The organism is Indioceanicola profundi (assembly GCF_003568845.1).
Taxonomy (GTDB): domain Bacteria; phylum Pseudomonadota; class Alphaproteobacteria; order Azospirillales; family Azospirillaceae; genus Indioceanicola; species Indioceanicola profundi.
The window spans coordinates 755430-813100 of the sequence record NZ_CP030127.1; the positions used below are offsets into that span (position 1 = coordinate 755430).

The following is a 57671-nucleotide window of genomic DNA, read 5'->3' on the forward strand; positions in this document are numbered from 1 at the left end:
GCGCCAGGGCCGAGGTGGAGGAGCTGGAGCGTGCCTTCGGGCTGGAGGTGCCCCTCGACCGTGTCGTCGGGGAATTGCCGGTCGGCATCCAGCAGAGGGTCGAAATCCTGAAGGCGCTGTACCGCGGCGCCGAGGTGCTGATCCTGGACGAACCCACGGCCGTGCTTTCCCCGCCGGAGGTGGAGCAGCTTTTCCGGATTCTGGACCGGCTGCGGGCAGAGGGGCGGACCGTCCTGCTGATCACCCACAAGCTCAAGGAGATCATGGCGATCACGGATGCCGTTTCCGTGCTGCGCCAGGGCCAAGTGGTGGCGGAGTTCCGCACAGCGGAGACCAGCCGGCAGGAGCTCGCGGATGCCATGGTAGGGCGCAAAGCCGTGCTGACCATCGACAAAACCCCGGCTCAGCCCGGGCCAGCGCTTTTAACGGCCCACAAGTTGGGCGTGGTGGATGGGCGCGGCGTCGCCCGCCTGGTCGATGCCAGTTTCGAACTGCGCGCCGGCGAAATCGTCGGCATTGCGGGCGTTGCCGGCAACGGCCAGTCGGAACTTCTGGAAATCCTGTCCGGTATGCTGCGCCCGACCACCGGCAGGCTCGACGTGAAGGGCACGGTGATCGAGCACGGAACCGGGTACACGCCAGCGGATGCCCGGGCGATGGGCATCGCGCATGTGCCGGAGGACCGGTTGAAGCTCGCCATGATCAAGCCCTTCGCCGCGCATGAGAGCGCGATCCTGGGCTATCACGACGATGCCGAGCTGGGTTCAGGATGGATGCTGTCCTGGCGAAAGGTGATGGCGCGCACGGCCGAGTTGATGCAACGCTTCGACGTCCGCCCGCCCAACCCGATGCTGCGCTCCTCCCTTTTCTCCGGCGGCAATCAGCAGAAGCTGGTGATGGCGCGGGAGATCACAAAAGACCCCGACGTTCTTCTGGTTGGCCAGCCGACCCGCGGCGTAGATATCGGGGCCATTGCCTTCATCCACCAGGAACTAGTCGCCCTGCGTGACCGTGGCAAGGCTATCCTGCTGGTCTCGGCCGAGTTGGAGGAGATACTGGCCTTGAGCGATCGGGTGCTGGTCATGTGCGGCGGCCGCATCGTTGGAGAGATGCCGAGGTCGGAGGCCACCGAGGCGCGGATCGGCCCGATGATGGCCGGCATTTCTGAGGGAGAGGCGGCATGAGCCCGCAGACCGGTTCGGGCGAACTGCCCCGCTGGGCCACGATCGTGGCCCTTCCCCTCATCAATGTCGGCATTGCGCTACTGGTCTCCGCCCTTGTCATCCTGTCCATCGGCGAGGACCCGCTCGCAGCGCTCGGCATCATGGTCCAAGGCGCGTTCGGCAGCGGGCTTGGCATCGGCTACACGCTGTACTACGCGACCAGCCTGATCTTCACCGGACTTTGCGTTGCCGTAGCCTTTCATGCCGGGCTGTTCAATATTGGCGGCGAAGGGCAGGCCTATATCGGCGGTCTTGGCGTCGGTATCGCCTGCCTTGCCCTGGGCGGCTGGCCCTGGTGGCTAGCCCTTCCGGTGACGGTCCTGGCCGGAATGGCGTTCGGCGCCGCCTGGGCGCTGATACCGGGTTATCTCCAGGCGTACCGGGGAAGCCATGTCGTCATCACGACGATCATGTTCAATTTCATTGCTTCCGCCCTCATGGTCTATCTGCTGGTCAACGTCCTGATCAATCCCGGCCAGATGAGCCCGGAGAGCCGCGAGTTCGACCCCAGCCTCTTCTTGCCGCAGATGCATGAGATGCTGGCCGTGCTGGGCATGGAAGTGGACGCCACGCCGCTGAACCTTTCCTTCCTGATCGCGCTTCTGGCCTGCGTGCTGATCTGGCTGTACATCTGGCACACGCGCGCCGGGTTCCGCCTGCGCACAGTTGGCGCCAATGAGGACGCAGCCCGCTATGCCGGCATCGATCCTCGCCGCACCATCCTGATCGCAATGCTACTCAGCGGGGCGATGGCGGGTCTGCTGGGGCTCAATGAGGTGCAAGGCGTCCAGCACCGTCTCATGCTGAACTTCACCGCCGGCCTCGGCTTCACCGGCATCGCCGTCGCCCTGATGGGGCGGGCGCACCCGGCGGGGATCGTGCCCGCGGCGATCCTGTTCGGCGCGCTCTACCAGGGCGGGGCCGAACTGGCCTTCGAGTACCAGAACATCAGCCCGGAACTGGTGGTGGTGATCCAGGGCGTGGTGATCCTGTTCGCCGGGGCGTTGGAACACATGTTCAAGCCGGCCCTTTCCCGACTTTTCCGCCCGCGGCGGACCATCCCCGCGGAGGCCTGAGATCATGGACTTCCTCCAGATCCTGTCGCTGCTCGACAGTACGATCCGTCTGGCGGCCCCGCTTATCCTGGCGGCGCTTGCTGGCCTGTTTTCCGAGCGGGCCGGCGTGGTCGATATCGGCCTTGAAGGCAAGATGCTGGCCGGCGCCTTCGCCGCCGCCGCGGCTGGTGCCGCCACCGGATCGGCCTGGATCGGGCTGCTGGCCGGCATCACCGCTTCCCTGGTCCTGGCCGCCGTTCACGGTTTCGCCTGCATCAGCCAGAAGGGCAATCAGGTTGTCTCCGGCGTTGCCATAAACACCATTGCAGCGGGCCTGACAGCCGTTCTGGCCCAGGCCTGGTTCGAGTTGGGCGGACGGACGCCAAGTCTCGACGGAGCGTCCCGCTTCGCTGCAATCGACCTGCCATTGGCGCAGACACTGTCCGGCATCCCCTTGCTGGGGCCGGTCTATGCGGAACTGGTCAGCGGGCACAATCTGCTCGTCTACATCGCCTTTCTGGCTGTGCCGCTGGCGGCCTGGATCGCCTACCGCACCCGCTTCGGATTGCGGCTGCGCGCTGTGGGTGAGAACCCGGCCGCAGTGGATACGGCCGGCATCTCCGTCCCTGTCCTGCGCTATCAGGCCGTGGCAATCGCAGGAGTGTTGTGCGGCATCGCCGGTGCGTATCTTTCCACGGCGCAAGGCGCCGGCTTCCAGGAAAACATGACGGCCGGCAAGGGCTATCTCGCCCTCGCCGCTCTGATCCTCGGTAAGTGGAAGCCGGTCCCGACCCTGATGGCCTGTCTGCTCTTTGCCTTTGCCGATGCGCTTCAGACCCGACTTCAGGGCGTTCCGCTTCCCGGCATCGGCGAGGTCCCCGTTCAGGTGATCGAGGCGCTGCCCTATATCCTGACCGTTCTGCTGCTGGCTGGCTTCGTAGGCCGTGCCATTCCGCCCAAAGCCGCTGGCCTGCCTTATACGAAAGACCGGTGAGCATGCATGGCGGACGGTGAGATAGCGGAGCTTCTGCGCCTCCCTTTTCCACCAGGAAGGTCTGACGCCTGCAGGCCTTTCCCTTGTGGAATATTGCCGGACTGACTGCATGGTGCGGCAGCCTTCCAGAGGTGATCAGCCTTAGCCAGAGGCCGCCCAACCAGACACATAGGTCTGGCTGGCCTCTTTGGCTCGCCCATTAGTGATCCGAATTCCATCCAGATGCCCGGACCGGACCAGTCATGGCGCGGTGCCAGCCATGCCATCAGCTGCTCAGGCGACAGCGTCCAGAACAGGCTTTTCGACTAGAGCTCCTGATGCGAAGCACCTCGCCGCCAGGGCACATGCATACCTGGGGAGGCGGCGAGTTCTACTAGATGGCTTTGTCGAAAGCAGGTCTCACCTCCTGACGGTTCGCCAACAAATACGAAAGCCCCGCCGGATTTTCCGGCGGGGCTTCTGTGTAGTTGGAAGGGCGGTCCAGCAGGGCTGCCCTTCCCGATAGTTCTGTTCCTGTGGATCAGAACTCGTAGCGGACGCCGACCTGCATCTGCCACACCGAACGGCGCGACTGCGTCGTGGTGCGCACGTCGGTCAGACCGGTATAAACGTACCGGCCCGTTACCGGGTCGATGGACGGGGTGACAACCGGCGCCACATACGGGAAGCCGACCTGCTCCAGACGGCCCCAATCGCTGTTCAGCAGATTGGTGAGGTTCTGGATGTCGAACGTCAGAACCGCGCGGTGACCCTCGAAGAAGGCCGGGATTTCCTGCCGGAGGGACAGGTCCACGGTATGGACCCAGTCACTGCGGTGGGAGTTGCGCGGGGCAATCTCGCCACGGTACTTGCCCAGCCCGTTGTCTTCGATGAAGGCATCGAGCTGCTCGCAGGTCAGATCTCCGGTGACAAAGACATCGGCGCTTGCGCCGCTGCCCAGGACGCCACAGCTCTCCGGCACATAGAAGAGCTGGCGGTCACGGCTGTTCTGTCGAGAGTCGCCGAACACATTGCCGCCGTCGCGGAACGTGTAGCTGTAGGGCAGGCCGGAGCGATGCTCACCAATCAGGGTGACTGTCGTCTTGAACCCTTCCAGGAAGTCCTTCGTCCAGGACGCCGTCCACGAGACACGGTGCTTGATCTCGTAGTTGGAAGTCGCCTTTTCCGGGTCGTTGATGTCGGACGTCGCGACGTTGTCCCAGTTGGACAGAGCCGTGGAGCTGGTGCCGGGGCTCACATCCTCGACATCCTGCCAAGTGTACCCGACGAAGGTGCCGAAGTCGCCGAAGTCGGACATCCAGGTCTTGTCCAGACCGGCAGTCAGGACGAGACGATTGCCTTCGCTGGTGTTGGTCAGCAGCAGGTCGTTACCGCTGGGAGCGCCCGCGACGCGGGTGTAGAGCGGACGTCCATCCGGCAGGGTGCCATTCTGAACGTAGCGGATGTTCTTCCAGAGAACGGCGTCGCGCGTTTCGGCGTAGGTGCCGTCTAGGGTCAGGCGGAAGTCGGTGCCTACGCCCGGGATGTCGAAGTCGTGCTGCAGCGACAGGGCGAACTGCCACTCGGACGCGATGTCGAAATCCGGATCAAGCGCGTTCACATCGCCTTGACCTTCCAGCGTGCTCTGACGATCGAGCAGAACCTGCGGCAGATCGAAACCGTTGACGTTGTCCAGAACCGCCGAAACCGGGAACGGCAGCCCCGTGCTGTTACGGCTGATATCCTGGGTGGTCGTGATGACACCCGTGTTACTGTAGCTGTTGGACAGCCAGACGTTCGGGGTGCCGCCGCCGAAGATGCCCACACCGCCGCTGATGACGGTGCGGTCGGTCAGGTCATAGGTGAAGCCAAGGCGCGGGGACCAAAGGTCGCGGCCGTCGAGCGTCTCCGAATTGGAAAAGCCGTAGCGATTTGCGAAGACTTGGTTGGACGCTGGGCGGTCCTTCGATTCAAACCAGTCGTAGCGCAGGCCGAAGGTTACTTCCAGATCGCTCGTAACGTTCCAGCGATCTTCCAGATAGAGGCTGTTGGTGTCGTAACCGAAATTGGCAGCGGCATCATTGGCATTGTTCGAAAGAGCGTTCTGATAGCTCAGCGACGAGGCGCGCCGGTTCCGCAGATCATCGATGCTGGCGAACTCATAGACGCCTTCCGCCCGCTGGACGAAGAGGTTGAAGATTTCCAGTTCTTCGCGCTCGAAGCCGGCGGTCAGGGTGTGATCGCCAAGCAGATACTCGCCCTTCAGCTTAAGGGTATTGAGGTCGTTCGTCAGGTAGTTGGCATGACGCGACTCGTCCGGACCAGCGAAGACGGTGCCACCGGACGGGGTGGCAATCTCGAACTTGGCGAACTCGGTCCCGCGCAGGCTCTCCTGCCGGGTCTCGACTTCCTTCCGGCCGACCTTTAACTCCGTCGAGAAATTCTCGGTCCAGCTGGAGTAGAGCTGACCCGTGAACTGCTCCAGGGTGATGGCGCGGTTATAGAGCGTGGAAAGGGTCGACAGCTCCCGGAAGCTCGTGCTGTTTCCGGTGTTGCTGGTGTCGTTGCCTTCTGTCCGCTGATAGGTGAACGTCGCGCGATGGTTGTCGTTGATGTTCCAGTCGACGCGGGCCAGGAGCTTCTCGTCGCTGGTCGGGATCGCGGCGCCAAGCGCGCCGGCATCGAACCCGTACACCGTATCCATGATGCTGAGGATTTCAGCATATTCGGCAGTCGTGATGCCAGGCACCTCGTTCGGCGCGCCGGACCCGGTCGGGCCGAATTCCTGGGGCTCCTCGGTCTCGAGCTTCTCGTAGTTCACGAAGAAGAACAACTTGTCCCGGACAATCGGGCCACCCAGCGTGCCGCCGTACGTCTTCTCCTTGAAGGTGAAGTCGTAGTTGTTGTCCTTGCTCTTGTCGCCGATCAGGCTGTCGTCGGTGTAGTAGTAGTAGGCAGAGCCGTGGAAATCGTTATCGCCAGACTTGGTGACGATATTGATCAAGCCGCCCTGGAACCCGCTGTACTCGACGTCGAACGGGTTGGTGACGACCGCCACCTGTTCGATCGCATCCAGAGAAATCGGCGAGCGCTGAGTCGGGTAGCCGTTGTTGTTCAGGCCGAAATCGTCGTTCTGGCGCACACCGTCAACGGAAAGCTGGTTGAAGCGGTTGTTCGCGCCGGCGATCGAGATGGCGTCGGAGTTGGTCGGATCGATGAAGACGCGCGGATCGATGCGCAGCGCTGACTTCAGATCACGGTTGACCGTCGGGGCGTTACGGATCGCTTCCTCACCGAAGGTCCGGCCGGTGCCGGCAACCTGCTGCGTGATCCGCTCACCCGTGACGATGATTTCTTCAAGCGCGGTCTGCTGCTGACCCGACGCCTCGAGAACCAGATCGATGGCGGTCGGCTCACCCAAGCGGATGAAAACACCCTCGATGGTCTGACGCGGATATCCCTGTCCGGAGAAGGTCACGTTGTACGGACCACCGACGCGGAGACCCGCGGCGTTGAACCGGCCACCGGCATTCACAGTCGAGGTGGTACGCGTGCCCGACGGCACGTGAAGGACTTCCACCGTGGCGCCCACTGCAGGCTCGCCGTTCGACTGCAGGATCAGACCCGTCATCGAAGACGTGGTTTCCTGGGCGATGGCGGGAACGGCGAAAGACGATGAGACGGCGATGGCGAGTGCGCCTGTGCCGAGCTTAAGCACGTTGAGGTGCCGCCGCAGCAGCGCGGCAGCCTGAATGTTCCGAATGGTCATGGATAAGCCCCTAATTAACCGGACCGGAATGGCAGCGGAAGGAACCAGATGCGCGTGTCGATAGGGTCACGAAATTATGACACTCACGTTACAGCGCCAGAGACTTCTAAGGCTTTAGGGCTAATGCGGGCTATATCTCGCAACGGCGTAGCAAATCGGCCACACGTTCCGCAGTGCGGCAGACGTAAAATCCTTTTACAGCCCGGAAGCTACGGGCTGGGCAAAGCCGGATTGCGGCGGCGCACTGAATCCGGTATCGCCACCCCCGAAGGGCCCCCGCAGGGCCAAATGCACTGAGCAGGAGACGGCGCGTGGCGTGCATGCATCGATTCGGATATGCCCTGACGATAGGCATAGGTCTGGGCTTCGGTTTCGCCGGCGTCGGCATTGCGGGGGAGCGGGTCACGCTCCAGGTCCTGAACACGACCGACCTGCACATGAATTTGAAAGATTACGACTACTATGTCGACAAACCGGATGCTTCCATCGGCCTGACCCGTGTCGCGTCCCTGATTCGTGCAGCGCGAGCGGAAAATCCGAATACGGTGCTGGTGGATAATGGCGACCTGATCCAGGGCACGCCGATGGGCGACTGGGTGGCGCGGGAGCGGGGCGTTCCCGCCGACCTTCCCCACCCCGCCATGGCCGCTTTGAATCTGCTGGGCTATGATGCCGCCGTCCTCGGCAATCACGAATTCAACTACGGTCTGGATTTCCTCGGCCAGACCTATGCCGGCGCGCGGTTCCCGGTGCTGGCCGGCAACGTCTTCAAAGTGGACGGCGACCAGGACCCGTCGAACGACAAGCCGCTCTATCCGGCCTATACCATCCTGACCCGTACGGTTAAGGATGCGGAGGGAATGCCGCACGAGTTGCGCATCGGGGTGCTGGGCCTGCTGACCCCGCAGATCATGGTCTGGGACCGCGACAAGCTGGAAGGCCGCGTGACGACGCGGGATATCGTGGACACGGCCCGGGACGTCGTACCGCAGATCAAGGCGGCGGGTGCCGATGTCGTGATCGCGCTGAGCCACGCCGGAATCTCGCCGCTCCCTCGCGAAGGAGGAGAGGAGCAGGCCAGCGCTTATCTGACGGAGATCGACGGGATTGACGCCGTCGTGACCGGCCACAGCCACCGCATCTTCCCCAGCGCTGAGTTCGAAGGCTTTCCGGGCGCTGACCTTGCCACCGGCACCGTCAATGGCAAGCCGCTGATCATGGCCGGCCAGTTCGGCAGCCATCTGGGCGTGATGAAGCTGGTGCTGGAGCGTACGGGAGACCGCTGGTCGGTGGTCGACGCCAAGGCGGAGGCACGCCCGGTACAGGAACGGAAGGACGGTCGCACTGTGTCCGCGGCGGATGCCGATCCGGAGGTGTCCGCCCTGCTCGCCGATGCGCACCGGGGCACTTTGGATTACGTCCGTCGGCCTGTAGGCCGCACCACGGGCCCGATCCACAGCTTCTTCGCCTTCCTGGGCGACAGCCCCGCGGTGGAGTTGGTGGCTGAGGCTCAGCGCGCCTATGTGGAAAAGGCGCTGCAGGGCACGCCGCATGCCGGGCTTCCCATCCTTTCCTCGGTCGCGCCGTTCAAGTCCGGCGGGCGGCCCGGCGTGGATTACTATACCGACATAGCGACAGGTGAGATCGCGATCCGAAACGTCGCCGACCTCTATGTCTACCCCAACCAGTTGGCCGCCGTGCGCCTGACCGGCGCACAGGTCCGGGAATGGCTGGAGATGTCGTCCCGCGCGTTGAATGTGCTCGATCCGACAAGCGCGGAACCGCAGATGCTGATCAACCGCCGCACGCCCTCCTACAACTTCGACATCATTGATGGCGTGACCTATACGATCGATCTTACGCAGCCCTACCGCTATGGCCGGGAGGGTCTTGAACATCCCGATGCGCATCGGATCGTCGACCTGCGCTACCTGGGCAAGCCGGTGGAGGACGACCAGGAGTTCATCGTGGTCACAAACAATTACCGTGCGAATGGCGGCGGCGGGTTCCCCGGCCTGGACGGAAGTACCGTGGTTTATCAGTCGCCCGACACGGTTCAGCAGGCGATTATTGATCACATCCGGTCGAAGGGCGTGGTGGAGCCATCCACGGACGGCACTTTCCGCCTTGCCCCGGTCAAGGCACCGGTTACGGTGCTCTACGACACGAATCCCAAGGCTACCGCCCTGGCCGATGCACTGCCGGGGGTGACCTATCATGGGCCGGGTGAGGAAGGTTACGCCTTGTTCCGCATCGACCTGTCGGGTACTGCGCAATGACGGGACGGCCGCGGGTCTATCTGGCGGGTCCCGAAGTCTTCCTGCCCGATCCGCATGCCGCTACGGCCGAGATGAAGCGGCTTTGCGCCGGGCTTGGGCTAGAGGGCGTGTTTCCGCAGGACGCTGCCCTCCGCCGACTAGCCGACGAGGCAATGGCCGCCTTCGCCGCCCGCATCCGACAGGCCAACATCGACCTGATCCGGAGAGCCGATGCCCTTATCGCAAATGTCAGCCCGTTCCGAGGCCCCGGTTCGGACGATGGCACCGCGTTCGAAATCGGGTTTGCCGCCGCGCTGTGCAAGCCGGTCTTCGCCTGGAGCGCCGAAAGCGGGACATTGCTGGAGCGGACTCGGCGGCGGATGCAAGTTCATGCGTCCGGGACCTGCTGGCGCGATGAGAAGGGAATGGAGGTCGAGGATTTCGGCCTCCCCGTCAATCTGATGCTGGTGGCCCCCGCCCTGCCTGTAGTCCATCCCGACTTCCAGAGCGCCGCCAGCCTCTGTGCCAGATGGCTCCGGGCGCAGGCGCCCTGAAAAGAGAAGCGCCCGCGGGGGCGGACCCGCGGGCGCTTTTTGATGCTTTGGAACAGGCTGATCGCCGGAAGCAGCCGGCTTCAGGCGGCGTTCTGCGCAGTCGGCTCAAGGCGGCGGAACCGTTCCGCGTTCAGCACGACCTCGAGCGCCAGCGACAGACGGTCGCTTGACCGGCCATCAACCAGAAACTCGACATGAGCCGGATGCCCAGGCCGCTGGTGCACGGCATGGACGAGCAGTCGGCGCTTCGGCAGCTTCACTTCCTCCAGCCAATCCCCCGGCTTGGGCGGATCGGGCGCGCGCCTGGACATGACCATTTGTAAGGACTCCCTCGGAAAAAGGCCCGGCTCCGGCCCGCGCCAGCCCAGTCCTCGACCGGTGGCGCAGGCGGACGGCCCGGAGCGGGACTATACCCCAACTTCGGCCAGCAGAGGTATAGCTGCCGTGCGGCCCTTTTGGGACAAGCGTTGGGCGTGGCGGCAATGCACCACTTGCGCCGGCGGGTGCGATGTCCTCCCTCGCGGATTGTTGGTCCTTCCATTCACGAACCGCGCGGGCGCACAGGGATGTTCGACTGGATCCTTTCCGTCATCCAGCAGGCCGGGTATCTGGGCCTGCTTTTCCTTATGTTTATCGAGAATATTTTCCCTCCAATTCCGTCTGAGCTCGTCATGCCGCTGGCCGGCTTTCTCGCGGCACGCGGAGAGATGCACCCGCTTCTCGTCGTGCTGGTCGGGACAGCGGGCTCGGTACTCGGCGCCCTGCCCTGGTACTGGATCGGCCGACGTGTCGGACGGGACAGGCTTCTGCACTTTGTGCGCCGCCACGGATTCTGGCTGACCCTGTCGTGCGAGGAGGCGGACCGGGCAAATGAGTGGTTCCGGCGGAAGGGTTGGCTTGCCGTTCTGCTGGGCCGGCTGGTGCCGGGAGTCCGTACATTGATCAGCGTGCCGGCCGGAATTGCCCGCATGGGCCTGCCTCGGTTCCTGCTGCTCACCGCCATTGGGTCCCTGGGCTGGACAGGCGTTCTGGTCGCTGCCGGATATCTGCTTGAAAGCCAGTATCGCCGCGTCGAGTCCTATGTAGACCCAATTTCAACCGCGATCGTGGCGGGTCTGCTGGCTGTCTATCTTTACCGGATCGCGCGCGGGCTGGCCCGGCGCTGGGCCGAGCACGCGAAGCCATCCGCCGGACAACAGCCATCTGCCGGGCGCGGAACCTGACCAGCTGGCCAGGACTTCGTGCATCATTCTTCAGTTCGGCGGGCGATCCTGGCATTGTGGCCGCGCTGCCCGGAAGGGCCAGGAGATCATTGCACTAGACGGGAGCCATCAGTGCGGAATGAGGAACAGGGCGATCTGGCCATCGCCCGCCGTGTCACATTGAAGCCGATCGAAGACATTGCGGAGCAATTGGGCGTTCCGGCCCACGCCCTGTACCGATACGGTCCACACAAGGCCAAGCTGGCTGCAAGCTGGGCGGAACGCCTGCCGGAGCCGCGCGGCAAGCTGATCCTGGTGACGGCGATCAGCCCCACCCCGGCCGGAGAAGGGAAAACCACGACCACCATCGGCCTGGGGGATGCGCTCCGCCGGTCCGGCCGGAAGGTGGCGATCTGCCTGCGGGAGCCCAGCGTGGGCCCGGTTTTCGGGGCCAAGGGATGCGCCACAGGCGGCGGCTATGCCCAGGTTGGCCCGATGGACGAGATCAACCTGCACTTCACCGGCGACCTGCATGCGGTCGGGGCCGCCAACAACCTTCTGGCCGCCCTGATCGACAATCACATCTACTGGGGCAACAAGCTCGGCATCGACCCGCGCCGGATTACGTGGCGGCGTTCCATGGATCTGAATGACCGGGCGCTCCGCAATCTGGTGATCGGCCTCGGCGGCCCGGCGAACGGCGTTCCGCGGGAGGACGGGTTCGACATCACCGTGGCGTCGGAGATCATGGCGATCCTCTGCCTCGCCGCCAGCCTCTCCGACCTGGAGCAGCGTCTGGCCCGGATCATCGTTGCGCAGACCCAGGACAAGCGGCCAGTGACGGCCGCAGACCTGGACGCCGTCGGGGCCATGACCGCCCTGCTGAAGGATGCGCTGTCGCCCAACCTAGTCCAGACGCTGGAGGGGACGCCGGCCCTGGTCCATGGAGGTCCCTTCGCCAATATCGCCCACGGCTGCAATTCTGTCATGGCGACCCGTACCGGGCTGGCCTTGGCCGACTATGTGGTGACGGAAGCCGGGTTCGGCGCCGATCTGGGGGCTGAGAAGTTCATGGACATCAAGTGTCGCCAAGCCGGACTCGCCCCCGCGGCAACGGTCCTGGTCGCGACCGTCCGTGCGCTGAAGATGCATGGCGGCGTGCCCAAGGCCAACCTGGCCACCGAAAATGTCGATGCGGTGCGCGCCGGGGCCGTCAATCTGGTGCGGCATATCGAGAACCTGCAGAAGTTCGGGGTTCCGGTCGCGGTCGCCATCAATCGCTTCGTCCAGGACACGCCCGCGGAGTTGGACGCGGTTGCGGAGATCTGCGGCGACTTGGGAGTGAACACCCATCTCTGCTCCCACTGGGCCGAGGGGGGCGCCGGGGCAATGTCCCTGGCAGAGGACGTGGCCCGGCTGGCGGATAGCGGTCAGGGACGCTTCGCCCCGATTTACTCTGCAGAGCTTCCACTTGAAGAGAAAATCCGCACCATCGCCAAGGAAATTTATCGGGCGGAGGATGTGGAAATTCCGGCCGGCGTCCGTGCCCGGCTAAAGGAGATCGAGGCGCGCGGCTTCGGCCATGCCCCGGTCTGCATGGCCAAGACCCAGTACAGCTTCTCCACCGATCCGGACGCCCGCGGCGCTCCGACCGGCTTCACGTTGCCGGTCCGCGAGGTGCGGCTGTCCGCGGGAGCCGGTTTCGTCGTGGTTCTGTGCGGCGACATCATGACCATGCCGGGCCTGCCCAGGGTCCCAGCAGCCGCTGGCATCGGCATGAGTGAAGCGGGTCAGGTGGTCGGTCTAAGCTGACGACCGACCGGACCTTGAAAAGCAAACGGGAGGGCCGAAGCCCTCCCGTTATCTCTGCGCCTCTCCAGAAACCTGTCAGTTCCCGTACAGAACGCCCGGCAGCCACATGGCGATTCCGGGGAAGATGTAGAGGATCAGCAGCGAGAGAAGCACGATGGTGAGGAATGGGATCATGCCCATGAAGATGTGGCCAAGCTCGATGCCCTTCGGCGCTACGCCCTTCAGATAGAAGGCGGACATGGCCATTGGCGGGGTCAGGAAGCTGGTCTGGATGTTCAGCGCCACCAGAACCCCGAAGAACACCGGGTCGATGCCGTAATTATCCAGCAACGGCAGGAAGATTGGGACGAAGATGATGATGATCTCCGTCCACTCCAGCGGCCAGCCCAGGATGAAGATGATCAGCTGGGTCAGCAACAGGAACTGCCAGGGCTCCAGCCCGAGCCCGTCGAACCAGCCCTCCACCACATGGTGCCCGCCCAGCAGGGAGAAGACCGACGCGAAGATGTAGCTGCCGACGAACAGCCAGCACACCATCGCGGAGGCGCGGCCCGTGAGGAACACCGCCTCCTTCAACTTGGTCCAGCTGAACGCGCGGTAGGCGATGGCGAGGACAATGGCGCCCAAAGCTCCGATACCTGCCGCTTCATGCGGTGTTGCGAGGCCGAACAGGATCGCGCCCAACACCGCCAGGATCAGCACCGCCAGCGGCACGAAGGAGGTCAGCAGCATCCAGGTGACCTGCCCTACGGATATGCCCGTCACCAGTTCCTTCGGCAAGGGCGGGGCCAGCCGCGGGCTGATGGCAGCCCGGCCGATGACATAGACGGAATAGAGGCCCGCCAGCATCAGACCCGGAATCAGCGCCGCGGCATAAAGCCGGACCACCGATTCCGCGGCCATCGCGCCATACAGGATCAGCATGATCGACGGCGGGATCAGGATGCCGAGGCAACCGCCCGCGGCGATGACGCCCGTCGCCAGCTTCTTGTCGTAATTGGCCTTGAGCATTGCCGGTAATGCCAGCACCCCCATCAGCGTCACCACCGCGCCGACGATGCCGGTCGCCGTGGCGAACAGGGCGCAGGTCACGAGGGTTGCGACGGCGAGCGAGCCCGGTACATGACGGAGTGCGACCTGGATGGACCCGAACAAGCGGTCGAGGATGTTCGACCGCTCGATCATGTAGCCCATGAACAGGAACAGCGGCACCGAGATAAGCACGTCATTGGACATGACGTTGTAGCCGCGCTGAACCAGCAGCGGGAAAATCGCATCGCCCACGGCATAGTAGCCGAACATCACTGACAGAGCGACAAGGGTGAAGGCAATGGGGAAGCCAAGCAGGATGGTGAAGATGAACACCACCAGCATGACGACCCCAACCATGGGATCGCTCATCGCACACCTCCGCCCTGTTCTGCATGTTCGTGCGCGAACCGGTCGTCCTGGTCCTGCACCGCATGTTGCTCCAGCATCATTTCTTCAAGTTCGACCACATCGTGCAGGCGCTGGGGCCATGTGCCCGTCCGCATGCAGATGACGCAACGCGCCACCTCCACCAGTCCCTGGAGCAGGAGCAGCACCCCGACGATGGGGATCAGGGCCTTGTAGGGGTAGATCGGCGGTCCGTCCGGGGTGAAGGAGCTGTGCTCGTTCATCCGCCAGGACATCTCGGCGAAGAAGTAGCCGGAATAGATCAGCGCCAGAACGCCTGGAAAATAGAAGATGATGTAGAGCACCAGGTCGATAAGCGCCTGCCGCCGCGGGGCCCACAGCCGGTACAGGAAATCGCCCCGGACATGACCATTGCGGGACAGCAGATAGGGTCCGCACATCAGGAACAGCGAACCGTAGAGGATGTAGCTGGTGTCATACGCCCAGGCCGTCGGCTGGGACAGAACGTAGCGCATGAACACTTCGTATGTGACCACGAAGGTGAGCAGCAAGATGCACCAGGAGAAGAGCTTGCCGACCCAGGTGCTCAGCAGATCGATGCCGATCAGGAGTCTCTGCATGGACCGTCTCGGAAATGGCAGCCGGAAAGAATGGCCCCGCCAATCCTGGCGGGGCCGTCGAAGCTGAACCGGAGCGGCGGCCAGAAGGACGCCGCTCCAACCAATCAGGAGTTCTTGAAGAAGTGGTTGTAGGCCATTTCCTGCGGCGCCTCGAATTCCAGATCGAAGCCCACTACCCGCTGGGCCCAGGCCCGCTGGCTGTCCAGCACCTTCTTAAAGAAGGGATCCTTGGAGCGGTTTTCGATCACCTTGTCCCAGGCCTGGAGCTGGGCCTGCAGGATGTTCTCCGGCGTCTTCGTGACCTTGACGCCTGCATCCTTCAGCGCCTTGAGGTCCTTGGAGTAGCGGTCCATCGCCTTCCACGCCATGTCGGCGGATGCAGCCTCGGCCCCGGTTTCAAGTATGGCCTGCAGCTCCTGCGGCAGGCCTTCAAACTTGGACCGGTTAAAGATGACTTCGAAGCATTCGCAGCTCTGGTGATAGCTGCCCACCACGTAGTTCTTCGCCACGTCCTGGAATCCAAGTGCCCGATCGGAGGACGGGTTGTTGAACTCCGCACCGTCCAGAAGACCGCGATCCAGGGCAGGGACAATGTCCGGACCGCCCATGATCGTAACCGCGACACCCATTTCCTTATAGAGATCGGCGGCAAGGCCAACAGTTCGGTACTTCATGCCCTTCAGGTCGTCGGCAGATTTGATTTCCTTGCGGAACCAACCGAGCGGCTGCGTGGGCATTGGACCGTAGAGAAAGCCGACCAAGTCCAGCTTGAGGACGTCTCGGAGAAGCTCGTTGTAGAGTTCCTTCCCACCACCATACTTGATCCAGCCAAGCATCTGGTTAGCGCGCCAGCCATAAGCTGGCGGAGTGCCGAATAGGGAAAAGGCCCCATGCTTGCCGAACCAGTAGGCGGAAACGCCATGGCCGCCGTCCAGCGCGCCGGCAATGATCGCGTCCTGGAGCTGAAGAGCGCCCACGACTGCACCGGCGGGCAGAACTTCCAGCTTCAGGCGACCGCCGGACAGCTTGTTGACCGTGTTGGCGTAGTCGGTAGCGAATTCGTGGAAGATATCACGCGCTGGCCAAGTGCTCTGGAAACGCAGAGTCGTGGTCTGAGCGCGGGAAACATTGGGCATTGCGACGGTGCCGACCGCGGCCGCGGCAGCACCGACACCGGCAGTGCCGAGGAATTTGCGGCGGCTTGCGGATGCGGGCTCGGCCGCGGTTCCGGACGCCTCGGCCGTAACCTGGACAGATTCATCCTGCACGATCTTATTCGACATGAATGCGCTCCTCCGTCTTTTGCCCTTCCGCGGGCTTCACTGATAATTGGACAGGCCTGTTGATGAGCCTGCCGATTGAGACCCCGCCCCGTATTCCGGAGAGGCGGCAATCTCTAAGCATCCCAACTTATCCAAAATATAATCATATTGCGACTCAGTTTGTGCACTCCGCACAAAGTTGCTGAGGGGGCAAAGGGTGGTCGGCCCTCTCCTTCAGTGCCAGTCAGGGCGAACCACCTTCGGGGAGGGTCCGCGCCCGCACCATCCCAATGCCCAGCATGCTCATTACGACTTCGTCATACTGGTTCAGCACCTCCATGCGCTGCCGCACCGTCCCCATTTCCGGCCGTGATCGGGACCGGCGGACCTCCAGGGTCGTGAAGCGCAGGCGCAGCGTGTCGCCCGGTCGCACCGGCTTCAGCCAGCGCAACTCGTCGATTCCAGGAGAGCCGAGCGAGGTCTCCGGCGACAGGATTTCATCCACCATCATGCGCATCATGATGCCGGCCGTATGCCAGCCGCTGGCCACGAGCCCGCCGAAATGGGTTGTCTTTCCAGCCTCGGCATCCAGATGGAAGGGCTGAGGGTCGTAGCGGCGGGCAAAATCGAGGATTTCCTCCTCGCTCACCGTGTAGCTTCCAACCTCGATCGTCTCGCCAGCCGTCATGTCCTCGAGATAGCGTACCGGTCCCGGCATGTGTTCCTCCGCGGTTCATGGTCACGCCGCATGGTGGACCGGCGGAAACCTTGCCAGCAATACCGGTTGGAGGAGGAGACATGGCGGCGCCGGACGTGCCATCATACCGCCGGGAACAATCGAACCCGATCGAAAAGACCGCAACGAATAGGCCAGACCATGCAGGGCGATCCGACCGTCATCAAGCACCTGAACAGCGTGCTCACCAATGAGCTGACCGCCATCAACCAGTACTTCCTTCATGCCCGGATCCTGAAGAACTGGGGCGTCATGGACCTGGCGAAGAAAGTCTACGACGAGTCCATCGGCGAGATGAAGCACGCCGACCTGCTGATCGAGCGTATCCTCTTCCTGGAAGGCCTGCCGAACCTCCAAGATCTGCACAAGCTCCTGATAGGCGAGGATGTGCCGGAAGTTCTGGCCTCCGACCTGAAGGTCGAGCAGCGCGGCCGGGCCGGCGTGCTGGAAGCGATGGCCTATTGCGAGCAGGTGCGCGACTACCAGACCAAGGAAATCTTCCGCCACATCCTTGAGGAGACGGAGGAACATATCGACTGGATCGAGACCCAGCTCGGCCTGATCGACAAGATCGGCGTGCAGAACTACATCCAGCAGCAGATGGGCAGCGGCGATCCGACCTGAGTTCTGAGGTCCCGGTCGTAAGCCGCGTTTATTGATTTCGTAACGGCCTTCCCACATGATGTAGCCCAGTCGGGGTCCCCACGCCCCGATTGGACCCGTTTGCGCTGGGTAGGGGCCTGTTATGGCAATCCGTGTTCGCGAGGATTACCGCGGCCTGACCGGGCCTGAAAAAGCATCCATTCTGATGCTGGCCCTGGGCGAGGACCACGCGTCCAAGCTCTTTGCCCTGATGGGCGATGACGAGATAAAGGAAATCTCTCAGACCATGGCGAATCTGGGTTCGGTCAGCTCCAACATCGTGGAGCGGCTGTTCGTCGAGTTCGCCGAGCAGATCAGTTCCACCGGGTCGCTGGTCGGCACCTTCGACAGCACCGAACGGCTGTTGAACAAGGTCCTGCCCAAGGACAAGGTCGATACCATCATGGAGGAGATCCGTGGTCCGGCCGGCCGGACCATGTGGGACAAGCTGACCAACGTGAACGAGCAGGTGCTCGCCAATTATCTGAAGAACGAATACCCGCAGACCGTTGCCGTGATCCTGTCGAAGATCAAGGGAGAGCACTCGGCGCGCGTGCTGGCGCTACTGCCGGAAAGCTTCGCAATGGAAGTGGTCATGCGCATGCTGCGCATGGAGGCGGTCCAGAAGGAAGTGGTCGACGACATTGAGCGCACGCTGCGCACCGAGTTCATGTCCAACCTGGCCCGCACCAACCGCCGCGATGCCCACGAGATGATGGCGGAAATCTTCAACTCGCTGGACCGCAATACGGAAAGCCGCTTCCTGGCAGCACTTGAGGAGCGCAACCGCGACAGCGCGGAGCGCATCCGCGCCCTCATGTTCACCTTCGAGGATCTGGGCAAGCTGGACCCGTCCGGCATCCAATCCATCTTGCGCACCGTGGACAAGCAGAAGCTTGCCACGGCCTTGAAGGGCGCGTCGGAGACGCTGAAGGATCTGTTCTTCACAAACATGTCTGAACGCGCCGCCAAAATCATGCGCGAGGACATGGCCGCCATGGGCCCAGTGCGCCTGCGCGACGTGGACGAAGCGCAGATGTACATGGTGCAGCTTGCCAAGGACATGGCGGCGCGCGGCGAAATCGTCATTGCCTCCGGCAAAGGTGAGGACGAGCTGGTCTACTGATCGGACCTGCTCCGTCCCGGGTCCACGCGGCGCCCGGCTCTCGTGGGCGCCGCGGCAGTGCTGGATACTACTCTCGGAACCGGAGCCGGACGGGAACGTGCCGACGCGCTTGGCCCCGATGGTTCATCTGGCGAAGCCCTTCACGTCGATCGAGCTCATGCCTGTTGTTATAGACGTCCTGGCCGCCAGGAGGTCCTGACAGCATACCCGTTGTCTCTGTTTCGTCCTGCGACAGATGTCGCGCCGGGGTGTGACGCGTGTCGCACTTCTGCGACAGGTGGATCCTCCACCAGAACCGACAACGGGACCCGATAATCTCCCCCTCCCCACTTGGCCCTCGTCCAGATCGGCAGGGATCACGCTGAATAGCTTGATTCCAATATATTAGTTTTCACCTCGCCTTTTCCGCCGGACCCGTGTGGCAGCCGATACGGCGCACATTGGCGCGGAGCTTGCTTCTTGCCGATGGCAGGACCGCACCACGGTCCGATGATGGGGCGGACGGAGCCCATGGCATCTGCTCGCCCTGCGTAGAAACGAGAAGAACTGGACAGGGGTGGAAATGTACGAGGATACGAAGGAGATGACTGCCGCTGCCTCCTCTCCGATCGGGGCGACCGCCGTCCTGAAGGACTGGATTGCACGTTTTGCCGCGGCCCTGGACCGCGGCGACATCGCCGGAGCTGCCGAGCTTTTTGTCAAGGATGGCTTCTGGCGCGACCTGGTGTCCTTCACCTGGAACATCCATACGTCCGAAGGCCGGGATGAAATCGCCGAGATGCTGACCCATACGTTGGACGGCACGCGCCCGTCCGGCTGGCAGCTTGAGGGAGAGGCGACGGAAGCGGATGGAGTGATCGAGGGCTGGCTGGCCTTCGAGACCGAGTTGGGCCGCGGGCGCGGTTATATCCGGCTGAAAGACGGCAGGTGCTGGACCCTGCTTACCAGCCTGCGGGAGTTGAAGGGGTTTGAGGAAAAGCGTGGTCGCGCGCGACCTCTGGGCGCGCAGCACGGCGCCGGGCATGCGGATCGCAGGAATTGGCTGGAACGCAAGACCCAGGAAGAGGCGGAGCTGGGCTATGCTCGCCAGCCCTACTGCCTGATTGTCGGCGGCGGTCAAGGCGGCCTTGGCCTTGCCGCCCGCTTGAGGCAGTTGGAAGTGCCGACCATCGTGGTTGATAAACATCCGCGCCCGGGTGACCAGTGGCGGTCCCGCTACAAGTCCCTCTGCCTGCACGATCCGGTCTGGTACGACCACATGCCGTACCTTCCCTTCCCGGACAATTGGCCCGTCTTCACGCCGAAGGACAAGATCGGCGACTGGCTGGAGATGTACGCGAAGGTCATGGAGCTGAATGTCTGGAACTCCACCTCCTGCATCTCCGCCCGTTACGACGAGGCGAAGCAGGAATGGGAGGTGGAAGTCGACCGCAGTGGTGAGCGCGTCGTCCTGCGGCCCAAGCAATTGATCCTGGCCACCGGCATGTCCGGCGTGCCGCACATGCCGGACTATCCGGGCATGGACCGGTTCCGCGGACAGCAGCACCATAGCAGCCAGCACCCTGGAGGCGATGCATTCCGCGGCAAGCGCGTGGTGGTGGTCGGCTCCAACAACAGCGCCCACGACATCTGTGCCGACCTCTGGGAAAACGGCGCGGATGTGACCATGGTCCAGCGCTCATCCACCCACATTTCCCGGTCGGAGACGCTGATGGACGTGGTCCTCGGCCCGCTCTATTCGGAGAGTGCCGTGGAGGCCGGCATCACAGCCGAGAAGGCGGACATGATTTTCGCCTCCATCCCCTACAAAATCATGCCGGATTTCCACCGCCCAGCTTTCGAGGAGGTGAAGCGCCGTGACAAGGATTTCTACGAACGCCTTGAAAAGTCGGGGTTCATGCTCGATTTCGGAGATGACGATTCTGGCCTGTTCATGAAGTATCTGCGACGGGGCTCCGGATACTATATCGATGTCGGCGCTTCGGAGTTGATCGCCGACGGCAAGATCAAGCTGCAACGCGGCAGCATCGACCATATCGAAGAGGACGGCCTTGTCCTTACCGATGGCACCAGACTGCCGGCCGACGTGATTGTCTATGCTACTGGCTTCGGCTCGATGAACGGCTGGGCCGCCAAACTGATCTCGCAGGAGGTGGCCGACAAGGTCGGCAAGTGCTGGGGCTATGGGTCGGGTACGACCAAGGACCCCGGACCCTGGCAGGGGGAGCTGCGCAACATGTGGAAACCTACCCGGCAGGACGGTCTCTGGTTCCATGGAGGCAATCTGCACCAGTCCCGGCACTATTCCCTTTACCTTGCCCTCCAGCTGAAGGCGCGGATGGAAGGGCTGCCGACCCCCGTCTACAATCTCGCCGAAACCCATCATCGAAGCTGAGGACCGGCCCAGACCCAGCTTCCTGAACGGTAATACCGCTCCGCCGCCGTGCCCCGCACGGCGGCTTTTCTTATGCGCACTGGTCCAGGCTGTTGAACTTTGGTCGAGTTGTGACGGTGCAGGGTCCATGCCACGCTGGCAGATCAACGGGCCACGCCGAACGGTCACGGCGGCGTGCCGGGTCTGCACAGGCAATAGAAGGAAAGGACCGGAAGCCCCGGACGACGCATGCGGTGGAGGCAGAGCCGGACAGGGGGGCGCCGCCGGCCGGACAGAATAAGAACACGGGAGGAAGTCATGGGCAGCGCGATCGCACACCATACCGCCCTGATCGCCGCAACGGTGGAGGGCCGGATCAAAGAAAGCTTGCGCCCGGTGGATCTCACGGTCGCACAGTCCTGGGCGCGCTCGATCAACGCCTACCGCCTGGACCCCGGCCGCACCTCCGAACCGCGGATATTGAGCCAGGGCTCTCTGCGCCCCTATCGGGACAGGGTCGAACCCCTTCTCCATCTTGCCAGGTCAAGCCTCCTGGCGCTGCACCGGCAGGTCCGCGACGCCGGTTATGTCGTGCTGATGACCGATGCCGGCGGAATCACCGTGGATTATCTTGGCGATCCGGACAGGGACGGCGAACTCCGCCGGGCCGGGCTGTATCTCGGATCGCTCTGGTCGGAACCCGAGGAAGGCACCTGCGGCGTCGGAACCTGCATTGTCGAGAAGAAGACCGTTACCATCCACAAGGCTGAGCATTTCCGTGCGCCGAACATCACATTGACCTGCACGGCCGCACCGGTCCTTGCTCCGGATGGCGAGCTGCTGGCCGTGATTGATGTCTCTTCCCTGTCTTCTCCTGATGACAAGAGGGCACAGACCCTGGTCCGGCACTTCGTCTCCAGGGCAGCGCTGCTGATTGAAAACTCCAATTTCTGCCGTAGCTTTCCGGACCATCTGCTGATCAAAATCAGCAATGACAAGGAGTTGGCGGAGATTCTTCCGGATGGACTTCTGGCAATCGACACGCATGGCCGTGTCGTCGCCGCAAACCGATGGGCGACGTCAACACTCCGTGTTCAGGCCGGCGGCAACCTGGAGCAGACGCTCGGGCTGGATCTGGAGCAGGTCCTGAGACGCCATCATGAAGCCTCGGGACATGCGTTTGAAATCCCTGCTCTTTGTGGGGATCTGCAGCTTCACGCCACGATCCGCAGTCCGCGCTTGGTACAGGCCGTAATACGCCCGAAGGCCGGCGCAGCCGTCTCAACATCCTGCCGGAACACACCGCCGGAGCATCCCGATCTTGCTGCCCTGGCCGGATCGGATAGGGAGATGCAGAGTAATGTGCATCTGGCGCGGCGCATCATGGACCGCGATATCCCCCTCCTTCTCCTGGGAGAGACCGGAACGGGCAAAGAAGCGTTCGCGCGCGCCTTTCATTTGGAGAGCACCCGGCGGGCCGGTCCCTTCGTGGCGCTGAACTGCGCCGCCATTCCGGGATCTCTGATCGAAAGCGAGTTGTTCGGCTACAAGGACGGTGCCTTCACCGGTGCCCGGTCCAAGGGCATGCGAGGTAAAATCCTGCAGGCGAGCGGTGGAACCCTGTTCCTGGATGAGATCGGCGACATGCCGCTCGGGCTTCAGACGCGGCTCCTCCGCGTTCTCGCCGAGCGTGAGGTCCTGCCGCTGGGCGGGGAAGCGCCGGTGCCGGTCGATGTACAGGTGGTGAGCGCGACGCTGCGCAATCCGCTGGAGCTGGTGGCGGAGGGACGCTTCCGCGAGGATCTCTACTATCGACTGGCCGGCGCTACGATCAAGCTTCCGGCTGTGCGTGGTCGAACTGACCGGCGTGACCTTATCCTGTCCCTGTTCGCCGACGAGTGCGGGCGACGCGGCGAAAACCCCAGCCTGCATCCCCACGCGCTGGCCGTGCTCGCCGCCTACGAATGGCCGGGAAATATCAGGGAGATGCAGAGCATCATACGCCTCGCCCTGGCTATCCGCGATGGCGGGACAGTGCTTCCCCAGCATCTTCCGCCGCACGTATCGGCCGGGACGGCTAGGTCACATCCCGCCGCGCCGGCCGAAGCGCTGTCCGGTCCCTCCAGTGTCCAGCCACCTCCGGGGCTAGGGCCGATACAGCGCGCCGAACACCAGACGGTGGTCGAGGTGCTGCGCCGGAACCGCTGGGAGGTGACAGGATCTGCCCGGGAACTTGGTATATGCAGGGCCACGCTGTATCGGAAGATGAAGCGGCTGAACATCATTCCGCCGAACGCACAGCCCTGACCCTGCCCCTCCGCAGGCGCGGTCAGCAGGAGGTCTGACGCGGGGTCCGCTCAACCTCCAGGCCGAAGACCGGACGCAGCCAAGTACCAATCCAGTTGCCGGCAAGAGCAACCACGATCCAGACCCACCCATGCAGGCTGCCGGAGGCGATGCCGCTGAAATAAGCGCCGATATTGCACCCGTAGGCCAAGCGCGAGCCGTAGCCGAGCAGGATGCCGCCCACGGCAGCGGCGATCAGGGACCGCATCGGAATGCGCCACACCGGGGCGAACTTGCCGGCCAGCCCGGCCGCCAGGAGGGCGCCCAGGATGATGCCGAAGTTCTGCACGGAGGTGACATCCGCGAACACGCTTGCCTGCAGGGCTTTCGCCTGCTCCGGCGCCTGCCAGAACGGCCAGCTCGCCACATCGACGCCGAGAGCGGCCAGAGACTTGCTACCCCAGAGGGCGAAGCCGGCGGTGATGCCCCAAGGACGCCCGGCAAGGGCCAGGGTCGCAAAGTTCAGCAGCGCCAGCGCGACGGCGCCCCAGATCAGGGGCCACGGCCCGCGCAGCAGGCGGTTCCAGCCAGCCTTATTGCCGGCGGGGCGCTCAATAAGCCGCCCATGCCGCCGCCGTTCCAGCACCTTGGTCAGCGCGTATACGGCGGCGAAAACCGCCAGGTTCACTGCCAGCGCCGCAGGCCATCCCCAGGCGGCAACCACCGAGACGGGAGCCATGGACGGCTGCGCCTGCCACCAGGGCAGATGATAAGCGCCAAGAACGGAACCGACGATGAAGAACAGCAGAGTGACGACCATCCGGGTGCTGCCGCCCCCGACTGTATAGAGCGTACCGGAGGCGCACCCGCCGCCTAGCTGCATGCCGAGACCGAACAGGAACGCACCCACCAGGACGGACACGCCGACCGGGGCGACCAGGCCTTTGACCGGCATCCCGAACAGTGAACCCGCGGCCAGCGCCGGGAAGAACAGCGCACAGGCCACCGCGAGCATGATCATCTGCGCGCGGAGACCGGCGCCACGCCGGTCAGAAATGAAGACACGGAACGCCGAGGTAAATCCGAACAGAGCATGGTAAAGCACCACACCCAGCGCCCCACCGATCAGGTAAAGCGCCGCCTGCCGGCCGGACACCTCGTCCCCGATCCAGAGAGCACCGCCAAGAAGCGCCAGGAGCGCTGCCGCGACCACCTTGAGATCAATGTCCGGCACGATGTTCGCCGGGCGTGATACCCGGCCGAGAGATAAGTCAGCCATGCTGACACTCCATTCTACAAATTCGATGTGCAGAACCAGCGGATCCTACATCAGGCCTGCGTAGGTAGTTCCGTAACCCCCAGGCTGGAACCGTTAGCGGCGCACATCTGCCTTGCGGCAGCCCAATGGCGATGGGTAGGGCCAGATGGCCACTTTCTTTCGCCTGTACAGTTTCTTGCAGGCTTGGGAAACGGTCGTTTGCGTTACTCCGCTACTCTGAACAGACCTGTTTTGCATAGGCCGGGATTCCCATGCAGGGACAAACTGCGGGTCCTTATTACCTGATGCTTATCTGGGCACTGAGTTTGGGCCACTGGCTGGCTGCTTTTTTGCGGCGAATCTGCCCGAACGTACGTATACGTATGTTCGCAATCCGTATGTTCGCACCTGCTGAGATCCACTATGGCCGCCGACCAGAAGTTCCCTGACGACCTTATCATCCGTACTGGTGAAGAACTGGAGCGGGAACGTCATGGGCGGGTAACTCCCACAGCCATTCAAATCCGAATGGGCGGCGGCAACCGCCAACGTATTGAGAAGGTCTGGACAGCTCACGTCGGAGCTCGGCCCTCATCATCCATGCCCGCTGACGGCAAGCACATCGGCGTGCCGGACAGCGATGCCGCAATGCTGATCGAGGAGTTTGCCTCCCAGAGCATGGCCGCGGCCCGACGGCTCATGGAGGAGGCTTTCCGCGCAGGCTTTGACAAAGCCGAACGTGCGGTTCGGGACGACAGGGAGAGGGCGCAAGCAAAACAGCATATCGCGGCGCTCGAGATGCAGGAGCTGGAAGCAGCGCTCCGGCACCAGGAGGCTGCCACCGAGGAGGCGCAACGCTCATCCGAACGCCATGCCCAGGAAGCAGCCGATGCCAAGGCGGCATTCCGCGATCTGCAAGCCGATATGGCAGTCCTCCGCGAACAGATCCGGTCTCTGACCGAAGCAGTGGCGGAACAGCGGCTTCAGCGTGATACGGCGGAGGCAAGGGCCGCGACCGCTATATCGCGTTTGGAGTCCGCACAGGAAAAGATAATGGACCTACGCGAGAGCGCGGCGGTAACCGAAGCTGCATTGGCCGAAACAGAACGTCGTGCGCAGTCGCTGGACGCACGTTGCAATGTACTGGACGAGACCCTGACCGAAGCACGTTCGGCAAGGATGGAACTGGAGGCCGAACTGGCATCGACACGCGCCCGGAATTCCGCATTGGAAGGGCAGCTCCGGTCCGCTGAGGAGAGGCAGCAAGCCTGCGAACAATGTCGTGCCGACCTTGCAGAAGAAACGGCACGCCTGTTCAAGGATGGCACCGCATCCGCAGCCCGTGCCGCGACATTCGAGGAGCGCTGCGAGGGCCTGAGCCATGAGCTGGCCCGGCTCCGCAGCGAGTTGGACCGTGAACGGGAGCGACGGATCAGGCTTGAAGCTGCCCAACCAGGGCCGGTGGAGCCGCACCAGGATTAAGACTGATCCAGGATGGCCGCTCGACGTTCCGGCGCGGGAGCCGTGCTGGAAAGTTCCGTTCGGATCATTACGCCCCGTCGAATCCCAATTGCAGATGCGAATGACTTGCATTATAGAGCAGAGAGCAGCCGGCGTGGACCGGCAGGTGCCTTCGCCGCATCGGGAGCAAGCTCTTCATGTATGTCTGCGTCTGCAATGCGATCAATTGTAAGACTGTGCGCCGAGCGGCGGAGAACGGGGCTGGCACCGTGGCCGGCGTTTTCAAATCGGTGGGCAAGACCCCGCAGTGCGGTCGTTGCTTCACCACTATGCGCGGCATGATCGAAGAGCACGCGCCAGCATCCTGCGTGCCCGTGCCTGTCGCCGTCGCAGCGGAATAAGACCGCCGGAGAATCATGGCGGCAACCGCTCGTCCCCTGTTCTGTTGCCCCTGCATCTACCGATGCGGAGCAGCGGAATGGCAAAGGATCACGGAAACCAGATCAAGAATGATGCCCAGTACGAGGCGATGCGCGCCAAGGGCATGAGGAAGGAAAGGGCGGCCCGGATCGCCAATGCCAACGCCCAGGAAGGTGGAAACCCCGCCAGTGAGCGCGGCGGTCATGCCTCGAAGTACGAATCGCGCAGCAAGTCCGATCTTTATGATGAGGCCCGGAAGATCGGAATCGAGGGCCGCTCACGGATGAGCAAGGATGAGTTGATCGACGCGCTGCGGCACCATTGACCTGATCCGCACATGTGAAAAGGGGCGTAGGTGGCTTCCACCCGCGCCCCAACTCATTTCCGCCCTGTACGTCAGCCCTTGACCAGCGGGCAGGCGCTCTTTTCCAGCGGCGTATAGGCATCGTCGCCCGGGATCGTACGGATCAGCTTGTAATAGTCCCAGGGCTGCTTGCTTTCGGTCGGGCTCTTCACCTCGAACAGGTACATGTCCTTGGTCATGCGGCCGTCTGCGCGGACCTTGCCGCCATTCTCACCGACGAAGGCATCCTGGACCGGCAGCTCGCGCATCTTCTCCGCCACGGCCTTGCTCTCATCGGTGCCGGCGGCTTCAACGGCCTTCAGATAGTGCAGCACGGCGGAATAGGTGCCGGCGTGGATCATGTTGGGCATGCGGCCCATTTTCTCGAAGTAACGCTTCGACCACTCCCGCGACTGGTCATTGCGGTCCCAGTAGAAGCCTTCCGTCAGGGTCAGACCCTGCGCGGTCTTCAGGCCGAGCGCATGGGCGTCGGTCAGGGTGAACAGCAGACCGGCAAGCTTCTGACCGCCCTGGACGATGCCGAACTCCGCTGCCTGCTTGATGGCGTTCGTGGTGTCCGTGCCGGCATTGGCCAGCCCGATCACCTCGGCCCCGGAGGATTGCGCCTGCAGCAGGAAGGAGCTGAAATCGGATGTGTTCAGCGGGTGGCGCACAGCCCCCACCACCTTGCCGCCGGCAGCCTTCACGAACTCGCCGGTATCCTTCTCAAGCTGGTGGCCGAAGGCATAATCGGCGGTCAGGAAGTACCAGCTCTTGCCGCCGGCCTCCACGACTGCGCCGCCGGTGCCGCGCGACAGCGCATAGGTGTCGTAGGCCCAGTGAAAGCCCGTGGGAGAACAGGCATCGCCGGTCAGGCGGGAGGTAGCCGCACCGGTCACGATGTCGATCTTTCCCCGCTCCTTCGCCAGTTCCTGCACGGCAAGAGCCACTGAGGAGGTCGTCAGCTCTGCAATCATGTCGACGCCTTCGGCATCGAACCATTGGCGGGCGGTGGACACGCCGATGTCAGGCTTGTTCTGGTGGTCGGCATTGAGCAGTTCGATTTTCTTGCCCAGTACGGTGCCGCCGACTTCATCAATGGCCATCTGCGCGGCCACGACGGAGCCCTTGCCGCCGAAGTCGGCATAGGGGCCGGACTGGTCGTTCAGAACGCCGATCTTGACCACATCGCCGGACACCTGCGCGGCGGCGGCGGATGCGCCGAACGCCAGGGCGATGCCGGCGGCGGCGGCGAGGCAGCGAGACTTGAGATTCATGAAAATCCTCCCAGAGATGTTCTCAGCGCCATTGTCATGGGGCCGGCGCTTTTGCCCCCTGCGGATCAGAGCTTTATCTTCAGCCAGTGGGCAATCTCGCCCATGATGCCCCGGCGGAACACCAGCACGCAGAAGACGAAGACCAGGCCGATGACCACGGTCACCGGCAGGTTCATGGTGGCGAGGTAGTTCTGAAGCATGACGACGATGAAGGCTCCGACCACCGGACCCGTCATGGTGCCGATCCCGCCCAGCAAGGTCATCAGCACCACCTCGCCCGACATCTGCCACTGCACGTCGGTAAGAGTCGCAAGCTGGAACACCAGCGCCTTGGTTCCCCCTGCCAGACCGGCCAGAGCCGCCGAAAGGACGAAGGCGCCCAGCTTGTACTTTGCGACATCGTAGCCGAGCGAGATCGCCCGCTGCTCATTCTCGCGGATCGCCTTCAGCACCTGCCCGAAGGGCGAATGGACGATGCGGTAGATGAACAGCGCCCCGCCGGCGAAGATGGCCAGCGTAGTGAAGTACATGGCGTAGGGATTGTACAGGTTGATCAGCCCGAACAGGTGCCCGCGCGGCACGCCCTGGATACCATCCTCACCACCCGTGAAGGGAGCCTGCAGGAAAACGAAGAAGACCATTTGCGACAGCGCCAGCGTGGTCATGGCGAAATAGATGCCCTGCCGCCGGATGGCCAGCCCCCCGAAAGCCAGCCCCATCACTGCCGCCGCGGCTGTACCGGTCAGCAGCGCCAACTCCGGGGTCAGCCCCCAGACCTTGGCCGCATGGGCGGTGACATAGGCGGCTCCCCCGAAGAAGGCGGCATGGCCGAAGCTGAGAAGGCCGCCGAAACCGATCAGGAGATTGAAGGCGCAGGCGAACAGCGCGAAACACAGCGCCTTCATCAGGAAAACCGGGTAGACGAAGAACGGGGCCGCCGCCAGCAGGATCAGTCCGGCCGCGGCAACCACCAGGAGCGCCCGTTCACCACCCCGGGATTGCGCAGCGCCGGCCCCCGCGGGAACCGTCGAATGGTCGGCGGCCTTGCGCGCGGGCGCTTCCTCCGTCGTGTGCTGCACCACCATCAGGCCGCCCTCCCGAACAGGCCGGCCGGCTTCACCAGAAGCACGATGGCCATGATGACGAAGATCACGATGTTCGCGGCCTCCGGGTAGAAGACCTTGGTCAGCCCTTCCACCATCCCCAGCCCGAAGCCGGTCACCACCGCGCCCAGGATCGAACCCATGCCGCCGATCACGACCACGGCAAAGACCACGATGATCAGGTTCGATCCCATGAGCGGGTTCACCTGGTACATGGGTGCCGCCAGAACGCCGGCGAACCCGGCCAGCGCCACGGCTGCGGCGAAGGTGCCGGTGACCAGAAGAGGCACGTTGATGCCGAAGGCCTGCACCAGCTGCGGACGTTCTGTGGCTGCGCGGAGATAGCTGCCCAGCTTAGTGCGCTCGATCGCGTACCAAGTGCCTATACAGACGACGAGGCTCGCCGCCACCACCCAGGCCCGGTATGTGGGCAGGTACATGAAGCCCAGATTATTGCCGCCCTGCAGCAGCTCAGGCACGGGATAGGGCTGGCCGGAAACACCGTAGTAGTGGCGGAACAGCCCTTCGATGACCAGCGCCAGGCCGAAGGTCAGCAACAGCCCGTAGAGCGGGTCCATGCGGGCGATCCGACGCAGCATCGTCCGCTCGATCACCACCCCGAGGGCGGCGAGGATCAGCGGCGCCAGGATCAGCGCCGGCCAGTAGCCGATGCCGAAATACTCCAGCAGCAGCAGGGCTGCGAAAGCGCCCACCATGTACAGCGCGCCATGGGCGAAGTTGATCACCCCCAGCATGCCGAAGATCACCGCCAGCCCCAGGCTGAGCAAGGCGTAGAAGGCCCCGTTGATCAGGCCCAGCAGCAACTGACCGAACAGCGCCTGGGGCGGAATGCCCAGAAGCTCGAACATATATGTTCCTCCCTGCTCGGACCGGGATCAAACGCCCAGGTACCGCGCCAGCTTTTCGGACTCGGCCTCAAGCCGGTCGTTCGGGATCATGTCCACAACGCGCCCCTCCTCCATCACGTAATGACGGTCGGCGACGGTGGAGGCGAAGTGGAAATTCTGCTCCACCAGCAGGATGGTGAAGCCCTTGCGCTTCAGCTCGGCGATGATGCTGCCGATATGCTGGACGATCACGGGCGCCAGCCCTTCCGTCGGCTCGTCCATCAGAAGCATGGTGGCGCCGGTTCGGAGCACCCTGGCAATCGACAGCATCTGCTGCTCACCGCCCGACAGCTTGGTGCCCTGGCTCTTCCGCCGCTCCTTCAGCCGTGGGAACAGGCTGTAGACCTCCTCCACGGAGAGGGCGCCCGGCTTCACGACCGGAGGCAGCATCAGGTTCTCCTCCACCGTCAGGCTGGCGAAGATGCCGCGGTCGTCCGGCACATAGCCTACGCCCTGTCGGGCGATGCGGTCCGGCCGGAGGCCGGTCAGCTCCTGCCCGTTGAGGCGGATCGAGCCTTCCTGCCGGTCCAGCAGGCCCATGATGGCTTTCAGCGTGGTGGTCTTGCCGACGCCGTTGCGGCCGATCAAGGTGACGACCTCCCCGGCTTCCACATCGAACGCGACGTCGTGGAGGATGTGACTTTCTCCGTAGAACCCTTTGAGGTTCCGGACCGACAGCATGGTATCAGGCATGTCCGGTCCCCATATAGGCGTCGCGCACCTCCGGATTGGACGACACCTCCGAATAGGTGCCCTCCGCCAGGATTTCGCCGCGTTGCAGGACAGTGATGCGGTCGGACAGGTCGGCGACGACGGACAGATTGTGTTCCACCATCACCACCGTACGCCCCTGCGCCACCCGCCGGATCAACTCGGCCACCCGTCCCACATCCTCATGGCCCATCCCGGCCATCGGCTCGTCCAGCAGCAGGGTGTCGGGGTCAAGGGCCAGCGTGGTCGCGATCTCGAGCGCCCGCTTCCGGCCGTAGGGCAGCTCACCGGCCAGGGCATGTTCCCAGGGAAGCAGTCCGACCTGATCCAGCAATTCCCGCGCACGGTCGTTCAGCCGGTCGAGCGAGCGTTCCGACCGCCAGAACTGGAATGTCGTATCGGTATGACGCTGCAAGGCGACCCGCACGTTTTCGAGCACCGTCAGGTGCGGGAACACGGCGGATATCTGGAAGGACCGGACCACCCCCTTGCGGGCGATCGCGGCCGGGGGAACATGGGTAATGTCCTCCCCGTGATAATAGATGTGGCCCGACGTGGGGATCAGGAACTTGGTCAGCAGATTGAACACGGTCGTCTTACCGGCCCCGTTCGGCCCGATAAGCGCGTGGATGGTGCCCCGCGCGACCTTGAAGTCCAGCTTGTTGACCGCTGTAAATCCCTTGAACTCTTTCGTCAGGCCTCTCGTCTCGAGCACATAATCGGTCATCTCTCCTCCCTGTTCGGGGGCTTCTTGAATGGCCCCTCGTTGAAGACAGATCGCACCTGTAGGCGGCATACTAATGTGGGAACGGCTTGCAAAACAACTTCTTATGAGATGCGGGCCGGAAGCGTTCGGGGGTCTACCCCGTCCGCGCCAGAATGGCGGAAAGGGCCGGAACATGGATGGGCACGCCCGGCCGTTTGCTGTCCGCACCATGATAATCCGTAATGAAAAAGGGCTCCGCCAAGTGATGGCGGAGCCCTTTCCCTGCTGCCCTGTCCAGGATCAGAACAGCCAGTCCGATGAGGTGCCGGACGACTGCCCGATCACCTCGGCCACGGAGTCGGCCAGCCGGTCGGCCACCATTCCATAGCCCTTGTTGTTGAAGTGGATGTTGTCATGCGCCGGGGCGTCGTGGGTGCGGGCCCCGTGATAGACATAGTCCAACTGGTCGATCAGGCTCTTCTGGGCATTGCGCATCGTGGAGAGCGCGCCGGTCGGGCCGTTCAGCCAGGCATTGGTCTCCGGAAATACGCCCAGTTCCTGGATGAAGACCGGAACGTCGCCGAACTCCTTACGGAGATATTCGAAGACGGAACGGGTCGCCTCCTTGAAGTTGGACACGACTTCCGCGTCGTTGCTGCGGTTGCCGTTGAGCAGCCGCGCATCGTCTTCACCCTGTGCCCAGATGAAGCCGTCGAGGTCACGCCCGGCCCCCAAGGCGGACTTGATCTGCGACACGGCGTTCAGGAGCGCAGGTCCTGGCTTGTCCCTCACCACGTCCCACCAGTAATTGCTGCCGTCGGCAAACTGGTTGGAGCCGCTGCCGCTGCTGGCCCCGTTGATCGCGGTGATCTTGCCGACGTCGAGCAACTTCGCCAGTTCCGCCTCGAAGACATCGTTGCCCAGGCGTCCGCCGCTGGAGTCGCCGCCGCGCTTGAAAAAGTGGCCGGCCGCATTTGATTGACCGACAAAGGCGAACATGTCGATGTCGGACCCGGACGGAGCCGGTGCAGGCGGCGGAGAGGGAGGCGGAGTTGGTGTATCCGCCTGCGGGGGGTTCGGCACACTACCGCCGGAGCCCGGCTTCGCGGCACTGACATCCAGATAGTCTAGCCGGGCATATTCCCCGCCATCCCGCGTACCCTGGACGCTGATGACGTCACCCGGATCGAGGTCCAGTTCCACGCTCCGCGTCACGAAGCTGTTGCTGCCGCCGGTGCCGCTCCAGCTCTCCACCACCTTGCCATTGACCAGGATCTTCCATCCCGCGGCCCCGTCATTCTCATTAGCATAGCCCACCGTCAGGCTATAGCTGCCGGCATCGCCGGTGAATGTGCCGCTGGCGGTTCCGGTGCCATAGGTCACCACATTTTGGTCGCCGGATACGTCGCGGTTCTGCTCCAGCCTGTAGTTTGACAGGCGCATCTCTTCCGCCTCGGTCCGCCCTAGGCCGATGTCGCCCCGCTGGCCCGCTTGCGGTTGCGGTTGCGGCGCCTCCGGTTCGGGACGAGGCGTCGGCGCCGGGGAAGTCGGCTCCTGGGTCGGCGAGACCGCGGTCAGATCGACGTAGTCCAGGCGCGCATATTCCCCACCACTGCGTACGCCCTGGACCGCGATGACGTCGCCAGCATCGAGCTTCAAGGAGAAGGTACGCCCGACGAAGCTGTTGCTGCCGCCGGTGCCGCTCCAGCTCTCGACCACCGTGCCGTTGACCAGGACCTTCCATCCCGCAACGCCATCATTCTCGTTGGCGTAACCCACCGTCATCTCATAGGTGCCGGCCGCACCGGTGAAAGTCCCGCTGGCAGTGCCCGCGCCATAGGTAAGGACGTCCTTGCCGCCCGATGCATCCCGATGGCTTTCCAGCCTGTAATTCTTCAGATCGAGTGCTTCAACTTCGGTTCTGCCAGGGCCGATCCCCACCGTCGAATTGCTCACGCGCTACCCCCTCGCTGCTTGCGATTGTCTCCTCGCGGAAGAACTCGCCTGCACCGGGGCCAAGCCATCCGGCGGCAGACGTCTATGGCGGCAAGGGATAACCTCTGCTGGACTGCATAGAAATCGCAAATAAGTTTGATGGGTTGGCTCATCGTCATTAGAAAATCAGACTTGCGAACACCATATTGCATCATCTAAAGTCGTAAATACTTCAACTGGCTGTAGGTGATTATTCTCCTGACATAGCAAAGCTTTCATCGTGTGACAAAATAATTCCTTTATGCCTCGGCGGCAATGAATCGAAATGTGCGCCGCAGCGGATTTCCCGACCAAGCCGGTGCAGATCGAAGGCTGGTCTTGCGCCTCTTATAAGAATCGTCTGATTTTTCTGAGGGTCTGATGAAAGCCCATCCGCATCACGGATCGTTCTGATCCCTTCGCTCTGGCGATATGATGCAGCGGAAGGCCGGCCAGGGGGAAGAGTCCCAGGCACTCGTCGGTCACGCTGCTTCACCGGTGGGCATGCTTTACGCCGCGGGTTAGGAACCTTCTCCCGACCGGCTCCAACTGAATCGAGCCGGCTCCTCTCAAAAGGCGACCAACACTCCCTCGCCCGGGCGAAGTGTATCGCTGGGTACCTGGTCGGCATGGTCCAGATGGGTCGAAAGCAGTATTCGCCCAGCGGATGCCGTCGGCGGCATCGGCCTCCCCTGCATGCAGAGATTGAGAGCTATCAGCAGGCGGCGGTCACCGTGTCTGCGCTCATAGGCCAGAACATCCGGCCCGGCCGCCACCTGATGATAGCTCCCGACCGACAGCGCCGGCTCCGCGCGGCGGGTCGCGATCAGGCGGCGGTAGAGATTGAGGATGGATGTCGGCTCCTCCGACATGGTCGCGACATTGCGCGCTTTGAAGTCGGCGCTCAGCGGCAACCAGGGTTCGCCGGCGGTGAAGCCGGCGCCAGGGCCGCCGTCCCATTGCATGGGCGTGCGCTCCGGATCGCGGTTGAAGCCCAGTCCGGGCTCGTTCTTCTCCCACGGGTCCTGCACGCGTTCCGGCGGGATGGGGACAGCGGGCATGCCAAGCTCATCGCCATAGTAAAGCGTGGGCGTGCCGCGTAACGTCAGCAACAGCATGGCGGCAACCCGCGCCTGCGGCTCCCCGACACGCGCCGCGATGCGGGGCCGATCGTGATTTCCCAGCACCCAGTTGGGCCAGCCGCCCTGCGGCAGAGCCTGTTCATATTCCTCTATCAGGGTCGTCAGCGCGTCGGCACGCCAGGGGGCCTGAAGAAGCTGGAAATTGAAGGGCAGATGCGCGCCCTCGAGATTTTCCCCGTAGTAGGCCATCAGCCGCTCCAGCGGCAGATAAAGCTCGCCGATCAGCACCCGCTCCGGGTACTCGTCCAGAACAGACCGCATCTCCCTGACCACTTCCTGCACTTCCGGCTGGTCTGCCGAATAGACCTGCAGAAGGCGGTCGATCTCCGGCTGGCCGGGTTGATAGCCGGGGTTGGGCGGGTTGTCGCGGAACTGCGCGTCCTTGATCAGATGCCAGATCACATCCACTCGGAACCCGTCCACGCCGCGCTCCAACCAGAAGCGCAGGGTGTCGTACATGGCGGCCCGGACCTCCAGGTTCCGCCAGTTCAGGTCCGGCTGTTCCTTCAAGAAGGCGTGATAGTAGTACTGACCGGTCGCCTCGTCCCATTGCCAGGCGCTGCCGCCGAAGTTGCTTATCCAGTTGTTCGGTGGGCCGCCATCCGGCTTGGCGTCGCGCCAGATATACCAGTCGCGCTTGGGATTAGTCCGGGATGACCGGCTTTCCAGGAACCATGGATGCTGGTCGGACGTGTGATTGGGAACGAAGTCGAGGATGACCCGGAGGTTCCGCCCATGCGCCGCTTCAAGCAGCCGGTCGAAATCCGACAGGGTTCCGAACATCGGGTGGATGCCGCAGTAATCGGCCACGTCATAGCCGAAATCGGCCATGGGAGAGGGATAGATCGGGGAAACCCAGATCGCGTCCACGCCTAGATTCTGCAGATAATCCAGACGCCGGGTGATGCCGTTCAGGTCCCCTACCCCGTCCCCGTTCGTATCCTGAAAGGACCGGGGATAAATCTGGTAGACGATGCCGTGCTGCCACCAGAGATCACCCATGACCTAGTCTCTCCATCATTCTCCGCGGGACACCTCCCCAACTGCGGGAACGCGAAGCGGTTCCTGATGTCGTACGGCGGCCGGAAAGGGAGCGGCAGGCTGGATGGCTCTGCCCACACGGGGAGGCCCAAAAAGAAAAGGACCGCCAACCGGCGGCCCTGAGTTTAGGGAGGATCGCCCCGCAAGGGGCGCTGCACGAACAAAGGTAATCCCGTGCCTCAGTCCGGGCAATGCGCCCGCCCGTCATATCGCCTCGATAGGAGAGCAGAAATTGTGCAGCTCGCGTCCATATTGTGCAGCGCCAAGCCCGCAGAAGCGTATTCATCAGCCGAAACGATGTGGACGCGAAACAAATACCGCATCCACGCGCCGCCACGGACAGAAATGTGCCTGCTCATGAGGCATCTGCATATGGGGTTCCCAGACAGGCCATGGCTCTGCCCATTTCCGCGGCAGCAGGTAATCGACATTCGCGTCCGTCACGCTGCCCCCCGATCTCTGTTGACGGGTGGACGCCTCTTTACCAGCCGGAGAGATGAGATGACGGACCGCCGTGACCCGGACCAGATCCACCAGAATGTGAACAGCAAGAACCAGGACCCCAACCGTAAGGCCGACCCGCAGAAGGACAAGGATCAGGTCGGCCATGTCGGCGCCGACCGTCCTGTCGGCCCGCTCGGTTCCGAGAGCAATCCGAATACGACGGCAACCTGACACCAGCGACACACGCAGCTATTTTCGCACAGCGAAACATCGTTCCGCGCCCGTTGACGCATACCAACGGGCGCGGTAGGGTCGGCCTTGCCTTGAAGCAGCACCATCGAGAGAGCTGCACCGGCAGGGAGGAAGTGCATGGCCCTGGATGCCGAAACGTTGCGCCAACTGGTGGAGACTGTAGACCGGTTCGCCCGCGAACGGCTGATTCCGGCGGAACATCAGGTCGCCGAAACCGACGCAATCCCCGACGACATTGTGGCCGAGATGCGCGAGATGGGCCTGTTCGGCATGTCGGTGCCGGAGGCCTATGGGGGCCTTGGGCTCCGCATGTCGGAGGAGGTGCAGGTCGTTTTCGCCCTTTGCCAAGCATCGCCGGCCTTCCGTTCCCTCATCGGGACCAATAACGGCATCGGCTCCCAAGGCATCGTCATGGACGGGACGGAGGAGCAGAAGAGGCGTTGGCTGCCTCGGCTGGCGGCTGGCGAGATCATCGCCTCGTTCGCACTGACGGAGCCGGAAGCCGGGTCGGATGCCGCCAGCCTGCGCGCCAGCGCCCGCCGGGACGGCAATTGCTATGTCTTAAATGGTACGAAGCGCTTCATCACCAACGCCCCGCGCGCTGGCCTGTTCACTGTGATGGCCCGTACCGACCCGTCGGTGGCTGGCGCCGGCGGCATCTCCGCCTTCCTGGTGGAGGCGGGCACGCCCGGACTTCATATGGGATTGCCCGACCGCAAGATGGGCCAGAAGGGCGCCCTGACCGCCGACATCATATTCGAGGACTGCCGCGTGCCGGCCGATGCCCTGCTGGGCGGGGTGGAAGGCCAGGGGTTCCGGACCGCGATGAAGGTGCTGGACCGTGGCCGTTTACATATTGCCGCCGTCTGCGTCGGGATCGCGGAGCGCCTGATCCGGGACAGTGTCTGTTATGCCCTGGAACGGCGGCAGTTCGGCAAGCCCATCGCGGAATTCCAGCTTGTCCAGGCCATGCTGGCCGACAGCCGGATGGAGGCCTATGCCGCACGCTGCATGGTCATGGATGCTGCGGGCAAGCTGGATGCCGGCCAGCCGATTTCCACGGAAGCGGCCTGCTGCAAGCTGTTCGCCAGCGAAATGGTGGGACGCGTGGCGGACCGGGCCGTGCAGGTCCATGGAGGAGCCGGCTACATCGCCGATTACGGCATCGAACGCTTCTACCGCGATGTGCGTCTGTTCCGGCTCTACGAAGGCACCAGCCAGATCCAGCAGATCGTCATCGCCCGCAACATGCTGCGCGACGCTGTCTAACCAGGAGATCCGAATGTGACCGAGGTTTTCATCTGCGACGCCGTCCGCACGCCCATCGGCCGGTACGGCGGCGCCCTCTCCTCCATCCGGGCGGACGACCTCGGCGCGGTGCCACTGAGGGCGCTGATGGCCCGCCACCCGGGGCTGGACTGGGAGGCTGTGGACGAGGTGGTGTTCGGCTGCGCCAATCAGTCCGGCGAGGACAATCGGAATGTCGCCCGCATGGCCCTGTTGCTGGCGGGACTGCCCCAGGCGGTGCCGGGCAGCACCATCAACCGGCTCTGCGGCTCGGGCATGGACGCAATCGCCATTGCCGCCCGTTCCATCCGGGCCGGCGAGGCGGATCTGGTCATCGCCGGCGGCGTAGAGAGCATGAGCCGGGCGCCTTATGTGGTCGCCAAGGCGGACAGCGCCTTCTCCCGCTCTGTGACCATGGAGGATACGACCATCGGCTGGCGGTTCGTCAATCCGCTGATGGAGAGAACCTACGGCATCGACAGCATGCCGGAGACAGCGGAGAACGTGGCCGCCGAGTTCGGCGTCTCCCGCGCTGATCAGGATGCGTTCGCCTACCGCTCCCAGATGCGGGCCGCCGCGGCGACCAAGGCCGGGCGGTTTGTAGAGGAGATCGTACCGGTGCCGGTTCCCGGACGGAAAGGAGCCGTGACGGAGGTAGCGGCCGATGAACATCCTCGCCCGGACACCTCGCCAGACAGCCTTGCAAGGCTGCCGACGCCCTTCCGCGCCGGTGGAACGGTCACGGCGGGCAATGCGTCGGGTGTGAATGACGGCGCCTGCGCCCTGATCGTCGCCAGCGCAGCGGCGGTGGAGCGCCATCGGCTGGTCCCGCGGGCCCGCGTCGTGGGTGCGGCCACCGCAGGCGTACCTCCCCGCATCATGGGCATCGGCCCGGTGCCGGCAACCCGCAAGCTGCTGACCAGAACCGGTCTCTCCATCCGCGATATGGACGTGATCGAACTGAATGAGGCTTTCGCGGCCCAGGCACTCGCCTGCCTGCGTGAACTGGGACTGCCGGACGACGCCCCGCAAGTGAACCCCAATGGCGGCGCTATCGCGCTGGGCCATCCGCTGGGGATGAGCGGGGCGCGGCTGGTAACTACGGCGGTTTATGAGCTGCAACGCCGGGATGCGCGCTTCGCCTTGTGCACCATGTGCATCGGCGTCGGCCAGGGAATCGCCATGGTGATCGAGCGGGTGTGAACCGCTGAACGGAAACCGCCCGTCACGCCAAAGGCGGACGGGCGGAAGTCGGGATTGTGAACGGTCAGGCGGCGCGGACGTTGGCCAGGAACTTCGCCACCTCGGTTCGCAGCCCCTCCGCGTTCCGGGCCAGTTCGTCCGACGCACCAAGCACCTGCTCCGCCGCAGCGCCCGTCTCGGCCGCGGCTTGGTTCACGCCCACGATGTTGCCGGAGACGTCGTGCGTACCGCGCGCCGCCTGCTGGACATTGGCGGCGATGTCCTGGGTAGCGGCCCCCTGCTCCTCCACGGCGGCGGCAATGCCGGACGCGATCTCGCTGATTCGGGTTACGGTGGAGCCGATCCCCTCCACCGCGCGCTGCGCACCGCCGGTAGCGGCCTGGATTTCCGCCACCTTCGCCTGGATCTCCTCCGTGGCCTTTGCGGTCTGGTTGGCCAGGGCCTTTACCTCGGAGGCAACGACGGCGAAGCCCTTGCCGGCTTCGCCAGCACGGGCCGCCTCGATGGTGGCGTTGAGCGCCAGCAGGTTCGTCTGGCCGGCGATGCTCTGGATCAGGTCCACCACGTTGCCGATCTCCGCTGCGGCCCGGACCAGCCCTTCGATGGTCTCTGCCGTGCGGCCGGACTCCAGGACCGCTTCGCCGGCAATGTTGCTGGACTGCGCCACCTGTCGGGCGATCTCCTGGATGGAGGCGGACAGCTCCTCCGTCGCACCGGCCACGGTGTTGACGTTGGCGCTCGCCTGTTCCGCCGCTGCGGCCACGGCCGTGGACTGGGCGCTGGCCTGCTGCGCGGTGGCCGACATGGCGGAGGCGGCGGAACGCATTTCCGTGGCAGCAGACGCAACGCTCTCCACAACGCCCTTAACCGAGGCTTCGAACTCGTTGGCCATGCGCAGCTGCGCCTCGCGCTGTTCGCGCCGCGACCGCTCCTCGGCCTCCTTGGCGGCGGCCTCCATCTCGCGGTTCTTGATCATGTTCTGCTTGAAGACCAGCACCGACTGCGCCATCGCGCCGACCTCGTCGCCGCGGCCGGTCGCCGGCACTTTCGTCGAGAGATCACCGTCAGCCAATTGGCGCATAGCCCCAGTCAGACCCTGGATCGGCCGGGTCACGGAGCGCGAAACCAGCAGCAGCACGACAAAGAGGACCACGCCAATTGCGGCGAGCGCCCCCAGGACCGTGCGGCGGGCTTCAATGCTTTCGGAAAGAATATCTTCCAGCATCGCCGTTTTGGCAGCGGAGGCATTCTGAACGAAGCTCTCCACCCCCTCGATCACCTTGGTCCGGGTCGGATCAATGCTGGATGTGCGCACCTCAGAGATCTTGACGCCGAAATCGCCCAGCGTTCTGCACAGGGCGACATAGTTCGTCAGCGCCTCCGTCGCCGCCGCAGCCGAATCCGCCATGACCGGCGACTGCGCCAGCTCGTTGAGGATGCTGAAGGCTTCGTCGCTGGATTTCGCAATCCGCTCCAGAACCTTGGGATTTCCCTCGGTCAGGTAGCGCAGGATGGCGCCTCGGGCGTCGTTGTAGAGTTCGGTTACGCGGGCGGCCTTCGGTCCGGCTCCGGCGGGCGCAGCCTGCTCGGACGCCGCCTCCGACAGGTGCCGCAGCTTTTCGGCCACCTTGGGGCCAATCCCGAAGAACTGGTTCTGCCTGACGTCGAGCCGTTCCACCGTCAGGCTGGTCACCTCCGCCAGCGCCTTCCGGTGTTCCTCCCAGACCTGCGCAACCTGCTTCAGACGATCCCGGTGTTCGGCATCGGTGGTCTCGATGATCTGCTTCAGGATCTGCGCCGTCCGCGCCGCCTCGGCCGCCGTGGCTTCGCCCGCCTTCGCGGCATCGTCCGGATTCGCCGTCATGTACATGTCGCGCAACAGCGTGGCGCTCTGCCGGACGGCCGCCTTGGCCTCGTTCGCTAGGTCCGCCGCCTGCGTCGCTTCCTGCACTTCGCCCGCACTCTCGATGGTGTGAGCCAGGTTCGTGTTCGTAATCGCACCCAGACCCGCCATCATGACGACGGTGAGGATGGAGCTTCCCAGAAGCCGAGCGGTGATCGAAGTGTTGAGCAAACGTCGCATAAGTCGTCCCGTTCTTGTGATCCGCCGACATGGAACAGACGCGCCTTTGGCTAATCCGGCCGACGATTCATCCGACTACGCCTTATGCGCAGTTAAAATAGGGTTACAATTTTTACTTAATCGCGGGTTGATACCGTTCATCCGGCACTTGTTTGCCGACCGATCCCATTGAGCTTTAATTCATATGTCAATGGCTTGCCGTCCAGGCCTCATCAGTCCGCGCCGAGCCGGATGTAGGCCGGGGGCAGCGATGATAGGAAATCCATGAAGGTATCGCCTTGGATCGCGATGTGGGCCATCATCGCCGCCCGTGCGCCCGGACCGTCGCCGGACCGGATAGCTTCCAGAATGGCTCCATGTTCAGCCCAGGAGCGTTGCGTCCGCCCGCGGTGGCGGAGTTGGAGACGCCGGTACGGCGCCACCCGGTTGCGGAGACTGCGGGTTGTCTCCTCAAGGAACCGGTTTCGGCTGGCGGCATAAAGCGCCTCGTGGAAGCGCCGGTTCTCGGCGTAATACCCATCGGGATCGCCGGCTGCCGCCAGGGCTCCGCACCGCTCATGCACCTGTTCCAGTTCGGCCAGCTCCTCCGCGGTGATCCGTCGGGCCGCCAACTCGACGCACAGCCCTTCCAGGGACGCCATCACCTCAAACATCTCCAGTATATCCTGGACCGTCGGGCTCGCCACAATGGCCCCTTGCCGCGGCCGGATTTCCACCAGCCCGGCGGAAGCGAGCTGCATCAAGGCCTCCCGCACCGGTGTCCGGCTGACATTGTAGCGCTGGGCCAGCAGTGGTTCCTCAAGCCGGAAACCGGGGGGATACTCGCCGGAGATGATGGCCTGCTCGATCCGGTCCCGAAGCTGATCGGTCCGGTTCCCCCTCGCCTCTCCCTGCCGGGAGGCCTTGCTGCCGTCATAAGTCATGGGGGCCCACGAAATATACGTGGAAGTTGAGCCTTCGCGCATGCGCAAATAAATGCTGCCATGCACAATGACCGAATGTGCATGCACAATGTACATTCTTGCATACATACAGACAAGCGCGTATAAGCTCTCTTGAAGAGACCGCAATGTTTCCACCACAAAAGATAAAATGCCAGGGAGGCACCCATGAAGACGATGCTGAAAGGGCTCTGCACGATTGGATTTCTGCTGGCCGGCGCTGCCATGCCGGTCCAGGCGGAAACCTGGAAGGCTTCGCACCAGTGGCCGCAGGGCACCGGCGATTTCCGCGCTGAAATGGTCGAAATGATCGCGAATGAGGTGAATGCCGCCAACGTCGGTCTGGAGATCAAGATCTTCCCCGGCGCCGCGCTGGTGAAGCCTCGGGAACAGTGGAACGCCGTCACGCGGGGCCAGATCGAGATGACCCTGTTCCCGCTGGACTACGCCTCCGGCAAGTTCCCGCAATTCAGCGCCACGCTGATGCCGGGCCTGGTCAAGAACCATGAGCATGCGAAGCGGCTGTCCAAGTCGCCCTTCATGGACAAGATCAAGGCGATCATCGAAGAGAACGGCGCCATGGTGCTGGCCGATGGCTGGCTGGCCGGCGGCTTCGCCTCCAAGAAGAACTGCATCCTAGCGCCCGAGGACATCAAGGGTCAGGTGACCCGCGCCGCCGGACCGATGTTCGAGAAGATGCTGGTCGGGGCGGGCGCCTCGATCTCCTCCATGCCGTCGTCGGAAATCTACACCGGCATGCAGACCGGCGTTCTGGACGCCGCCAACACCTCTTCGGAGAGCTTCACCTCCTACCGCCTGTATGAGCAGGTCACCTGCATGACCCCGCCGGGCGAGCATGCCCTGTGGTTCATGTACGAGCCGATCATCGTCAACAAGCGCGCCTTCGACAGCCTGGACGACAAGCAGAAGAAGGCGGTGCTGGATGCCGCCAAGAAGGCGGAGGATTTCGGCTTCGAGCGGGCTGCCGCGGCCGACACCGCGATGGTCGAGACCTTCCAGAAGGCGGGCGTCAAGATCGTCTACATGACCGCGGATCAGGCCAAGGCCTGGCGCGAAATCGCTACCATGACCTCCTATAAGGACTTCGAAGCCTCCGTGCCCAATGGCAAGGAGCTGATCGACGCGGCGCTGGCCGTCGAATAATCGCAGCGTGCGGCCGGCACAGGCCGGCTGCGGAATCGGCAGGGTGGTGCGGGCGCGGCGGTGCCGCGTCCGCATCGTCAAAGAAGGGTGCCGCATGGACAGTTTCATCAAGGGAGTCGCCGCCGTTTCCAGGGCGCTGGGAGTGGTTGCCGCCCTTCTGATCGCCGTCTCGGTGCTCGTCGTCTGTCATATGGTCTTCGTGCGCTACGTGCTTGGGCACACGACGATCTGGCAGACCGAGTTCGTGACCTACGCCATCATCGCCGCCACGCTCATAGGCAGCCCCTATGTGCTGCTGAAACGGGGCCATGTGAATGTGGACCTGGTTCCGCTGTGGGCGTCGCTGAAGCTGCGCTGGTGGCTCCACGTGCTGTCCAGCATCATCACCATTGTCTTCGTGGGCTACATCGCCTTCGTGGGCGCGGAGTTGTGGTGGGAGTCGTGGCACCTGAACTGGCATTCGGACACGGTATGGCGCGTCCCGCTGTGGATTCCCTATGCCGCTCTGCCGATCGGCATGGCCATCCTCACGCTACAGGCCATAGCGGATCTGCTGTCCATGCTGACCGGCCGGACAAAGCCGTTCGGCCTGCCCGACGCGGTGGGTTTCGAAGCTGCGAACGAACTCGGCGTGGTGGCGGACCACGCACATGATGTGCCGCTGACCGCCGCGGCGGCATCGCCAGCCGCCCTCCATACCGACAACCATGGCCCGCGCAGGGAGGCCGGACGATGAGTGCGCTGACCATTGGCCTGGGAGTCCTTGGCCTCACCGTGATGATGCTGGCCAGCGGGGCGCCTGTGGCCTTCGCACTCGGCCTCACCGCCATCGTGGCGTTGATCCTGTTCGAAGGGCCGGGCAGCCTGATCGGCATCGGCGAGGTGTTCTTCGCCGGGCTGGAAGACTTCACCCTGGTCTCCATCCCCATGTTCGTGCTGATGGGCGCGGCGGTCGCCTGCTCCCGCGCCGGTTCGGACCTGTACGAGGCGCTGGACCGCTGGCTCTATCGGGTGCCGGGCGGGCTGGTGATCTCCAACCTCGGCGCCTGCGCCACCTTCGCAGCCCTCACGGGGTCGAGCCCGGCCACCTGCGCCGCCATCGGCAAGATGGGCATCCCTGAGATGCGGCGCCGGGGATATCCGGATGAGATCGCCTGCGGTTCCATTGCCGCCGGCGGCACGCTCGGCATCCTGATCCCGCCCAGCCTGACCTTCATCCTGTACGGCATCGCGACCGAGACCTCCATCGGGCGGCTGTTCCTGGCCGGCGTGGTGCCGGGCATTCTGCTTACCACCATCTTCATGGCATGGACTTGGTTCGCTGTGCGCCGGTCCGGGTTCCAGAGCCATGCGCCCGGCTTCCGCTATACGATGGCGGAAAAGTTCCGGGCTCTGCCCAAGGTGCTGCCCTTCCTCGCCATCGTCGTCGCGGTGATGGTGGCGCTCTATGGCGGCATCGCCACCCCGTCGGAGGCGGCAGGAGTCGGCGCCTTCTTCTGCGTCGTGCTGGCCGTTCTCTTCTACAGGCTCTGGCGGGCCGAGGATCTGTGGCGGATCTTCGGCGACACGACCAAGGAGTCGGTGATGATTCTGATGATCATCGGCGCCTCCGTCCTGTTCGGCTACATGCTGACCTCGCTGTTCATCACCCAGTCCCTGGCGAACTGGATCGCCGGGCTGGACGTGAACCGCTGGGTGCTGATGGGGATGATCAACGTTTTCCTGCTGGTCGCCGGGTGTTTCCTGCCGCCGGCCGCCATCATTCTGATGACCGCCCCGATCCTGCTGCCCATCATCACCGCGGCCGGGTTCGATCCCGTCTGGTTTGGCGTGATCCTGACCATCAATATGGAGATCGGGCTGATCACGCCGCCGGTGGGGCTGAACCTCTACGTCATCAACGGCATCGCGCCGGAGGTGCCGTTGAAGCGTGTTCTTTGGGGGGCGATGCCCTATGTGCTTTGCATGGTCGTCGCGATCCTTATCCTGTCGGTATTCCCCGGCCTCGTCACCTGGCTTCCCGATCTGGTGATGGGCCCGGCAATCTGACACCCTTGCATCAAGGAGGGCGCGATGAGCGAGTTCTGGACCAGCGGACTCATCGACCTGTCGCTGCAGCGGCTGACATCGCTGTGGCGGGACGTATCTGACCGGTCAGGCGGAGGCCAGTCGCTGAAGCTGCGCGGCCCCGACCTGGAGGGCGGCGACATGGAGGTGGTCCGCCGCCACATGCACACCTGCCTGGAGGGGCGCGGCGGCGAGGTGTCCGCCCGCGCCCGCGCGGCTGTGCTGGGCCAGTCCTACCTGCGCCTGTCGCCCGTGGGCCGCACCCGCTTCCTGAGCCTGCTGGCCAGCGAGTTCGGTCCCAACCATGAGGAGGTGCTGGCCTCGTCCGCCGCCCTGGCCGCCGCGGGCACCGATGCGAGCGCCGTCCATGCGGCGGAGCGCCGTCTTCGCAAGGCGCTGAACGCCCCCCGTGTGCGCCTGCTCACCCAGCTCAACAGCCTGCCGGAGGGGGTGAAGTTCCTGGTCGATCTGCGGCGCGACCTGCTGGGCGTGATGGACAAGGACCCGGCCTTGAAGGCGCTGGACGACGATCTGCGCCACCTTCTGACCGCTTGGTTCGACGTCGGCTTCCTGGAGATGCGCACCATCACCTGGGACAGCCCGGCCTCCCTGCTGGAAAAGCTGGTGGCCTATGAGGCGGTGCATGCGGTGCGGTCCTGGTCCGACCTGAAGAACCGGCTGGACAGCGACCGGCGCATCTACGCCTTCTTCCATCCGCGCATGCCGACGGAGCCGTTGATCTTCGTCCAGGTCGCCTTCACCCAGGGGCTGGCCGGCAATGTGCAGAACCTGCTGGACGAGACCGCGCCCGTGCTGGATCCGGCCAAGGCGGACACGGCGATCTTCTATTCCATCTCCAACACCCAGGACGGGTTGCGCGGGATCAGCTTCGGCAATTTCCTGATCAAGCGTGTGGTGGAGGATCTGACGTCCACCGTGCCGCACATCCGCACCTTCTCCACCCTGTCCCCCATTCCCGGTTTCCGGCGCTGGCTGGGGCAGGCCGGCGCGAAGACGCTGGATCGGGTCCTGGGCAACGAGGCGGACGAGGATGCCGTGTCGGCGGCGGACATCCTGGAAGCGTTGGACCGGCCGGACTGGTTCCTGGATGAGGAGCAGGCGGAACGGCTGCGCCGCCCCTTGCTCCAGCTCTGCGCCCACTACCTGCTGAAGGCTGGGGATGACAAGCGCCAGCCGGACCCGGTGGCCCGCTTCCATCTCGGCAACGGCGCCCGGGTGGAGCGGCTGAACTGGCTGGGCGACACCTCGCCCAAGGGATTGACCCAGTCCGCCGGGCTGATGGTCAACTATCTCTACGACCTGCGGGAGATCGAGGACAACCACGAGCGCTTTGCAGAGGGCACCGTCGTGGCCGCCAGCGGCGTCACCTCCCTGCTCGACCGGAGGTCCAGCGGGCGACTGCGCCGGCGGCTGGGCCTTCGCCAGGGCCGGAAATCCCAGCCGGAAGCGGCGGAGCCCGTCCGTCCGGCCCTACCCGCCCCGGCCAAGGACCAGGCCGAAGCGGCGGAGCCGGAGAGTGATGCTCCCTCCACCCCCGCCAGGAACTCGGCCGCACCGGCCGATGCTGAATAAGGACCGCCATGCGGCTGTACAGCTTCTATCGTTCCTCCGCCGCCTACCGGGTGCGGCTGGCCCTCGCCCTGAAGGGGATCGAGCATGAGATCGTGCCCATCCATCTGCGCCGCCGCGACCAGGAGCAGCCGGCCTACCGCGCCCTGAACCCGCAAGGGTTGGTGCCGGCGCTGGAGGTGGATGGACGGGTGATCGGCCAGTCGCTGGCGATCCTGGAATATCTGGAGGAGCGGTTCCCCGGGACCCCGCTCCTCCCCGCCGATCTGATGGATCGGGCGTGGGTCCGCTCCCTGGCCCAGGCCATGGCGGTGGACATCCATCCGCTGAACAATCTGCGGGTCATGCGCTATCTGCTGCGGGTGCTGAAGCTCGAGGATGCCGCGAAGGACGCCTGGGTGGCGCACTGGTCGGCTGCCGGGCTCGCCACGGTGGAGCGGATGCTGACGGAGGATTCCCGGACGGGCCGCTTCTGCCACGGCGACACGCCGACCCTGGCGGATGTCTGCCTGCTGCCGCAGGTCCGCCACGCCCAATGGGCCGGGCTGGACGTTTCCCCCTACCCGACTGCGGTGCGCATCGCGGACGAACTCGCCCGGCTGGACCGTGTCGCCGCCGCCCATCCGGCGGCGCAGCCGGATGCCGATCCCGAGGACATCTCCTGCCGCTGAGCGGCAGGCCCTGAACCCGGCGCGGCGGTTCGGGATCAGCGGTTCAGGGCCTGCATCTGCGGGGCCGCGTAGCGGGTGCCGGCGGCGGCGCCCGGCGGCAGCACCCGGTCGATCCTTGCCAAGTCGTCCGGCGCCAGGGTGACGTTCAGCGCCGCCAGATTCTGCTCCAGGTACTTGCGCCGCTTGGTGCCCGGGATGGGCACGATGTCCTCGCCCTGCGCCAGAACCCAGGCCAGCGCCAGTTGCGCCGCGGTACAGCCCTTCTCTTCCGCCATCGCCTCGATCTGGCCGACCAGATCGAGGTTGCGCTGGAAGTTTTCCCCCTGGAAGCGCGGATTGTTGCGGCGGTAGTCGCCTTCCGGGATATCCTCCTCCCGCTTGAACTGGCCGGTGAGGAAGCCGCGGCCGAGCGGGCTGTAGGGCACGAAGCCGATGCCGAGTTCCCGCACGGTCGGCAGGATTTCCGCCTCGGGATCACGGCTCCACAGCGAATATTCGGATTGCAGGGCGGTGATCGGATGGGTGGCGTGGGCGCGGCGTATGGTCTGGGCCGCCGCCTCGCTGAGACCGAGGTAGCGTACCTTTCCCTGCCGAACCAGCTCGGCCATGGCACCCACCGTTTCCTCGATGGGCACGGTCGGGTCCACACGGTGCTGGTAGTACAGGTCGATCACCTCCAGACCGAGCCGCTTCAGGCTGGCCTCGCAGGCGGAGCGGACATAGTCGGGCCGGCCACTGACGCCGTGGAAGCTTCCATCGGCCCCGCGGACATTCCCGAACTTCGTGGCCAGGAATACCCGGTCGCGGCGGTCGCGGATGGCGCGGCCCACCAGCTCCTCATTCCGACCGACGCCGTACATGTCGGCGGTGTCGATCAGGGTGACGCCGAGGTCCAGGGCACGGTGGATGGTGGCGATGGATTCCGCCTCATCCCCCTGGCCGTAGAATTCCGACATGCCCATGCAGCCGAGGCCGAGCGCCCCGACCTCGGGGCCGTTCTTTCCGAGCCTGCGCATCTTCATCGCTGAATGTCCTGTTCCGGGCGGTTCCGCCATCAACCGGGCGCTTGGCGGGCTGTTCCGCCGTCGCATGCATGGGAGGGTGGCAGCAACCGGCCCGTTCCCACTGTTGATCCGGGCGGCGAACTGGCGCACTCCGGTTCGTTCCGACCGCCCGCCCTGGAGAACAGCGCCCGATGATCCTGCCCGGTCCACGGGATTTCGTCTTTTCCGCCAAGACCTTCGCGGCCGCGATGCTGGCGGTGTTCATCGCCTTCGCCATCGGGCTGCCGCATCCTGCCTGGGCGATGCTGACGGTCTATATCGTGGCCAGCCCCTTCGCCGGCATGGTGCAGTCCAAGGCCCTGTACCGCACTGCCGGCTCCATCATTGGGGCGAGCGCGGCCGTGGTCGGCGTGACGCTCTTCATCGACATGCAGGAGCTGCTCTGCCTGTTCCTGGCCTGCTGGGTGGGTTTGTGCATCTACATGGCGCTGCTGGTGCGGCCGCCGCGCAACTATGCCTATCTGCTGGCCGGCTACACCGCGGCCCTGGTGGGGTTTCCCAGCGTGGACCAGCCGCAGGCGATATTCGACACGGCGGTGACGCGGGTCGAGGAAATCGTGCTGGGCCTGATCTGCCTGAGCTTGGTGAACCGGCTGGTTTTCCCGCAGCGGGTGGGGCCCGTGCTGCGGCGGCGGATCGACGATTATCTGGAGGCGGCCCGGCTCTGGACCCGCGACGTGCTGACCGGCCATGGCGAGGATGCGACCGGCAAGGTGGACCGGCATCGCTTCGTGCTCGATGCGGCATCGCTGGACGCGCTTCGCGTCCACGCCGCCTACGACACGCCGGAACTGCGCGCGGCGGAGGGGCATGTGCGGCGGTTGCAGCAGCGCTTGCAGGCCCTGTTCTCCGTCCTGGTCGCCATCGAGGACCGGATCACAACCCTCAGGCGGCTGCCGGGCGTCGCCGATGGCTTGGAGCCGCTGCTGCTGATGCTGGCCCGGCGTTTCGAGGAGGCGGGAGCTGGGACGGATGATCGTGCCCTGCTGGCCGAGATTGATCGCCTCCAGCCAACCGCGACAGCGATCCGCGCGGACAGGAACGCGCTGCTGCTGGCCACGCTCCTGGCGCGGCTGCGCGATCTTTTGAGCCTGTGGGCGGAATGCCGGGAACTGCGGGCCGCCATCGCGGAGGGCCGACCGGCCAGCGGTCGGGCACCGGCGGTGGAGTTGCACAAAGACCATCTGACGGCGGCCCTGGCCGGCCTGTCGGCGGCGGCCGGCATCCTGACATGCACCAGCTTCTGGATCGCGTCCGACTGGCCCTATGGCGGGATCGCCACCATGATGGTGGCGGTGGCGTGCAGCCTGTTCGCCGCACTCGACAATCCAGCCGCGGTCGCCCGCGGCTTCATGCGGATGTCGGCCGTCGCGATCCTCGTCGGGGCGGTCTATGTGTTCGGCATCTTCCCGCGGATTGACAGCTTCGTGCTGCTAGCCATTGTTCTCGCACCATTTTTTATGGCGGCAGGGGCGGCCCTGGCCATTCCGCCGCTGATCGGCACCGCCCTGCCGCTGCTGGTCACGACGGTCGCGGTGATGGAATTGCAGAATGAACGGGTGATCGACTTCGCGGCCTTCACGAATGCCGGCATCGCGCAGCTCGTGGGCATCGGCCTTGGCGTCGCGGTCCAGTCGCTTTCGCGGCCGATGGGACCGCCCTGGGCGATCCGCCGGCTGAAGGTCGCGGTGAACCGTGATCTTGCCCGGCTCGCGGCCGGCAACAGCGGCATGGACCGCATCCGGTTCGAGAACCGCATGTTCGACCGCCTGCACGGGCTGGCCCTGCGGCTCGCCGGCGACAGGCCCGACCGCGGCGCGATCCTGAACGATGCGCTGATGACCCTGCGCATCGGGCTGAACCTGATTGCACTTCGACAGGTGCTCCGCCACATGCCGGAGCAGGCGGTGCAGGCGCTCACAACAGCGCTGGAGGCGCTGGAGCGGAGCTTCCGTGCCCAGGCGGACGATAGGGTCACTGAAAACCCGCTGCCTGTGCTGGATCGCGCCCTGGCGGAGGTATCGGCCCTTCCACCCTCGCCCGATACCGACCAGGCGCTGCTCTCCCTCGCCGGTATCCGCCATGCGCTGTCGCTTCATGGCAGGATCGGCGGCCAAGCAGCTGAACCAAATGCCATCGCATTGGCGGGAGCAGGCGGATGACGGGTGAATATGATCTCGCCGGCGTATTGGTCGCCCCGATGCTGGTCTGGGCGCTTCTGGCATTCGTGATCTGTCTCGGCATCTACCGGGTGCTGGGTGCGGTCGGCGCCTACCGGTTCGTCTGGCACCGCAGCCTGTTCAACACCGCCCTCTATGTCCTTGTCCTCGGGACCATCGCCGCCGCCGTCTCCTGATCCCAAGGCTGAAGCATGAAAGCTATCCAGTTGATCGTCCGTGTCCTGATCACGGCCGCAATCGTCGCCCTGGCCCTGGTGGTCGGCTGGTACCTCTGGGACTATTACATGAATGAGCCCTGGACCCGTGACGGGCGGGTGCGGGCGGAAGTCGTCGAGATCGCGCCGGACGTGTCGGGCACGGTAACTGGAGTGCATGTCGCCGACAATCAGGCGGTCCGTGCCGGCGAGCCGCTGTTCACCATCGACGCCAGCCGGTTCCGCCTGGCTGTCGATCAGGCGGAGGCGCTGGTGCAGAGCCGGCTCGCCGCCCTCCAACTCGCCCGGCGGGAGTCGGAGCGGTCGCACTCCCTGAGCAGCAGTGCCGTGAGCGTGGCCCAGCAGGAACGCACGGAGTCCGAACTCCGGATCGCGGCCGCCAGCCACCAGCAGGCCATGGCCGATCTGGAGGTGGCACGGCTGAACCTGGAGCGCACCACGGTGCGCGCACCGGTGGACGGATTCGTCACCAACCTGCAGCTCGACGCCGGCGACTATGCGGCCGCCGGACAGCCCGTTGTCGCGCTGGTGGACCGGAACTCCTTCCATGTCATCGGCTATTTCGAGGAGACGCGGCTCCCCCGCATCCAGGTCGGCGATCCGGTGCAGGTGCAACTCATGAGCGGCGGTCCGGCGCTGGCCGGCCGTGTCGACAGCATTGCCAGCGGCATCTTGGACCGGGAACAGACATCCACCACCGGCCTGCTGGCGAACGTCAATCCGACCTTCAACTGGGTGCGGCTGGCGCAACGCATCCCTGTCCGTGTCACTCTGGACCAGATTCCGGAAGGTGTTCGTCTGGTCAATGGCCTGACCGCCACGGTGCGGATCGAACCGGCGGAGCCCGCGCAAGAGCGTGCCGAATAGACCGGGTCCCAGTCGTTACCAGCTTATATTAGCAGGGACATCGCGGGCGCATCCCTGTTGGACCTCCGTTCCTAGCGGCGGAGTTCCCATGCCAGACGCACCCGACACCTTGGCCGTCAGGCTGACCATCAACGGTCAGCCCAGGGTCCTGAACCTGGCCCCCTGGACCAGCCTTCTGGATGCCCTGCGGCTCCATCTCGACCTCACCGGCACCAAGAAGGGCTGCGACCACGGCCAGTGCGGGGCCTGCACCGTGCTGGCGGATGGCAAGCGGATCAATTCCTGCCTGACGCTCGCGGTGATGCAGGAAGGGAAGGAAATCACCACCATCGAGGGGCTGGCTGCCGGGGATGAGTTGCATCCCATGCAGGAGGCCTTCATCGAACATGACGCCTTCCAGTGCGGCTACTGTACGCCGGGCCAGATCTGCTCGGCCGTCGGCATGCTAAACGAAGGCACGGCCCGCACCGCCGACGATATCCGTGAGCAGATGAGCGGGAATATCTGCCGTTGCGGCGCCTATCCCAACATCGTGGCCGCCATCGAGCAGGTCATGGAGGGCGGGCGATGAGAAGCTTCAGCTACGCCCGTGCCGAGAGCCTGGACAAAGCCGTCGGCGAGATCGCGGCGAACCGCGCCGCCGATCCGGCGACCGCCACCGTGAAGGTGATCGCCGGCGGCACCAACCTGCTGGATTTGATGAAGGCCGACGTGATGCGGCCCACCCGGCTGGTGGACATCACGCATCTGGCCCTGCGCACCATCGAGGATTTGCCGGACGGCGGCCTGCGCCTGGGCTCCCTGGCGACCAACGCCGACACGGCCTGGGATGAGCGGGTGGTGAGCCGTTATCCGGCGCTGCACAAGGCCATCCTGGCCGGTGCCTCCGCCCAGCTCCGCAACATGGCCACCAATGGCGGGAACATGTTGCAGCGGACCCGCTGCTACTATTTCTACGATACCGGAACGCCCTGCAACAAGCGGGAGCCGGGGGCGGGCTGCGGCGCCTTGATCGGGGTGAACCGCATCCATGCCATCCTGGGCGCCAGTGAGCATTGCATCGCCACGCACCCGTCCGACATGGCGGTGGCGCTGGCCGCCCTGGACGCAACGGTGCAGGTCACGGGGCCGAAGGGGGAACGGTCCATTCCCTTTGTCGACTTCCACCGGCTGCCCGGCGATACGCCGCATATCGAGTCCAATCTCGTGGCCGATGAGATCATCACGGCCATCGACCTGCCCCCGAACCGATTTGCCGCCCATTCCACCTATCTGAAGGCGCGGGATCGCGCTTCCTACGCCTTCGCCCTGGTCTCCGCCGCGGTCGCGCTGGACATTGAGGACGGGCAGATCCGGGAGGCGCGGCTGGCGCTGGGCGGGGTGGCCCACAAGCCATGGCGCGACAAGGGGGCGGAGGCCGCGCTTGCCGGAAAGCCCGCTGATAAGAACAGCTTCCGCGCCTTGGCTGATGCAGTGCTGCAGGATGCCAAGGGCTACGAGCACAACCGATTCAAGATCGACCTTGCGCGCAGCGTGATCGTACGCGCCATGGAAGAAGCCGCCGGACTGGAGCCGTCATGATCCCGAAGCCACGCATGCCCGACCTTCTGCATGGCCCCTCCACGCAGATCGGCAAACCCGTCCGCCGGGTGGATGGCCGCCTGAAGGTGACCGGTGCCGCCAAATATGCCGGCGAGTTCAATGTGCCCGGCCTCTTGTACGGCTATATCGTCTCCAGCACCATCGCGAAGGGCCGCATCGCCCGGCTCGACACATCGGAGGCGATGAAGCTGCCGGGCGTAATCCATGTCTTCACCCATGAGAACCGGCCGGATCTGGCTTGGCTGGACCGGAAATGGAAGGACCAGGACTCGCCCAGGGGTTCCCCCTTCCGGCCGCTCTATGACGACCGCATCCTGCATTCGCTTCAGCCCGTGGCGCTGGTGGTGGCGGAAAGCCTTGAGCTCGCCCGCTATGGCGCCCGGCTGGTGGAGGTCGAGTATGAGGCGGAGCCACACCAGACCAGCTTGGTCATGAACCGGGACATCACCTTCGCGCCCGGCAAGGAAAAGGGCGGCTTCGAGCCGCCACCGCCACCACGCGGCGATCCCGACGGGGCGCTGGCCGGGGCGGAGGTGAAGGTGGACGTGGAATTCACACAGGCCCCGGAATTCCATAATCCCATGGAGCTGTTCGCCAGCACCGTGGTCTACCACGATGACGGCACGCTGACGGTCTATGACAAGACCCAGGGCGTCCTGAACACCCAGAGCTATATCACCAAAGTGTTCAACCTGCCGAGTTCCGGCGTGCGCGTCCTCTCGCCCTTCGTCGGCGGGGCGTTCGGGTCCGGCCTGCGGCCGCAGCACCAGCTCTTCATGGCCGTCATGGCGTCCACCGTGCTGAAGCGGTCGGTGCGGGTGGAGATGTCGCGCCCGCAGATGTTCAGCTTCGGCCACCGGCCGGAAACCTGGCAGCGGGTGGCGCTGGGGGCGAAGCGGGACGGCATCCTGACGGCCATGATCCATGAGGCCGTGCAGGAATGCTCCCAGTTCGAGAACTATGTGGAGATCGTCGTCAACTGGTCCGGCCAGCAGTACAAATGCGACAATGTCCGGCTGGACTACAAGCTGTCCCGGCTGGACGTCCATACGCCACTCGACCAGCGCGCCCCCGGAGCTGCCACCGGCGTTCCAGCGCTGGAAATCGCGATGGACGAGCTGGCCTACCAGTTGCGGATGGACCCGGTCGACCTCAGGCTGAAGAACTATGCCGAGATCGATCCGAACACCGGAAAACCATTCTCAAGCAAGGAGTTGCGCGCCTGCTTTGAAAAAGGCGCTGAACGGTTCGGCTGGTACAGGCGGCAACTGGAACCACGCTCCATGCGCGAAGGGCGGGAGCTGATCGGCTGGGGTATGGCGGCCGGGGTATGGGATGCCATGCAGGGGCAAGCCTCCGCCAAGGCGGTGCTGGGCGTGGACGGCAAGCTGGTGGTGTCCAGCGCCACGGCCGACATCGGCACCGGCACCTATACGGTGATGACCCAGATCGCCGCCGACCTGATGGGCCTCCCCATCGAGGATGTGACCTTCGAGCTTGGCGATTCCTCCCTGCCGCAATCCCCCATCGAGGGCGGGTCCTGGACCGTGTCCACGGTCGGGTCTGCGGTGAAGGCAGTGTGCGACATCATCCGCAGCCGGCTCATCGCTCTGGCCGGCAAGATGAACGGCTCATCCCTCGGCGGGGCGTCGGAGGATGAGGTGATGTTCGCCGAGGGCCACATCATCGTGAAGGACGATCCAGGCCGGCGCGTCGCCATCAAGGATGTGATGCGCGCCGCAGAGCTGACAGTGATCGAGGAGAAGGCGCTATCCGTTCCCTATGCCCTTGCCCGTATGAAACACACGCTGGGCACCCACTCCGCAATCTTCGCGGAGGTGCGGGTGGATGAGGAGCTGGGCACGGTGCGGGTCACCCGTGTCGTCAGCGCCGTCGCCGCGGGGCGGATCATCAACCCGAAGACCGCGGGCAGCCAGATCTCCGGCGCCGTCGTCTGGGGGCTGGGCATGGCGCTGGAGGAGGAGGGGCTGACCGACCATGTACTGGGCCGCTACATGAACCACGATCTGGCCGAGTACCATGTGCCGGTGAATGCGGACATCCACGACATCGACGTGATCTTCGTGGAGGAGCATGATGAAGTCGTGAACCCGCTGGGGGCCAAGGGCGTGGGTGAGATCGGCATCGTCGGCGTGCCGGCCGCCATCTCCAACGCCATCTTCCATGCCACCGGGGTACGTGTCCGCGACTTCCCCATCACGGTGGACAAGATCCGGGCCGGCATGCGCCTGCACCTGATGTAGGCACAGGCGGGCCGATGGGCCGAGGCCTAAGTGCCCCGGCCGTTCCGGTGGGCGATCTCCAGATACAGCGCGCTGTGGTCCCGGCCGCCCTCGCCACGGCTGTCGAGATCGCGGAACAGGTCGCGCCCGAGGGCGGAGAAGGGCAATCGCAGGCCGAATTCCTCCGCCACTTGAACAATGGTCGCCATGTCCTTGAGCTGCGTAGATACTTTGCCGCCGGGGACGAAAGTACGATCCAGCATCCGCTGCCCGTGGACCTGGAGGATGCGACTGTCCGCGAAGCCACCCATCAGGGCCTGACGCACCGCCGCGGCATCCGCCCCCGCAGCCTCCGCAAGCAGCACGGCTTCCGCCACCGCACCGATGGTGATGCCGACGATGGCCTGGTTGCAAAGCTTGGCGATCTGGCCGGACCCAGCGGGGCCGACATGCACGGCCTTGCCCAAAGCTGCGAAGACGCCCTCCGCCCTGGCGAAATCCTCCGCCTTGCCACCGGCCATGATGGCCAGGGTGCCGGCCTTGGCGCCGACCTCCCCGCCACTGACCGGCGCGTCCAGATACCCCGCGTGTTGGCCGGCCAGCCGTTCGGCATGCGCCTTGGCCAGAGCCGGCGGGATGCTGGACATGTCGATGACCAAGCAGCCGGGCATCAGGGCCCCGATGACCCCGCTTTCCAGCAGCACTGCATCCACTGTAGGCCCGTCGGCCAGCATGGTGATCAGCACGTCGGCGTCCTGCGCCGCCATGGCCGGGTCGGCGGCAAGACTGGCGCCGCGCTCCACCAGGGGCTGGGCCTTGTCCGCCGTTCGGTTCCAGACGGTAAGCGGGAACCCGGCATCGAGAAGGCGCCCCGCCATGGGGGCGCCCATGATACCCGTGCCCAGGAAGGCGATCCGGGGCCGCGTCACTGGGCCGCCCTCGCCAATTGCGGAGCGAAGCGGCTTTCCATCTCCCGCCTCACCCGCACGGCCTCGCTGTCCAGCACCTCCACATCGCTCCACCGGACGATCTGGCCGGCGGGCACGTCGCGCAGCAGCTTGACCTTGTGGGCAAGCCCGATGGGGAGCGCGCCTTCCTCGGCGCTGCGCTGGGCCGGGATCACTTTGCCCCAGACGGTGTAGCCGCCCTCCCCATCCAGCATCTCGCCAGCCTTCAGCGGCCGCTTGGCGACCGAGGCGACATCGCCCACCCAGGCGCGGGTCTGGCCCGTCGGTTCCCCGCGCAGGGCGGCGGACAGGACGCTGATGCCAAGCTCCAGCCCGATCAGATGATAAGGCTTGTACATAGCGGCGTAGCGGCCGGTGCTGTCCGTCTTCAGCCCATATTGCCGGAAGCAGGCCGTTGCGTAATCGTTGGGCGCCTTCAGCACCACATAGACGCCCCAGCGCAGATCGCGGAAGACCGGCCGGCCGTCCCGCTCCAGGCTGCTGACCACCTCGACCATGCCGTCACGCGGCAGAATGCCCCCAGCCTCACGCGCGCGCAGCACATGGGGCAGGTCGTCGACACCGCAGGGCGGAAAGCTGAGACCGTCGTCCGGCACCGCCAACTCGCAGGCATTGGCGATGGCGGCCATTTCAATCGCCGACTTCGTTCCATCCAGGAAGCTGTTGAACATCTGGGCATTCATGCCACCGCGCCTGGCCTCCTCCGGCGTCAGGCCGTAATGGGACCAGACATCGTCGGGGGTGACGGCATGGTAAATCGGCAGGTACTTGGTGCCCTTGCCGGCCGCCGCCACCTCGAACCCGGTGGCGCGCGCCCAGTCCACCAGTTCCGAGGTGAGGGCCGGCTGGTCGCCATAGGCCATGGAGTAGACAACGCCCTTCGCCCGCGCCTCTTCCGCCAGAAGCGGGCCAGCCAGGACATCCGCCTCCACATTCACCATCACCACATGCTTGCCGGCCTGGATGCAGGCCTGGGCATGGGCGATGCCGGCGGCGGGGTGGCCGGTCGCCTCCACCACCACTTCCACATCAGGGTGTTGGCAGAGGGCCTTGCCATCCTGCAGGAACTCCGTCCGCTCTATGCGGGCGGCGTCCCACCCCACGGTGGCGCAGGCGGAGCGGGCCCGGTCGGGGTCGAGGTCGGCGATGGCGGCGACCTCCAGCCCCGGCGTGGTCGGCACCTGGGACAGGAACAT

General features: G+C 64.4%; 47 protein-coding genes (2 of these 47 cut by a window edge). 28 read left to right on the top strand and 19 right to left on the bottom strand.

Features of this window, described 5'->3' with window-relative positions; all coding sequences use genetic code 11:
* The 3 genes in view from DOL89_RS19555 to DOL89_RS19565 are tightly spaced (at most 4 nt apart) and all read left to right on the top strand, a layout consistent with a single transcriptional unit that may run on beyond the window.
* Positions 1-1184, top strand: the 3' portion of a protein-coding gene (locus DOL89_RS19555) for an ABC transporter ATP-binding protein (RefSeq protein ID WP_119681030.1). 385 nt of this gene lie to the left of the window's left edge; 1184 of the gene's 1569 nt are visible here — the last part of the coding sequence; the start codon falls outside the window, past its left edge; it ends in the stop codon at positions 1182-1184.
* The gene (locus DOL89_RS19560; RefSeq protein ID WP_119681031.1) at positions 1181-2299 is read left to right on the top strand and encodes an ABC transporter permease; all 1119 of its coding nucleotides are present in this window, start codon (positions 1181-1183) and stop codon (positions 2297-2299) included. Before DOL89_RS19555 ends, DOL89_RS19560 begins: the two co-directional genes overlap by 4 nt.
* A gap of 4 nt (positions 2300-2303) precedes the next feature.
* Positions 2304-3272 (top strand): ABC transporter permease, encoded by a 969-nt coding sequence (locus DOL89_RS19565; protein ID WP_119681032.1) that lies wholly within the window; start codon positions 2304-2306, stop codon positions 3270-3272.
* Positions 3273-3792: 520 nt separating this feature from the next.
* Here the strand turns inward: DOL89_RS19565 and DOL89_RS19570 are convergent.
* The gene (locus tag DOL89_RS19570; protein ID WP_119681033.1) at positions 3793-7020 is read right to left on the bottom strand and encodes a TonB-dependent receptor; all 3228 of its coding nucleotides are present in this window, start codon (positions 7018-7020) and stop codon (positions 3793-3795) included.
* Between the two features lie 320 nt (positions 7021-7340).
* On the opposite strand from DOL89_RS19570, the gene DOL89_RS19575 reads away from it, so the two are divergent.
* On the top strand, positions 7341-9299 hold the full coding sequence (locus tag DOL89_RS19575; RefSeq protein ID WP_119681034.1) for a bifunctional 2',3'-cyclic-nucleotide 2'-phosphodiesterase/3'-nucleotidase: 1959 nt from the start codon (positions 7341-7343) through the stop codon (positions 9297-9299).
* A complete protein-coding gene (locus DOL89_RS19580) occupies positions 9296-9832 on the top strand; it encodes a nucleoside 2-deoxyribosyltransferase (RefSeq protein WP_119681035.1) in 537 nt (178 codons plus the stop codon). Before DOL89_RS19575 ends, DOL89_RS19580 begins: the two co-directional genes overlap by 4 nt.
* Positions 9833-9912: 80 nt before the next feature.
* On the opposite strand, the gene DOL89_RS19585 is transcribed toward DOL89_RS19580, so the two are convergent.
* Positions 9913-10149 (bottom strand): hypothetical protein, encoded by a 237-nt coding sequence (locus DOL89_RS19585; protein WP_119681036.1) that lies wholly within the window; start codon positions 10147-10149, stop codon positions 9913-9915.
* Positions 10150-10398: 249 nt separating this feature from the next.
* Between DOL89_RS19585 and DOL89_RS19590 the strand changes: the two genes are divergently transcribed.
* Both DOL89_RS19590 and DOL89_RS19595 read left to right on the top strand, forming a co-directional pair.
* Positions 10399-11055, top strand: coding sequence for a DedA family protein (locus tag DOL89_RS19590; RefSeq protein ID WP_119681037.1), 657 nt, complete (start codon positions 10399-10401; stop codon positions 11053-11055).
* Between the two features lie 111 nt (positions 11056-11166).
* A complete protein-coding gene (locus DOL89_RS19595; RefSeq protein WP_119681038.1) occupies positions 11167-12846 on the top strand; it encodes a formate--tetrahydrofolate ligase in 1680 nt (559 codons plus the stop codon).
* Positions 12847-12921: 75 nt separating this feature from the next.
* Here the strand turns inward: DOL89_RS19595 and DOL89_RS19600 are convergent, their stop codons facing one another.
* The 4 genes from DOL89_RS19600 to DOL89_RS19615 all read right to left on the bottom strand — a co-directional run bounded on the left by DOL89_RS19600 (position 12922) and on the right by DOL89_RS19615 (position 16844).
* The gene (locus tag DOL89_RS19600) at positions 12922-14247 is read right to left on the bottom strand and encodes a TRAP transporter large permease (RefSeq protein WP_119681039.1); all 1326 of its coding nucleotides are present in this window, start codon (positions 14245-14247) and stop codon (positions 12922-12924) included.
* A complete protein-coding gene (locus DOL89_RS19605; protein WP_119681040.1) occupies positions 14244-14864 on the bottom strand; it encodes a TRAP transporter small permease subunit in 621 nt (206 codons plus the stop codon). The genes DOL89_RS19600 and DOL89_RS19605 overlap by 4 nt, the downstream gene beginning before the upstream one ends.
* Before the next feature lie 104 nt (positions 14865-14968).
* Entirely contained in the window at positions 14969-16147 is a 1179-nt protein-coding gene (locus DOL89_RS19610; RefSeq protein WP_119681041.1) for a TRAP transporter substrate-binding protein, read from the bottom strand.
* A gap of 223 nt (positions 16148-16370) precedes the next feature.
* Entirely contained in the window at positions 16371-16844 is a 474-nt protein-coding gene (locus DOL89_RS19615) for a MaoC family dehydratase (RefSeq protein ID WP_119681042.1), read from the bottom strand.
* A 159-nt stretch (positions 16845-17003) separates the two neighbouring features.
* Here DOL89_RS19615 and bfr point away from each other — a divergent pair, with 159 nt between their 5' ends.
* The 4 genes from bfr (at position 17004) to DOL89_RS19635 (ending at position 23311) form a co-directional block, all read left to right on the top strand.
* A complete protein-coding gene (gene bfr, locus DOL89_RS19620) occupies positions 17004-17486 on the top strand; it encodes a bacterioferritin (protein ID WP_119681043.1) in 483 nt (160 codons plus the stop codon).
* Positions 17487-17607: 121 nt separating this feature from the next.
* The gene (fliG, locus tag DOL89_RS19625) at positions 17608-18630 is read left to right on the top strand and encodes a flagellar motor switch protein FliG (protein ID WP_119681044.1); all 1023 of its coding nucleotides are present in this window, start codon (positions 17608-17610) and stop codon (positions 18628-18630) included.
* 583 nt (positions 18631-19213) lie between these two features.
* Positions 19214-21025 (top strand): NAD(P)/FAD-dependent oxidoreductase, encoded by a 1812-nt coding sequence (locus DOL89_RS19630; protein ID WP_119681373.1) that lies wholly within the window; start codon positions 19214-19216, stop codon positions 21023-21025.
* Between the two features lie 297 nt (positions 21026-21322).
* Complete coding sequence (locus tag DOL89_RS19635) at positions 21323-23311, top strand: sigma-54-dependent Fis family transcriptional regulator (protein ID WP_162937700.1); 1989 nt, start codon at positions 21323-21325, stop codon at positions 23309-23311.
* Between the two features lie 22 nt (positions 23312-23333).
* Here DOL89_RS19635 and DOL89_RS19640 read toward each other — a convergent pair whose 3' ends face one another.
* The gene (locus DOL89_RS19640; RefSeq protein ID WP_119681046.1) at positions 23334-24569 is read right to left on the bottom strand and encodes a YeeE/YedE family protein; all 1236 of its coding nucleotides are present in this window, start codon (positions 24567-24569) and stop codon (positions 23334-23336) included.
* Positions 24570-24971: 402 nt separating this feature from the next.
* On the opposite strand from DOL89_RS19640, the gene DOL89_RS19645 reads away from it, so the two are divergent.
* The 3 genes from DOL89_RS19645 (at position 24972) to DOL89_RS19655 (ending at position 26754) form a co-directional block, all read left to right on the top strand.
* Positions 24972-26030 (top strand): coiled-coil domain-containing protein, encoded by a 1059-nt coding sequence (locus tag DOL89_RS19645; RefSeq protein ID WP_162937701.1) that lies wholly within the window; start codon positions 24972-24974, stop codon positions 26028-26030.
* A gap of 176 nt (positions 26031-26206) precedes the next feature.
* Positions 26207-26410, top strand: a complete 204-nt coding sequence (locus DOL89_RS19650) for a (2Fe-2S)-binding protein (protein ID WP_119681048.1) — start codon at positions 26207-26209, stop codon at positions 26408-26410.
* A 77-nt stretch (positions 26411-26487) separates the two neighbouring features.
* Positions 26488-26754, top strand: coding sequence for a DUF7218 family protein (locus tag DOL89_RS19655; RefSeq protein ID WP_119681049.1), 267 nt, complete (start codon positions 26488-26490; stop codon positions 26752-26754).
* A 71-nt stretch (positions 26755-26825) separates the two neighbouring features.
* Here DOL89_RS19655 and DOL89_RS19660 read toward each other — a convergent pair whose 3' ends face one another.
* From DOL89_RS19660 to DOL89_RS19690, 7 genes are all read right to left on the bottom strand, one after another.
* Positions 26826-28049: an ABC transporter substrate-binding protein gene (locus DOL89_RS19660; RefSeq protein WP_119681050.1), complete on the bottom strand. Its 1224-nt coding sequence runs from the start codon at positions 28047-28049 to the stop codon at positions 26826-26828.
* A 65-nt stretch (positions 28050-28114) separates the two neighbouring features.
* Positions 28115-29134 (bottom strand): branched-chain amino acid ABC transporter permease, encoded by a 1020-nt coding sequence (locus tag DOL89_RS19665; protein ID WP_119681051.1) that lies wholly within the window; start codon positions 29132-29134, stop codon positions 28115-28117.
* Entirely contained in the window at positions 29134-30021 is an 888-nt protein-coding gene (locus tag DOL89_RS19670; protein WP_119681052.1) for a branched-chain amino acid ABC transporter permease, read from the bottom strand. The genes DOL89_RS19665 and DOL89_RS19670 overlap by 1 nt, the downstream gene beginning before the upstream one ends.
* A gap of 27 nt (positions 30022-30048) precedes the next feature.
* Positions 30049-30753 (bottom strand): ABC transporter ATP-binding protein, encoded by a 705-nt coding sequence (locus DOL89_RS19675; protein WP_225889993.1) that lies wholly within the window; start codon positions 30751-30753, stop codon positions 30049-30051.
* Positions 30746-31498 carry an ABC transporter ATP-binding protein gene (locus tag DOL89_RS19680; RefSeq protein ID WP_119681053.1) on the bottom strand — a complete coding sequence of 251 codons (753 nt, stop codon included), beginning with the start codon at positions 31496-31498 and terminating at the stop codon, positions 30746-30748. The genes DOL89_RS19675 and DOL89_RS19680 overlap by 8 nt, the downstream gene beginning before the upstream one ends.
* 279 nt (positions 31499-31777) lie before the next feature.
* Positions 31778-33433 carry a sialate O-acetylesterase gene (locus DOL89_RS19685; RefSeq protein ID WP_119681054.1) on the bottom strand — a complete coding sequence of 552 codons (1656 nt, stop codon included), beginning with the start codon at positions 33431-33433 and terminating at the stop codon, positions 31778-31780.
* A gap of 587 nt (positions 33434-34020) precedes the next feature.
* Positions 34021-35595: an alpha-amylase family glycosyl hydrolase gene (locus DOL89_RS19690; protein WP_119681055.1), complete on the bottom strand. Its 1575-nt coding sequence runs from the start codon at positions 35593-35595 to the stop codon at positions 34021-34023.
* A 540-nt stretch (positions 35596-36135) separates the two neighbouring features.
* Here DOL89_RS19690 and DOL89_RS25065 point away from each other — a divergent pair.
* From DOL89_RS25065 to pcaF, 3 genes are all read left to right on the top strand, one after another.
* Entirely contained in the window at positions 36136-36309 is a 174-nt protein-coding gene (locus tag DOL89_RS25065; RefSeq protein WP_162937702.1) for a hypothetical protein, read from the top strand.
* 138 nt (positions 36310-36447) lie between these two features.
* Positions 36448-37599 (top strand): acyl-CoA dehydrogenase family protein, encoded by a 1152-nt coding sequence (locus tag DOL89_RS19695; RefSeq protein WP_119681056.1) that lies wholly within the window; start codon positions 36448-36450, stop codon positions 37597-37599.
* Between the two features lie 15 nt (positions 37600-37614).
* Positions 37615-38820, top strand: coding sequence for a 3-oxoadipyl-CoA thiolase (pcaF, locus tag DOL89_RS19700; protein ID WP_119681057.1), 1206 nt, complete (start codon positions 37615-37617; stop codon positions 38818-38820).
* A 64-nt stretch (positions 38821-38884) separates the two neighbouring features.
* On the opposite strand, the gene DOL89_RS19705 is transcribed toward pcaF, so the two are convergent.
* Positions 38885-40903 carry a methyl-accepting chemotaxis protein gene (locus tag DOL89_RS19705; RefSeq protein WP_162937703.1) on the bottom strand — a complete coding sequence of 673 codons (2019 nt, stop codon included), beginning with the start codon at positions 40901-40903 and terminating at the stop codon, positions 38885-38887.
* A gap of 212 nt (positions 40904-41115) precedes the next feature.
* Positions 41116-41826, bottom strand: a complete 711-nt coding sequence (locus tag DOL89_RS19710) for a GntR family transcriptional regulator (RefSeq protein ID WP_119681059.1) — start codon at positions 41824-41826, stop codon at positions 41116-41118.
* A 243-nt stretch (positions 41827-42069) separates the two neighbouring features.
* On the opposite strand from DOL89_RS19710, the gene dctP reads away from it, so the two are divergent.
* The 5 genes from dctP (at position 42070) to maiA (ending at position 47336) form a co-directional block, all read left to right on the top strand.
* Positions 42070-43008: a TRAP transporter substrate-binding protein DctP gene (dctP, locus tag DOL89_RS19715; RefSeq protein WP_404813514.1), complete on the top strand. Its 939-nt coding sequence runs from the start codon at positions 42070-42072 to the stop codon at positions 43006-43008.
* Positions 43009-43102: 94 nt separating this feature from the next.
* Positions 43103-43744: a TRAP transporter small permease subunit gene (locus tag DOL89_RS19720; protein WP_119681061.1), complete on the top strand. Its 642-nt coding sequence runs from the start codon at positions 43103-43105 to the stop codon at positions 43742-43744.
* Positions 43741-45057, top strand: a complete 1317-nt coding sequence (locus DOL89_RS19725) for a TRAP transporter large permease (RefSeq protein ID WP_119681062.1) — start codon at positions 43741-43743, stop codon at positions 45055-45057. Before DOL89_RS19720 ends, DOL89_RS19725 begins: the two co-directional genes overlap by 4 nt.
* 24 nt (positions 45058-45081) lie before the next feature.
* Positions 45082-46668 carry a malonyl-CoA decarboxylase gene (locus DOL89_RS19730; RefSeq protein ID WP_225889994.1) on the top strand — a complete coding sequence of 529 codons (1587 nt, stop codon included), beginning with the start codon at positions 45082-45084 and terminating at the stop codon, positions 46666-46668.
* Between the two features lie 8 nt (positions 46669-46676).
* A complete protein-coding gene (maiA, locus tag DOL89_RS19735; protein WP_119681063.1) occupies positions 46677-47336 on the top strand; it encodes a maleylacetoacetate isomerase in 660 nt (219 codons plus the stop codon).
* Between the two features lie 35 nt (positions 47337-47371).
* Here maiA and DOL89_RS19740 read toward each other — a convergent pair whose 3' ends face one another.
* Positions 47372-48358 (bottom strand): aldo/keto reductase, encoded by a 987-nt coding sequence (locus DOL89_RS19740; protein ID WP_119681064.1) that lies wholly within the window; start codon positions 48356-48358, stop codon positions 47372-47374.
* A gap of 173 nt (positions 48359-48531) precedes the next feature.
* Here DOL89_RS19740 and DOL89_RS19745 point away from each other — a divergent pair, with 173 nt between their 5' ends.
* From DOL89_RS19745 to DOL89_RS19770, 6 genes are all read left to right on the top strand, one after another.
* Entirely contained in the window at positions 48532-50562 is a 2031-nt protein-coding gene (locus DOL89_RS19745) for an FUSC family protein (RefSeq protein ID WP_119681065.1), read from the top strand.
* Positions 50559-50756 carry a DUF1656 domain-containing protein gene (locus DOL89_RS19750; protein WP_119681066.1) on the top strand — a complete coding sequence of 66 codons (198 nt, stop codon included), beginning with the start codon at positions 50559-50561 and terminating at the stop codon, positions 50754-50756. The genes DOL89_RS19745 and DOL89_RS19750 overlap by 4 nt, the downstream gene beginning before the upstream one ends.
* Before the next feature lie 15 nt (positions 50757-50771).
* A complete protein-coding gene (locus DOL89_RS19755; protein ID WP_119681067.1) occupies positions 50772-51662 on the top strand; it encodes an efflux RND transporter periplasmic adaptor subunit in 891 nt (296 codons plus the stop codon).
* A gap of 88 nt (positions 51663-51750) precedes the next feature.
* Positions 51751-52233 (top strand): (2Fe-2S)-binding protein, encoded by a 483-nt coding sequence (locus DOL89_RS19760; RefSeq protein ID WP_119681068.1) that lies wholly within the window; start codon positions 51751-51753, stop codon positions 52231-52233.
* Positions 52230-53243, top strand: a complete 1014-nt coding sequence (locus DOL89_RS19765) for an FAD binding domain-containing protein (RefSeq protein WP_119681069.1) — start codon at positions 52230-52232, stop codon at positions 53241-53243. The genes DOL89_RS19760 and DOL89_RS19765 overlap by 4 nt, the downstream gene beginning before the upstream one ends.
* A complete protein-coding gene (locus tag DOL89_RS19770; protein ID WP_119681070.1) occupies positions 53240-55528 on the top strand; it encodes a xanthine dehydrogenase family protein molybdopterin-binding subunit in 2289 nt (762 codons plus the stop codon). The genes DOL89_RS19765 and DOL89_RS19770 overlap by 4 nt, the downstream gene beginning before the upstream one ends.
* Positions 55529-55554: 26 nt before the next feature.
* Here DOL89_RS19770 and DOL89_RS19775 read toward each other — a convergent pair whose 3' ends face one another.
* Entirely contained in the window at positions 55555-56436 is an 882-nt protein-coding gene (locus DOL89_RS19775) for an NAD(P)-dependent oxidoreductase (RefSeq protein ID WP_318658542.1), read from the bottom strand.
* Positions 56433-57671, bottom strand: partial view of an NAD(P)H-dependent oxidoreductase gene (locus DOL89_RS19780; protein ID WP_119681072.1) — the 3' portion only. The gene runs 87 nt beyond the window's last position; only the last 1239 of its 1326 coding nucleotides appear in the window; its start codon lies off the right edge, out of view; the stop codon is at positions 56433-56435. The genes DOL89_RS19775 and DOL89_RS19780 overlap by 4 nt, the downstream gene beginning before the upstream one ends.

What these genes read in the sequence shown, in the direction of transcription:
- DOL89_RS19560 (WP_119681031.1), top strand. Translation starts at nt 1,181, where the DNA reads ATGAGCCCGCAGACCGGTTCGGGCGAACTGCCCCGCTGGGCCACGATC.
- DOL89_RS19565 (WP_119681032.1), top strand. Translation starts at nt 2,304, where the DNA reads ATGGACTTCCTCCAGATCCTGTCGCTGCTCGACAGTACGATCCGTCTG.
- DOL89_RS19570 (WP_119681033.1), bottom strand. Translation starts at nt 7,020, where the DNA reads ATGACCATTCGGAACATTCAGGCTGCCGCGCTGCTGCGGCGGCACCTC.
- DOL89_RS19575 (WP_119681034.1), top strand. Translation starts at nt 7,341, where the DNA reads ATGCATCGATTCGGATATGCCCTGACGATAGGCATAGGTCTGGGCTTC.
- DOL89_RS19580 (WP_119681035.1), top strand. Translation starts at nt 9,296, where the DNA reads ATGACGGGACGGCCGCGGGTCTATCTGGCGGGTCCCGAAGTCTTCCTG.
- DOL89_RS19585 (WP_119681036.1), bottom strand. Translation starts at nt 10,149, where the DNA reads ATGGTCATGTCCAGGCGCGCGCCCGATCCGCCCAAGCCGGGGGATTGG.
- DOL89_RS19590 (WP_119681037.1), top strand. Translation starts at nt 10,399, where the DNA reads ATGTTCGACTGGATCCTTTCCGTCATCCAGCAGGCCGGGTATCTGGGC.
- DOL89_RS19600 (WP_119681039.1), bottom strand. Translation starts at nt 14,247, where the DNA reads ATGAGCGATCCCATGGTTGGGGTCGTCATGCTGGTGGTGTTCATCTTC.
- DOL89_RS19605 (WP_119681040.1), bottom strand. Translation starts at nt 14,864, where the DNA reads ATGCAGAGACTCCTGATCGGCATCGATCTGCTGAGCACCTGGGTCGGC.
- DOL89_RS19610 (WP_119681041.1), bottom strand. Translation starts at nt 16,147, where the DNA reads ATGTCGAATAAGATCGTGCAGGATGAATCTGTCCAGGTTACGGCCGAG.
- DOL89_RS19615 (WP_119681042.1), bottom strand. Translation starts at nt 16,844, where the DNA reads ATGCCGGGACCGGTACGCTATCTCGAGGACATGACGGCTGGCGAGACG.
- bfr (WP_119681043.1), top strand. Translation starts at nt 17,004, where the DNA reads ATGCAGGGCGATCCGACCGTCATCAAGCACCTGAACAGCGTGCTCACC.
- fliG (WP_119681044.1), top strand. Translation starts at nt 17,608, where the DNA reads ATGGCAATCCGTGTTCGCGAGGATTACCGCGGCCTGACCGGGCCTGAA.
- DOL89_RS19630 (WP_119681373.1), top strand. Translation starts at nt 19,214, where the DNA reads ATGACTGCCGCTGCCTCCTCTCCGATCGGGGCGACCGCCGTCCTGAAG.
- DOL89_RS19635 (WP_162937700.1), top strand. Translation starts at nt 21,323, where the DNA reads ATGGGCAGCGCGATCGCACACCATACCGCCCTGATCGCCGCAACGGTG.
- DOL89_RS19640 (WP_119681046.1), bottom strand. Translation starts at nt 24,569, where the DNA reads ATGGCTGACTTATCTCTCGGCCGGGTATCACGCCCGGCGAACATCGTG.
- DOL89_RS19645 (WP_162937701.1), top strand. Translation starts at nt 24,972, where the DNA reads ATGGCCGCCGACCAGAAGTTCCCTGACGACCTTATCATCCGTACTGGT.
- DOL89_RS19650 (WP_119681048.1), top strand. Translation starts at nt 26,207, where the DNA reads ATGTATGTCTGCGTCTGCAATGCGATCAATTGTAAGACTGTGCGCCGA.
- DOL89_RS19655 (WP_119681049.1), top strand. Translation starts at nt 26,488, where the DNA reads ATGGCAAAGGATCACGGAAACCAGATCAAGAATGATGCCCAGTACGAG.
- DOL89_RS19660 (WP_119681050.1), bottom strand. Translation starts at nt 28,049, where the DNA reads ATGAATCTCAAGTCTCGCTGCCTCGCCGCCGCCGCCGGCATCGCCCTG.
- DOL89_RS19665 (WP_119681051.1), bottom strand. Translation starts at nt 29,134, where the DNA reads ATGGTGGTGCAGCACACGACGGAGGAAGCGCCCGCGCGCAAGGCCGCC.
- DOL89_RS19670 (WP_119681052.1), bottom strand. Translation starts at nt 30,021, where the DNA reads ATGTTCGAGCTTCTGGGCATTCCGCCCCAGGCGCTGTTCGGTCAGTTG.
- DOL89_RS19675 (WP_225889993.1), bottom strand. Translation starts at nt 30,753, where the DNA reads ATGCCTGATACCATGCTGTCGGTCCGGAACCTCAAAGGGTTCTACGGA.
- DOL89_RS19680 (WP_119681053.1), bottom strand. Translation starts at nt 31,498, where the DNA reads ATGACCGATTATGTGCTCGAGACGAGAGGCCTGACGAAAGAGTTCAAG.
- DOL89_RS19690 (WP_119681055.1), bottom strand. Translation starts at nt 35,595, where the DNA reads ATGGGTGATCTCTGGTGGCAGCACGGCATCGTCTACCAGATTTATCCC.
- DOL89_RS25065 (WP_162937702.1), top strand. Translation starts at nt 36,136, where the DNA reads ATGACGGACCGCCGTGACCCGGACCAGATCCACCAGAATGTGAACAGC.
- DOL89_RS19695 (WP_119681056.1), top strand. Translation starts at nt 36,448, where the DNA reads ATGGCCCTGGATGCCGAAACGTTGCGCCAACTGGTGGAGACTGTAGAC.
- DOL89_RS19705 (WP_162937703.1), bottom strand. Translation starts at nt 40,903, where the DNA reads ATGCGACGTTTGCTCAACACTTCGATCACCGCTCGGCTTCTGGGAAGC.
- DOL89_RS19710 (WP_119681059.1), bottom strand. Translation starts at nt 41,826, where the DNA reads ATGACTTATGACGGCAGCAAGGCCTCCCGGCAGGGAGAGGCGAGGGGG.
- dctP (WP_404813514.1), top strand. Translation starts at nt 42,070, where the DNA reads ATGCCGGTCCAGGCGGAAACCTGGAAGGCTTCGCACCAGTGGCCGCAG.
- DOL89_RS19720 (WP_119681061.1), top strand. Translation starts at nt 43,103, where the DNA reads ATGGACAGTTTCATCAAGGGAGTCGCCGCCGTTTCCAGGGCGCTGGGA.
- DOL89_RS19725 (WP_119681062.1), top strand. Translation starts at nt 43,741, where the DNA reads ATGAGTGCGCTGACCATTGGCCTGGGAGTCCTTGGCCTCACCGTGATG.
- DOL89_RS19730 (WP_225889994.1), top strand. Translation starts at nt 45,082, where the DNA reads ATGAGCGAGTTCTGGACCAGCGGACTCATCGACCTGTCGCTGCAGCGG.
- maiA (WP_119681063.1), top strand. Translation starts at nt 46,677, where the DNA reads ATGCGGCTGTACAGCTTCTATCGTTCCTCCGCCGCCTACCGGGTGCGG.
- DOL89_RS19740 (WP_119681064.1), bottom strand. Translation starts at nt 48,358, where the DNA reads ATGAAGATGCGCAGGCTCGGAAAGAACGGCCCCGAGGTCGGGGCGCTC.
- DOL89_RS19745 (WP_119681065.1), top strand. Translation starts at nt 48,532, where the DNA reads ATGATCCTGCCCGGTCCACGGGATTTCGTCTTTTCCGCCAAGACCTTC.
- DOL89_RS19750 (WP_119681066.1), top strand. Translation starts at nt 50,559, where the DNA reads ATGACGGGTGAATATGATCTCGCCGGCGTATTGGTCGCCCCGATGCTG.
- DOL89_RS19755 (WP_119681067.1), top strand. Translation starts at nt 50,772, where the DNA reads ATGAAAGCTATCCAGTTGATCGTCCGTGTCCTGATCACGGCCGCAATC.
- DOL89_RS19760 (WP_119681068.1), top strand. Translation starts at nt 51,751, where the DNA reads ATGCCAGACGCACCCGACACCTTGGCCGTCAGGCTGACCATCAACGGT.
- DOL89_RS19765 (WP_119681069.1), top strand. Translation starts at nt 52,230, where the DNA reads ATGAGAAGCTTCAGCTACGCCCGTGCCGAGAGCCTGGACAAAGCCGTC.
- DOL89_RS19770 (WP_119681070.1), top strand. Translation starts at nt 53,240, where the DNA reads ATGATCCCGAAGCCACGCATGCCCGACCTTCTGCATGGCCCCTCCACG.